Source organism: uncultured Bacteroides sp., from assembly GCF_902491285.1.
In the GTDB taxonomy this organism is placed as follows: Bacteria; Bacteroidota; Bacteroidia; order Bacteroidales; family Bacteroidaceae; genus Bacteroides.
The window spans coordinates 1-48607 of the sequence record NZ_CABUHK010000041.1; the positions used below are offsets into that span (position 1 = coordinate 1).

42 protein-coding genes and 1 pseudogene are annotated in these 48607 nt (G+C 45.1%); 27 read left to right on the forward strand and 16 right to left on the reverse strand.

What is annotated here, in order from left to right; translation table 11 throughout:
- Positions 1-389, forward strand: a pseudogene (locus tag RDN93_RS11915) (hypothetical protein); the annotation flags it as partial.
- A 66-nt stretch (positions 390-455) separates the two neighbouring features.
- Here RDN93_RS11915 and glmM read toward each other — a convergent pair.
- From glmM to RDN93_RS11955, 8 genes are all read right to left on the reverse strand, one after another.
- On the reverse strand, positions 456-1847 hold the full coding sequence (glmM, locus tag RDN93_RS11920; protein ID WP_308745744.1) for a phosphoglucosamine mutase: 1392 nt from the start codon (positions 1845-1847) through the stop codon (positions 456-458).
- A gap of 38 nt (positions 1848-1885) precedes the next feature.
- A complete protein-coding gene (locus RDN93_RS11925; protein ID WP_308745745.1) occupies positions 1886-2557 on the reverse strand; it encodes a DUF4827 domain-containing protein in 672 nt (223 codons plus the stop codon).
- Between the two features lie 118 nt (positions 2558-2675).
- Complete coding sequence (locus RDN93_RS11930; protein ID WP_175631105.1) at positions 2676-3713, reverse strand: bifunctional oligoribonuclease/PAP phosphatase NrnA; 1038 nt, start codon at positions 3711-3713, stop codon at positions 2676-2678.
- 46 nt (positions 3714-3759) lie between these two features.
- Positions 3760-5919, reverse strand: coding sequence for a ComEC/Rec2 family competence protein (locus RDN93_RS11935; RefSeq protein WP_308745746.1), 2160 nt, complete (start codon positions 5917-5919; stop codon positions 3760-3762).
- A gap of 10 nt (positions 5920-5929) precedes the next feature.
- Positions 5930-6580, reverse strand: coding sequence for a ribulose-phosphate 3-epimerase (gene rpe / locus RDN93_RS11940; protein ID WP_308745747.1), 651 nt, complete (start codon positions 6578-6580; stop codon positions 5930-5932).
- A 66-nt stretch (positions 6581-6646) separates the two neighbouring features.
- Positions 6647-7615, reverse strand: a complete 969-nt coding sequence (fmt, locus tag RDN93_RS11945) for a methionyl-tRNA formyltransferase (protein ID WP_308745748.1) — start codon at positions 7613-7615, stop codon at positions 6647-6649.
- Between the two features lie 2 nt (positions 7616-7617).
- Positions 7618-9411 (reverse strand): chloride channel protein, encoded by a 1794-nt coding sequence (locus tag RDN93_RS11950; protein WP_308745749.1) that lies wholly within the window; start codon positions 9409-9411, stop codon positions 7618-7620.
- On the reverse strand, positions 9412-9975 hold the full coding sequence (locus RDN93_RS11955; RefSeq protein ID WP_308745750.1) for an L-threonylcarbamoyladenylate synthase: 564 nt from the start codon (positions 9973-9975) through the stop codon (positions 9412-9414). It lies immediately after the preceding gene.
- A 78-nt stretch (positions 9976-10053) separates the two neighbouring features.
- On the opposite strand from RDN93_RS11955, the gene RDN93_RS11960 reads away from it, so the two are divergent.
- The 26 genes from RDN93_RS11960 to RDN93_RS12085 all read left to right on the forward strand — a co-directional run bounded on the left by RDN93_RS11960 (position 10054) and on the right by RDN93_RS12085 (position 36532).
- Positions 10054-10485, forward strand: a complete 432-nt coding sequence (locus tag RDN93_RS11960) for a thioesterase family protein (protein ID WP_308745751.1) — start codon at positions 10054-10056, stop codon at positions 10483-10485.
- Positions 10486-10630: 145 nt separating this feature from the next.
- Complete coding sequence (locus tag RDN93_RS11965) at positions 10631-12154, forward strand: aromatic amino acid ammonia-lyase (RefSeq protein ID WP_308745752.1); 1524 nt, start codon at positions 10631-10633, stop codon at positions 12152-12154.
- A 1-nt stretch (position 12155) separates the two neighbouring features.
- Positions 12156-12884 (forward strand): 3-oxoacyl-ACP reductase FabG, encoded by a 729-nt coding sequence (gene fabG / locus RDN93_RS11970; RefSeq protein WP_308745753.1) that lies wholly within the window; start codon positions 12156-12158, stop codon positions 12882-12884.
- 28 nt (positions 12885-12912) lie between these two features.
- Positions 12913-14136 carry a beta-ketoacyl-[acyl-carrier-protein] synthase family protein gene (locus RDN93_RS11975; RefSeq protein WP_308745754.1) on the forward strand — a complete coding sequence of 408 codons (1224 nt, stop codon included), beginning with the start codon at positions 12913-12915 and terminating at the stop codon, positions 14134-14136.
- A gap of 20 nt (positions 14137-14156) precedes the next feature.
- Positions 14157-14408, forward strand: coding sequence for an acyl carrier protein (locus RDN93_RS11980; protein WP_024986853.1), 252 nt, complete (start codon positions 14157-14159; stop codon positions 14406-14408).
- 2 nt (positions 14409-14410) lie between these two features.
- Complete coding sequence (locus RDN93_RS11985; protein WP_308745755.1) at positions 14411-15352, forward strand: acyltransferase; 942 nt, start codon at positions 14411-14413, stop codon at positions 15350-15352.
- On the forward strand, positions 15333-16427 hold the full coding sequence (locus RDN93_RS11990) for a class I SAM-dependent methyltransferase (protein WP_308745756.1): 1095 nt from the start codon (positions 15333-15335) through the stop codon (positions 16425-16427). The genes RDN93_RS11985 and RDN93_RS11990 overlap by 20 nt, the downstream gene beginning before the upstream one ends.
- A 1-nt stretch (position 16428) precedes the next feature.
- Positions 16429-16863, forward strand: coding sequence for a hypothetical protein (locus RDN93_RS11995; protein ID WP_024986851.1), 435 nt, complete (start codon positions 16429-16431; stop codon positions 16861-16863).
- Positions 16860-17303 (forward strand): acyl-CoA thioesterase, encoded by a 444-nt coding sequence (locus RDN93_RS12000; protein ID WP_308745757.1) that lies wholly within the window; start codon positions 16860-16862, stop codon positions 17301-17303. The genes RDN93_RS11995 and RDN93_RS12000 overlap by 4 nt, the downstream gene beginning before the upstream one ends.
- A complete protein-coding gene (locus RDN93_RS12005; protein WP_308745758.1) occupies positions 17288-19084 on the forward strand; it encodes a beta-ketoacyl-[acyl-carrier-protein] synthase family protein in 1797 nt (598 codons plus the stop codon). The genes RDN93_RS12000 and RDN93_RS12005 overlap by 16 nt, the downstream gene beginning before the upstream one ends.
- Before the next feature lie 17 nt (positions 19085-19101).
- Positions 19102-19383 carry a phosphopantetheine-binding protein gene (locus RDN93_RS12010; RefSeq protein ID WP_022137629.1) on the forward strand — a complete coding sequence of 94 codons (282 nt, stop codon included), beginning with the start codon at positions 19102-19104 and terminating at the stop codon, positions 19381-19383.
- A gap of 3 nt (positions 19384-19386) precedes the next feature.
- The gene (locus RDN93_RS12015; RefSeq protein ID WP_308745759.1) at positions 19387-20682 is read left to right on the forward strand and encodes a beta-ketoacyl-[acyl-carrier-protein] synthase family protein; all 1296 of its coding nucleotides are present in this window, start codon (positions 19387-19389) and stop codon (positions 20680-20682) included.
- 12 nt (positions 20683-20694) lie between these two features.
- On the forward strand, positions 20695-21621 hold the full coding sequence (locus RDN93_RS12020) for a beta-ketoacyl synthase chain length factor (protein ID WP_308745760.1): 927 nt from the start codon (positions 20695-20697) through the stop codon (positions 21619-21621).
- Entirely contained in the window at positions 21618-22301 is a 684-nt protein-coding gene (locus tag RDN93_RS12025) for a polysaccharide deacetylase family protein (protein ID WP_308745761.1), read from the forward strand. The genes RDN93_RS12020 and RDN93_RS12025 overlap by 4 nt, the downstream gene beginning before the upstream one ends.
- 11 nt (positions 22302-22312) lie before the next feature.
- Positions 22313-23353, forward strand: coding sequence for a PDDEXK nuclease domain-containing protein (locus RDN93_RS12030; protein WP_308745762.1), 1041 nt, complete (start codon positions 22313-22315; stop codon positions 23351-23353).
- A gap of 62 nt (positions 23354-23415) precedes the next feature.
- Entirely contained in the window at positions 23416-23985 is a 570-nt protein-coding gene (locus RDN93_RS12035) for an outer membrane lipoprotein carrier protein LolA (RefSeq protein ID WP_374047406.1), read from the forward strand.
- Entirely contained in the window at positions 23960-24520 is a 561-nt protein-coding gene (locus RDN93_RS12040) for a hypothetical protein (RefSeq protein ID WP_308745764.1), read from the forward strand. The genes RDN93_RS12035 and RDN93_RS12040 overlap by 26 nt, the downstream gene beginning before the upstream one ends.
- 3 nt (positions 24521-24523) lie before the next feature.
- A complete protein-coding gene (locus RDN93_RS12045) occupies positions 24524-24937 on the forward strand; it encodes a 3-hydroxylacyl-ACP dehydratase (protein WP_308745765.1) in 414 nt (137 codons plus the stop codon).
- Positions 24934-26124, forward strand: a complete 1191-nt coding sequence (locus RDN93_RS12050; RefSeq protein WP_308745766.1) for a DUF2062 domain-containing protein — start codon at positions 24934-24936, stop codon at positions 26122-26124. Before RDN93_RS12045 ends, RDN93_RS12050 begins: the two co-directional genes overlap by 4 nt.
- On the forward strand, positions 26121-29987 hold the full coding sequence (locus tag RDN93_RS12055) for a 1-acyl-sn-glycerol-3-phosphate acyltransferase (protein WP_308745767.1): 3867 nt from the start codon (positions 26121-26123) through the stop codon (positions 29985-29987). Before RDN93_RS12050 ends, RDN93_RS12055 begins: the two co-directional genes overlap by 4 nt.
- The gene (locus RDN93_RS12060; RefSeq protein ID WP_308745768.1) at positions 29980-31470 is read left to right on the forward strand and encodes an NAD(P)-binding protein; all 1491 of its coding nucleotides are present in this window, start codon (positions 29980-29982) and stop codon (positions 31468-31470) included. The genes RDN93_RS12055 and RDN93_RS12060 overlap by 8 nt, the downstream gene beginning before the upstream one ends.
- Positions 31463-33181 carry a C45 family peptidase gene (locus tag RDN93_RS12065; RefSeq protein ID WP_308745769.1) on the forward strand — a complete coding sequence of 573 codons (1719 nt, stop codon included), beginning with the start codon at positions 31463-31465 and terminating at the stop codon, positions 33179-33181. Before RDN93_RS12060 ends, RDN93_RS12065 begins: the two co-directional genes overlap by 8 nt.
- Before the next feature lies 1 nt (position 33182).
- Positions 33183-34478: a phenylacetate--CoA ligase family protein gene (locus RDN93_RS12070; RefSeq protein WP_024986840.1), complete on the forward strand. Its 1296-nt coding sequence runs from the start codon at positions 33183-33185 to the stop codon at positions 34476-34478.
- A gap of 60 nt (positions 34479-34538) precedes the next feature.
- The gene (locus tag RDN93_RS12075) at positions 34539-35108 is read left to right on the forward strand and encodes a hypothetical protein (protein WP_073347573.1); all 570 of its coding nucleotides are present in this window, start codon (positions 34539-34541) and stop codon (positions 35106-35108) included.
- Between the two features lie 18 nt (positions 35109-35126).
- The gene (locus RDN93_RS12080) at positions 35127-35867 is read left to right on the forward strand and encodes a hypothetical protein (protein ID WP_308745770.1); all 741 of its coding nucleotides are present in this window, start codon (positions 35127-35129) and stop codon (positions 35865-35867) included.
- A 50-nt stretch (positions 35868-35917) separates the two neighbouring features.
- A complete protein-coding gene (locus RDN93_RS12085) occupies positions 35918-36532 on the forward strand; it encodes a hypothetical protein (RefSeq protein WP_308745771.1) in 615 nt (204 codons plus the stop codon).
- Positions 36533-36987: 455 nt separating this feature from the next.
- Here the strand turns inward: RDN93_RS12085 and RDN93_RS12090 are convergent, their stop codons facing one another.
- The 8 genes from RDN93_RS12090 to RDN93_RS12125 all read right to left on the reverse strand — a co-directional run bounded on the left by RDN93_RS12090 (position 36988) and on the right by RDN93_RS12125 (position 48277).
- Positions 36988-38391: an alkaline phosphatase gene (locus RDN93_RS12090; protein WP_308745772.1), complete on the reverse strand. Its 1404-nt coding sequence runs from the start codon at positions 38389-38391 to the stop codon at positions 36988-36990.
- A 57-nt stretch (positions 38392-38448) separates the two neighbouring features.
- Positions 38449-39303, reverse strand: coding sequence for a phosphodiester glycosidase family protein (locus tag RDN93_RS12095; protein WP_308745773.1), 855 nt, complete (start codon positions 39301-39303; stop codon positions 38449-38451).
- A 49-nt stretch (positions 39304-39352) separates the two neighbouring features.
- Positions 39353-40780 carry a BACON domain-containing protein gene (locus RDN93_RS12100; RefSeq protein ID WP_308745774.1) on the reverse strand — a complete coding sequence of 476 codons (1428 nt, stop codon included), beginning with the start codon at positions 40778-40780 and terminating at the stop codon, positions 39353-39355.
- Between the two features lie 28 nt (positions 40781-40808).
- The gene (locus RDN93_RS12105; protein ID WP_308745775.1) at positions 40809-41741 is read right to left on the reverse strand and encodes a phosphodiester glycosidase family protein; all 933 of its coding nucleotides are present in this window, start codon (positions 41739-41741) and stop codon (positions 40809-40811) included.
- Positions 41742-41778: 37 nt separating this feature from the next.
- Positions 41779-43047: a RagB/SusD family nutrient uptake outer membrane protein gene (locus RDN93_RS12110; RefSeq protein ID WP_308745776.1), complete on the reverse strand. Its 1269-nt coding sequence runs from the start codon at positions 43045-43047 to the stop codon at positions 41779-41781.
- 15 nt (positions 43048-43062) lie between these two features.
- Complete coding sequence (locus RDN93_RS12115) at positions 43063-46275, reverse strand: TonB-dependent receptor (protein ID WP_308745779.1); 3213 nt, start codon at positions 46273-46275, stop codon at positions 43063-43065.
- A 334-nt stretch (positions 46276-46609) separates the two neighbouring features.
- The gene (locus tag RDN93_RS12120) at positions 46610-47545 is read right to left on the reverse strand and encodes a FecR family protein (protein WP_308745777.1); all 936 of its coding nucleotides are present in this window, start codon (positions 47543-47545) and stop codon (positions 46610-46612) included.
- A 201-nt stretch (positions 47546-47746) separates the two neighbouring features.
- Entirely contained in the window at positions 47747-48277 is a 531-nt protein-coding gene (locus RDN93_RS12125) for an RNA polymerase sigma-70 factor (RefSeq protein ID WP_374047407.1), read from the reverse strand.
- Positions 48278-48607 lie beyond the last annotated feature (330 nt).

Below are 48607 nucleotides of genomic sequence, written 5' to 3' on the forward strand. Positions count from 1 at the left end.
TATTAAAGCATATGGATACACTTGACCGAATGCCTTTCAAGGCTCGTAAAGCCGTCTTCGAACGACTGGAAAAGATGGCTTCCAAAGCAAATATGACTCAAGAAGAAAGGGCACAATACGAAGAGGAATGGAAATTCTATAACGACTATTTCAATACGCTGGACTTCGCCCAAAAGAAAGGCTTGGAAGAAGGAAGAAAGAAAGGTCTGGAAGAAGGGTTAGAAGAAGGTAAGAAAGAAGGTAGAAAAGAAGGTAGGAAAGAAGGCAAAGAGGAAGGTATGCTGGAAGCCCGTATCGAAACTGCCCGAAAATTAAAAGAACTGGGAGTTGCCACTGAGGCTATTGCATCAGCAACTGGATTCTCACCCGATGAAATTGAAAGCCTATAATAATAAAAGAAAGGAGAGCTTGGTTGGCAAGCTCTCCTTTCTTTTATTTCGATATAAATGAGACTGTTATTTCTTCGCCAGCTCATTAATCACATTCATAATCTTCTGACCGATTTCTTCGGCAGCTTCCATTGTAGATGCTTCGCTATATACACGGATAATGGGTTCCGTATTACTCTTGCGCAAGTGCACCCATTTATCAGCAAAGTCAATCTTCACACCGTCGATGTCATTGATTTCTTCATCTTTATAGATTTCCTTTACCTTAGCAAGGATAGCGTCTACGTCAATTTCCGGAGTCAGGTCTACACGGTTCTTAGCGATAAAGTAAGGCGGATAAGTAGCGCGGAGTTCGCTGACTTTCTTTCCTTCGTGAGCCAAGTGGCTAAGGAATAAAGCGATACCTACCAATGCGTCACGTCCGTAGTGGCTGGCGGGATAGATTACTCCCCCGTTTCCTTCACCACCGATAACGGCATTGGTTGCTTTCATCTTCGTTACTACGTTCACTTCGCCTACGGCAGAAGCATTGTATTCCATACCGTATTTGCGGGTTACATCACGCAGGGCACGGGTAGAACTCAGGTTTGATACCGTGTTGCCCGGAGTATGCTTCAGTACATAGTCGGCAACAGTAACCAGTGTATATTCTTCACCGTACATTACCCCATTTTCGCAAATCATTGCCAGACGGTCAACATCAGGGTCCACTACAAATGCTACATCCGCTTTTCCACCTTTCATCAAGTTCATGATATCACCGAGGTTCTTTTCAAGCGGTTCCGGGTTGTGTTGGAAGTTTCCGGTAGGTTCGCAGTAGAGTTTTTCTACATGCTTCACACCCAGACGTTCCAAAAGTTCAGGAAGGATGATGCCGCCTACTGAATTGACACAGTCGATAGCTACACGGAAATCAGCCTTTTTAATAGCCTCAACATCTACCAGGTCAAGAGCCAATACGCTGTCGATATGTTTTTGATTGTAGGTAAGGTCTTTGCGATAAGAACCCAGGTGGTCTACATCTGCATAGTCAAATTCTTCAGCTTCGGCGATACGAAGTACTTCGTTACCTTCGGCTGCATTGAGGAATTCGCCATGTTCATTCAGCAATTTCAGCGCATTCCACTGTTTCGGGTTGTGAGAAGCTGTCAGGATAATACCGCCACAAGCGCCTTCCATTGTTACAGCTAGTTCTGTGGTCGGGGTAGAAGCCAGGTCGATGTCTACAACATCCCAGCCCATTCCCATCAAGGTGCCGACTACTACGTTTTTTACCATTTCACCTGAGATGCGGGCATCACGTCCCACTACAATTTTGTTGCTCTGTACTTTGCAAGTTTTGCGAATCAAAGTAGCATAAGCTGAGGTGAATTTAACAATGTCAAGCGGATTCAGTCCTTCACCCGCGCCTCCGCCGATTGTTCCGCGGATGCCAGAGATAGATTTGATTAGAGTCATAGGTTTCTTACTAAAAGATTTATTTAAATGTTAGTGTCTTAGCTTCGTCTTTTACGGAATTCCGTGATATCATAGAAGTAAGGAGTCACGTATTGTTGCGCTGACTGGTGTCCCATTTTTGAAGGAACGATAAGACGTACGTGAGCATTGTCACGCAGATAAGGCAATGCTAAAAGCCATCCTTGAGGCACAGCAGTACTTGCATAATATTGTCCCCATACATAGTCCATCTCTATGAATGTACCGGCTGAATAAGTTTCTGCTTTCACATAACGGAATACGGCAGGATAAGCATATAATTGTCCGGCATCCATGTATTCTTCCAAAGGAATATTGAAGGCTGCGAGTTCACGGGTATCAACGTTTGTTTCCGCATAACGGGTACAGATGATGTTGCCGTCTACAAATTTATAAGCATCTTTATCATTTACATCATAGTCTCCACGGTCTATAATCTGCATATATACCCCCTCACCGGAGAAGAAGACGAATTCATCATAAGCATCTCCATTCGCTTTCGCTTTCGTCACGGTATCATTCCGCTCGAATTCATCTACAGAAATCACATGAATCGCACTATCTTTGATAAACCTCTCTACAGCATTTTTCTCATCTTCCAGCATTTCTGCATAGGTCTTTGAATTGTCGCATGCCTGGAACAGACTTCCAGCGGTTAACAAGGAGAGAAATAAAAATACAAGTTTCTTCATTATCTGTTATTTAGCTATATTCCGTACAAATGTATCTTAAAATCATCAAAAGTTGAAAGGGGGAAGTTGAAAGTTCGTATCTTTTAACCTTTCCATATTCACTTTTAACCTTCCATCTTTAGCTTTTGGCTGTTAGTAATGGTTTATACTTCTCCAATGCTTTCTCGAAAACCGCTTTTGCTTCTTCCATCGTTCCGAAAAATTCACCGCCGGACGCGTTCAGATGCCCACCGCCGTGAAAAAATTCGGCAGCTAGCTGATTGCATGGGAAAGTCCCCACCGAACGAAGGGAAATCTTAATCATCGGCTTCTCGGTATCTTCCCGCAAAAAGCAGGAGAAACAGACGTTCTTGATGGTAAGAGGGATATTGACAAAACCCTCACTATCACCTTTTATATAATTAAACTTGCTTTGCTCGGCTTTTGTCAACGTTATCAATGCAGCGTTATAATCCGAATAAACAGTCATGTTCGACAATACGTATCCCATCAGGCGCAAACGGCTCTCGGAGTATGTATTGTAGACTTTACGGTAGATATCATCCTTGTCAATTCCTTTGGAAAGAAGTTCGCTGATGATGAAGTAAATCTCCCGGTTGTTCGAGTTGTAGGTAAAGCCACCGGTATCTGTCATCATACCTGTGTAAATGCATTCGGCACCTTCCTTGGATATGTCACTGAAATAACCCATCCGGCAAATCAGGCGGAATATCAGTTCGGAAGTAGAAGAAATCTTGGGATAAGACATGGTTATCTTACAGAATTCTTCGGGATACAAATGATGGTCTATCATTATCTTACGGGCAGGAGAAGCCGCTACAGCATCCGCCATATCGTCAATACGCTTCAATGCATTGAAATCCAGGCAACAGATTACGTCAGCTTCAGCTATCAGTTTGTCCGCAAAATCCTTGTAACGGTCGTACAGAAGAATATCCTTGCTACCCGGCATCCATCGCAGGAAGTCGGGAAAGGCGTTAGGCACGATTACGTTTACTGTCTTTTCCTGTGAGTCCAGAAAATGATATAATCCCAGTGAGGAACCAATGGCGTCGCCATCAGGAGATACATGAGATACAATTACTATTTTGTCAGCTCGTTCGAACCATTTGGTGAAATGGTCTATTTTGGCTTGTTCTATTACTTTTGTTAACATACTCATCTATTTTATCAGGGTGCAAATGTACGATAATTCTTTGTACTTAGAGCAAAAAGCAAACAGAACCTTCTTCGGATAAAGAGATAAAACGCAAACCGGATTGCCTGCACTCCTCTTCAAGACAGTTTCTGCGGCGTTCCGAAAGAGAGGCATCCAACAGGATACAGCCGGGAGCAAAGAGTTTGGTTAGTTCTTCCAGATGACCGTCATAGCCTTTGCATAAGTAAAGATAATCAATAGTATATAACGCAGAAACAGCCGATTTGTTCCGCCAACGGTTGTCGGTCACCATGCAGACACGGCATCCGTAATAGGATATTATTTGTTGCTGACGGGAAAATGCGCCGGTCTGACAATCGGCAGTTATTTCTTCCGGCAATAGAAGGTGATGGTGATTCCAATAGTTAGTTGCCACCCGTTTCAGAAGTTTCTTGTCCGGGAGTGTATCGGCATAGTTTATCCAGGAATGCCCGTCACTCTCAATGCAATGGACAGCCGGACAACCGCGCACATTGTAAAAGACCAGGCTGGACTGCGGACGGCCAATCCAATACATCATAATATGGCAAACACTTAATAACAGGATGGAACAAAGACAGATTATCAGATTCCTGCACCGTCGAACCTTGAAATAATAGAACAACAGAGACAGAAAGACATAAATACCGAATACTTCCAATTGATAAAGCCATATTCCATCAATAGATGAATAAGGTAGTTGTTCCACCCATCGTACAAATAGATTCAGAACTTCCAATAGTCTTCTTACTCCTTCCGCTACCCATACCTGAAACCACGAAATCGGAGTGAGGAACAACATAAGAATAGCAACATACAAGATGATGGTTACCAAAGGAATAACAACTAAATTAGTCAGCAGAAAGTGTGTGGAGAAGCGGGAAAAGTAAAACATTACCAGTGGAACCGTCCCCACTTGTGCAGCAATGGATACACTCAGTATTCCCCAAACATATTTACCTATTTTATTCTTCATTGTAAACAGACGGTAGACAGGTGGCTGAAGAAGTAAAATAGAAATTACTGCAACAAAAGAAAGTTGAAAGCCTACATCAAACAGCCATACCGGATTACAAAGCAACATTATCCAGGCAGTAGCAGCCAATGTATTCAAAGAAAAAGATTGGCGGCCGAATATATCCGCAACAGCCAAAAGAGAAAACATAGTGACCGAACGGACTACCGATGGTGAAAGTCCTGTAAGAAAGGCAAAAGCCCATAATAAAAGAAAGAGCAAAACAGCACGTACACATCGACCTGTTTTCCCTCTTTTGGCTAGTGGTTTCAAGATAAAGAGAAGCAAGGCACATAAAAGCCCGATATGCAGACCGGATAGAGCAAGAATATGACTTGCGCCGGCTATAGAATAGCTCTCACGAACCGACTCACTCAGGTCTGTCTTATCTCCTATGGTCAATGCAGAAAGCACGGCCAACTCATCACCATCAAATCCTAACTCACGATAAAGAGAGATTACTTTCCCTCGACAAGAGTTGGCTATATTCCTAAGATTAAGAATACTCATACCGGAAGAACGATTAACGGTACCGCCTGGCGGTAAAGATAAAGAAATGGGGGGTGAGTTTGAAGATAACAGAATCCACTTTCCGGATGGGACGTAGCCCGTTCCACTAATCCCCCTCCTCGTCAGATAGCGGGCATAATCAAATTCATCGAAGTTCTTATTGTTGACAGGTGGAGATATGCGGGTGGATACTAACAGTTCATCTCCGCTCTTTAATCGGGAACTTGCCGAATCTCGCTGCAGATAAAGGATTGATTTTCGTTCTATCGGGTAGCTGTCGATAGAGTCACAATGTTCCTTTAATAATACTTGGCAGAGATAAGTATGTTCCTTAGCTTGAGGCACGTCCGTTATCAAAACCCGATAAACAGTCTCCTCTTTCGGAAAAGTATAATCCGTTGTTTGTTGCAGTTGCCAAGTTATGCCAATCCATCCGCCTGTAAAACAAAGAGCAAAGACAATAATCCCGAAACACCAGCGCAATGCGTAACGTTCAAGGAAATAAAAGGCTATGGACAATCCAAAGAAAAAGCAGAATACAAGAATTCCCCAGAAGAGTTGCGGTGAACAACCGAAAAAGCGGTCACCACAAAAAACGCCTGCTATCCAAGGGATAATCAGGCGTATAGACGGATATTTATGAAGATAAAACGTATTCAACGCGTTATAACTACAAGTTATGCAGTTGGCGAATCATCCCTTCAGGGTCCGGGGCTGCAAAGACTGCATTGCCCGCCACCAAGGCATCGGCTCCTGCCTCAACGAGACGGGCACCTGTTTCCAAATTTACGCCCCCATCCACTTCAATCAAGGCTTTCGAACCTGTCCGTTCAATCAAGGCACGCAGTTCGCGTACTTTCTCTACTGAATGTTCTATGAACTTCTGTCCGCCGAATCCCGGATTAACACTCATGACAAGCACCATATATACATCTTGGATAATATCCTGGAGCAAAGCTACCGGAGTTGCCGGATTGATTGTCACGGCAGGTTGCATTCCAGCTTCCTTGATTTGCTGAATCACGCGGTGCAAGTGCGGACAAGCTTCATAATGCACGTTCATCGTATGAGCACCCAGTGCTTTCACTTCCGGAATAAACTTCTCCGGGTTTACAATCATCAGATGCACATCCAGCGGTTTCTTGCTCAACTTTGCAACATATTTCAGTACCGGAAAGCCGAATGATATATTAGGGACAAATACTCCGTCCATAATATCAATATGTACCCATTCCGCCTCACTGCGGTTCACCATTTCAATATCTTTCGCCAAGTATCCGAAATCGGCGGAAAGAATGGAAGGAGCGATAATTGGTTTCATAATTCTTTTATTTTAGGTTCGGTTTGTCTCAAATTCGAGACAGTTCATGTTATCTATATTATTGGGTTATTTCATCTTACATCCATCTGCCAGACGGTATCCGCGAAGCAATTCATCCGTTTTCAGACGTTTTTTGCCGGGGAATTGCAATGAAAGGACAGATACGAATCCATCCGGCACAGCTACCTTAATGTATTTCTTTCCATCCGACACAATCATTCCGACGGGCAGTTGGTGGGATTCGATAATCTTCTCGGTTTCAAAGACTTTCACGACTATGGTTTCGCCTTCAGAAGTAGTGAGTTCGCTCCATGCAGCAGGATAAGGGGATAGTCCGCGGATAAAATCATAGACTTTCTTCACCGGTTGGTTCCAGTCAATCCGGCAGGTATCCTTGAATATTTTCGGAGCGGAACGAAGCTCACCGACAACAGCCATTTCTTCTTGGGGTATCGGTTTCACCGTACCGTTCAAGATGGCATCTACCGTTTCAACCACCAATTTACCGCCTAACACCATCAGTTTATCATGCACCACTTCCACATTATCCGTATCCGCGATAGGCACACGGACTTGCTGGATTACTTCTCCGGTATCTATCTCATGTTTCAGGAAGAAAGTAGTAATACCCGTTTCCGTATCACCGTTAATTACTGCCCAGTTGATGGGAGCAGCCCCGCGATATTGGGGAAGCAGAGACGCATGAAGATTAAAAGTGCCCAATCGTGGCATATTCCATACCACCTCCGGCAACATACGGAAGGCTACTACAATCTGCAAATCCGCTTTCCATTCGCGCAATGCTTCCACAAAAGCCTCATCCTTCAACTTTTCCGGTTGAAGCAATGGCAAATTCTGTTCGAGCGCATATTGCTTGACAGGAGAATACTGTATTTTATGTCCACGTCCGGCAGGTTTATCGGGCATCGTTATCACACCCACGACGTTGTAACCACCTTCTACTAACTGCCGCAGGGCCTCCACCGCAAAATCGGGAGTACCCATATATACTATTCTTAAGTCTTCTTTTTTCATAACTAATCTTCCGAAAAATGTACCAGTACTTGTCGGTATGAGTTAAATATCTTCGATTTAGAGACAAAGCCTTCATAACGTCCTTCTTCGTCAACTACGGGAAGATTCCAGGCTTTGGTATCGTCAAACGTCTGCATCACCTGTTCCATTCCGTCCGTATTGAATATCTTGGCAGGAGCAGATGTCATTAATTTACTAACAGTGAAACGATGATAAAGTTCTTGACGGAACATAATGTTGCGGATATCGTCGAGCAAGACAATTCCCAACAGTTCACCTGTTTTCTTGTCTGTCACCGGGAACACGTTTCGGTGGGAAGCAGCGATGGCTTTCACCAATTCGCCCAAGTCCATTTCGGGATGCACGACAACAAAATCCTTTTCCACCACATTCTCCATTTTCATCAATGTCAGTACTGCTTTATCTTTGTGATGAGTAAGCAGTTGTCCCCTCTTTGCCAAACGCATGGAGTAGATACTATGGGGCTCGAACGCGATAATTGTCAGATACGAACTCACAGATACAATCATCAGCGGAAGGAACAAGTCATACCCACCGGTCAGTTCTGCAATCAGGAACACCCCTGTCAATGGGGCGTGCATAACTCCGCTCATTACTCCAGCCATTCCCATCAAAGCGAAATTCTTTTCGGGCAGATAGGCAGAAAATTCAAAGTCATTGCTGAAATGGGAAAAGACGAACCCGGCAATACACCCCAGGTACAGTGAAGGAGCAAAGATACCGCCACAACCACCGCCACCGTTCGTCGCACTGGATGCAAAAACTTTCAGCAGGATAATCAGTATCAGATATACCAGCAACAGGTTGCCATAGCCGTAGAACATAGAGTTGTTCATCACCGTATCCCACTCCGCGGCAGACGTACCATTCAACAAAAGGTTAATCGTATCGTATCCTTCACCGTAAAGAGGCGGGAAAAGGAAAATCAGTATGCTCAACATCACGCCACCGAAAGCCAGTTTTTTATAAGGATTCTTCAGTTTCCCGAAAACGCCTTCCACTGAGTTCATGGCACGTGTGAAATAGAGAGAAATCAGTCCGCAAAAGATGCCCAAAAGGATAACGAAAGGAATACGTTCCAATTCGAATGCCTGGTCGAGATGAAACTTGAACATGGCTTCCGTACCGGTAGTTATATAGGAAACGGTAGCCGCCGTCACTGCCGAAATCAGCAGAGGAAGCAGAGAAGACATGGTCAGGTCAATCATCAGCACTTCCAAAGTAAATACCAGTCCGGCAATCGGTGCCTTAAAGATACCGGCAATGGCGCCTGCCGCTCCACAGCCTACGAGCAACATCAAGGTACGATGCTCCATCTTGAATACGCTTCCCAAATTGGAGCCGATAGCCGAACCTGTCAGGACAATCGGTGCCTCTGCTCCTACCGAACCACCGAATCCGATGGTTATCGCACTGGCGATGGTGGACGACCAGATATTATGTCGTTTGATGCGTCCCTGCCTGCGGGAAATGGCATATAGAATCTTGGTTACTCCGTGGCTGATGTCATCTTTGACAATGTTACGCACAAACCAGCCTGCCAAAAAGATTCCGACTACCGGATATACCAGATACAGGTAGTTGGCTTCCGTTGCATTGAAATTATCGGTCAGGAAATTCTGTATCTGGTGGATAAAGAACTTCAATATCAAAGCGGCAAACGCTGTGAAGATTCCGACCAGGAAACTTAATATCAGGATAAATTGCTTTTCCTTTATATTAGCTTCGCGCCATTTGATGCAACGCTGCAATAAACTCAGTTTTTCCTCTTTCATTTATTCGCGAATTATCTTAATCACTCCACCTTTGTCCAACTTAATAATACTTGAGGGTTTCGGCCGGCTCATATCCTCTTGGCGAAAGCCGACGATATAGTCTACTGCCGATTTGATTTCATCACTGATTTCGCTGAAGTTAGCGGCACCGGGCTGTCCGCTCACATTCGCCGATGTAGAAACAATCGCTTTGCGGAATTGCTGGCAAAGGCGTCTGGAGAAATCCTCGTTGGTGACACGTATACCCACACTTCCGTCTTCCGCCAACAGGTTCGGTGCCAGATTCCGTGCACCGGAATAAATTATCGTCAACGGCTTGTCGGCTACTTCAATCAAATCCCATGCTACATCGGGAACGTCTTGTACATAAAAATCCACCTTCACGGGAGTGTCTACCAATACCAGCATAGCCTTGCTGTCAGCACGTTTCTTAATCTCATATACACGGCGTACAGCCTCTTCGTTAGTCGCGTCGCAGCCTATACCCCAAACGGTATCGGTGGGATAGAGAATCACTCCTCCTTCATTCATCACCTGACAGGCTTTTTTAATATCTTCTATCATTTCTTGATTAATTTCTGTTGAGAATAACACGCAAAAGTAGTACTTTTGCGCCGAATTCAAAAAGATTAAGTGAAAACAATGGAAGAAATCGTATTTCACCACACGTTGCCTATTCAGTTGCGCTTCAATGACGTAGACAAATTCGGTCATGTCAACAACACTGTTTATTTCTCTTTTTACGATTTAGGGAAGACTGAATACTTCGCTTCAGTATGTCCGGGAGTAGATTGGGAAAAGATCGGCATCGTTGTCGTTCATATCGAAGCGGATTTCGTAAAGCAGATTTTTGCGTCAGACCACATTGCCGTGCAGACGGCTGTCTCCAAGATAGGCACCAAGAGCTTTCACCTGATTCAACGGGTAATCGATACGGATACGAACGAGGTTAAATGCATCTGCAAGTCTATCATGGTGACTTTCGATTTGGAGAAACATGAGTCTATGCCGCTGACCAAAGAATGGATAGAGGCGATATGTAATTATGAAGGACGGAATTTGCAGAAAGCGTAAATTGGATATCTCATAAATAATGGGATACCAAACAAGCAAAACCAGTTTCTTCGAAAAAGTTTTATTTTGATTCATGTCAGCTATATAACAGAAAATACCTATTTTTGCACTTTATTACTAAGGCATAAAATATCTAGTACAGAAAATGATAGCTGACAAAAGTATAAATTTAGATACCCTTTATAAAGTATTGTTTGAAGACGAGAAACTGGAACTCTCCGAAGAATGTATTCGAAAAGTAGAGGAAAGTTTCAATTTCCTGCAATCTTTCTCCAGCGATAAGATTATTTATGGTATCAATACCGGGTTCGGCCCGATGGCACAATACAGAATAGAAGACCAGTCATTGATTGAACTTCAATACAATATCATCCGAAGCCACTCTACCGGTGCCGGAAAACCGCTCCCCGAACTTTATGTGAAAGCAGCTATGATTGCCCGCCTGTACACTTTCCTGCAAGGAAAATCGGGAGTGCACGTGGAACTGGTATCGCTTCTTTCCGAATTTATCAATCGTGGCATATCCCCTTTTATCCCCGAACACGGAAGCGTAGGCGCCAGCGGCGACCTCGTGCAACTGGCTCACATAGCCCTGACATTGATAGGAGAAGGAGAAGTCTTCTATCAGGGAAAATTGCGTGATGCCGCCACCGTACTCCGGAAAAATGGTCTGAAACCCTTCTCTATGCGTATCCGTGAAGGATTATCCGTGACCAACGGAACTTCCGTAATGACAGGAATCGGCATCGTCAACCTGATTTATGCCCGAAAACTACTTCGCTGGTCGGTAGCCGCTTCCGTTATGATGAACGAAGTCGCCGCCTCTTACGATGACTTTATGGCTCAGGCACTGAACGAAGCCAAACATCACCGCGGGCAACGGGAAATTGCCGCTATGATGCGGGAATGGGTAAGTGGCAGCCAATGCGTGCTCCAAAGAGAGAACGAACTGTATAACCAAGTACACAAAGAAAAAATCTTCGAACATAAAGTACAGCCCTATTACTCTCTGCGCTGTGTTCCGCAAATACTCGGCCCCATTTATGACGAACTGGAGAATGCGGAAGAAGTATTAATCAATGAGATAAACTCCGCTTGCGACAATCCGATTGTCGACCCGGAAACACAGAATATTTATCATGGCGGCAATTTTCACGGAGACTATATCTCCTTCGAAATGGACAAACTGAAAATCGCCGTGACCAAGCTCACTATGCTTTGCGAAAGACAAATCAACTATTTGTTCCATGACCGCATCAACGGCATCCTGCCGCCATTTGTCAATTTAGGAGTGTTGGGACTGAATTACGGTCTGCAGGCATCCCAGTTCACGGCAACGTCCACCACCGCCGAATGCCAGACCTTATCGAACCCGATGTACGTCCACAGTATCCCCAACAACAATGACAATCAGGATATTGTCAGTATGGGTACTAACTCCGCCTTATTAGCAAAAACTGTCATTGAGAATTCCTATCAAGTGATGGCTATTCAGTTCATGGGGATGGTACAGGCTGTCGACTATCTGAAGATACAGGAGAAACTAAGTCCGAAAAGCCGGCAGGTTTACGATGAAATTCGTAGCTTCTTCCCTGTTTTCACCAATGACACACCTAAATATAAAGAGATAGAAGCCATGATAGCTTATCTCAAAAAAGAAAATAAATAAAATGAAATACGCATTAGTAACCGGTGGAAGCCGAGGTATCGGCCGTGCCGTCAGTTGCAAACTGGCGGAAATGGGCTACTTTATACTTATCAATTATCAGAGTAACGATGCGGAAGCGGAAAAGACATTGCAATCAGTACGGGAGAAAGGGAGCGACGGCGAATTGATGAAGTTCGACGTCACTGATTCCGAAGCGATTGCCGTTGCTTTGGGCAACTGGTCTTCACTGCATCCCGACGAATATATCGAAGTGCTGGTCAATAATGCGGGCATCCGCAAGGACAACCTGATGTTATGGATGACAGGCGAAGAATGGAGTAAAGTGCTCGACATCAGCCTGAACGGTTTCTTCCATGTGACACAGCCTTTATTGAAGAACATGCTGGTGAAACGCTACGGGCGCATCGTGAATATCGTATCCTTGTCAGGTATCCAGGGAATGCCGGGACAGGCCAATTACTCGGCAGCCAAAGGCGGTGTGATTGCCGCGACCAAAGCGCTGGCACAGGAAGTAGCCAAGAAGAAAGTGACGGTCAACGCGGTGGCTCCGGGATTTATCCGCACAGACATGACCGAAGGAATTGACGAAAACGAATGGAAGAAGCATATCCCAGCGGGACGTTTCGGAACTCCGGAAGAAGTGGCCGACCTGGTAGGTTTTCTGGCATCTCCGGCATCATCCTACATCACGGGAGAGGTAATTTCCATCAACGGCGGACTATATACTTAAAAACAAAAGCATAGAATAGACTAAAATAATGAAAAGAGTTGTTATCACGGGAATGGGGATTTATTCTTGCATCGGCAAGAACCTGGATGAAGTAAAAGACTCACTATACAATGGGAAATCGGGTATCGGCATAGACCCGGTACGGAAAGAACTAGGTTATTTTTCCGCACTTACAGGTATCTTGGAACGTCCCGACCTGAAAAAGTTACTGGACCGGCGGAAACGTCATTGTCTGCCGGAACAGGGAGAATATGCTTATCTTGCGACGTTAGAGGCTTTCCGCAATGCCGGCATTGATGAAGCTTTCCTCGAAAGCAACGAAGTCGGTATCCTGTATGGCAACGACAGCAGTGCCGCCCCTGTCATCAATGCGGTGGACATTATCCGTGAAAAGAAGAATACGGCACTGGTCGGTTCCGGTTCCATCTTCCAGTCGATGAACTCTACCGTGACAATGAACCTGTCTGTCATTTTCAAGCTAAGGGGTGTCAACTTTACCATCGCAGGAGCCTGCGCCAGCGGTTCGCATGCCATCGGTATGGGATATCTGCTTATCAAATCGGGATTGCAGGACTGTATCTTATGCGGCGGCGCGCAGGAAGTGAACCCGTATGCCGTAGGTAGTTTTGACGGGTTAAGCGCTTTCTCCACCCAGGAAGCAGAACCGGAAAAGGCTTCGAAACCTTTCGATAAGCGACGGGACGGACTGATACCAAGCGGTGGAGCCGCCAGTCTGGTGCTCGAAAGCTACGAATCTGCCGTGAAAAGAGGCGCGCCTATTCTGGCTGAAGTGGTCGGATACGGTTTTTCATCCAATGGCGAACATATTTCCGTGCCGAATGTAGACGGCCCCAGGCGTTCTTTGCAAATGGCAATCAAGGATGCAGGTATTGCGCTCGAACGTATCAAATATATCAATGCGCACGCCACTTCAACCCCGGTAGGCGACTTGAACGAAGCGAAAGCCATCGCGGAGGTGTTTGCCGGACACCGCCCATATGTAGCTTCCACCAAGTCCATGACAGGACATGAGATGTGGATGGCGGGTGCCAGTGAGGTAATCTACTCCACCCTGATGATGAACAACAATTTCATCGCTCCCAATCTCAACTTTGAGGAGCCGGACGAAGCCTCGGCGCAGTTGAACATTCCGGCGCAACGGGTAGACCTGGAGTTCGACACGTTCCTATCCAACTCCTTCGGATTCGGTGGAACCAATTCCACTCTGATAGTGCGTAAATTCAATAAATAATAGATTAAAAGAGAAACCATATGACAAACGAAGAAATCATCGAGAAAATAAGAACCACTCTGGCAGAAGAGTTTGAAGTAGACATCGACGTCATCCAGCCGGATGCACCGCTAATGGAAACTCTCGAACTGGACAGCCTGGACTTGGTCGACATGGTGGTACTAGTAGAAAAGAATTTCGGATTTAACGTGACCGGACAGGATTTTGCCGGTATCAAGACCTTCCAGGACTTCTACAATCTTGTTATTACCCGTATGCAGGAAGCTAAATAAGTATGTCAACGTGGAAAGGCAAAACCAGAGGTGGAACATTCGGATACTTATTCTTTATTTATTTGATTAAGTATCTGGGCATCACTGCCGCTTATATTTTCTTGAGCCTGGTAGTCCTCTATTTTATACCGTTCGCCCCGAAAGCGACGAAAAGCACCTGGTTTTATGCCCGCCACATCCTGAAATACAGCCGGATACGTTCTGTGGGAATGTTGCTGCGCAACTATTACCGGCTGGGACAGATTCTGATTGACAAGGTAGCCATCGGCAACGGGAAAGCAGACCGGTACCGGTTTGAGTTTGAACGATATCCGGAGTTTCTGCGGTTATTGGACAGCGAACAGGGAGTGATTATGATTGGCGCCCATGTGGGAAACTGGGAAATAGGCGTTCCTTTCTTTGATGATTACGGAAAGAAAATCAATATCGTGATGTACGATGCCGAGCATCGCAAAATCAAGGAGATGTTGGAGAAAAACGGGCGGGAGAAGGAATACAAGATTATCCCTGTCAATGAAGACAATCTGACACACGTTTTCCGCATCACCGAAGCGTTGAACAAAAAAGAATATGTCTGTTTTCAAGGCGACCGCTACCTGAATAAGGAAAAGCTACTGACAGGCAGATTGTTGGGACAGGAAGCCCCTTTCCCTGCCGGACCTTTCTTGTTGGCTTCGCGAATGAAAGTACCTGTCGTGTTTTATTTCGCCATGCGGGAACCGGGAAGAACGTACCGTTTTCATTTCATCGTGGCGGAGCCGGTGGTACGAAACAAAGATAAGAAAGCGGAGACTGCTCTGCTCGAACAATATACCGTTGCCTTGGAACAGATACTAAAGCGTTATCCGGAACAATGGTTTAATTATTACCCCTTCTGGAAACCTGCCGGAAAGCAGTCACCAGATTCAAAAGAAAGACAAAAAGATGCAACAGAACAGATATGACAAAGAGCCGTTGACAGCGGTAGAAGCTCAACGCCTGGCACAGGAGATAGCTTTCGGCCCCATTGTATTTCAGGTATCGCGATTGATGCTTAAATTCGGTATTTTCCAGTTACTTGCGGACCACCGGAACGGACGGACGCAGGAAGAAATCAGCAAGGCTTGCGGACTGTCTTCCTATGCCGCACAAGTGTTATTGGAAGCATCGTTGACAATCGGAACGGTGTTGCTGCACGAAGGCCGGTACTCACTCGCCAAAGCCGGATGGTTCCTGCTTAATGACAAGATGGTGCGTGTCAACATGGACTTTAACCATGATGTCAATTATCTGGGTATGTTCCATCTTGAAGAAGCTCTGACCAACGGACGCCCCGAAGGGCTGAAAGTATTCGGAGAATGGAGTACGATTTATGAAGGATTGTCCAGTCTGCCGTCACAAGTACAGAAGAGTTGGTTTGGTTTCGACCACTATTATTCGGATTGCTCGTTTGACGAAGCACTGGCTATCGTTTTCGCCCGTCATCCCAAGACTTTGTTGGACGTAGGCGGCAATACCGGTCGTTGGGCAACAAAATGTGTAGGCTATGACGCCGCAGTGGAAGTGACCATCATGGACCTGCCGCAACAACTGGAGATGATGCGCCAACAGACCAAAGAACTGCCCGGAGCAGCACGTATCCACGGGCACGGAGCTAACCTGCTCGACCCGAAAGTTCCTTTCCCCACGGGATTCGACGCCATTTGGATGAGCCAGTTCCTCGATTGCTTCTCGGAAGAAGAAGTGACCAGCATACTGACACGTGCCGCCCGCTCTATGGACAAAGAAAGCCGGCTCTATATCATGGAGACTTTCTGGAACCGGCAGAAGTTTGATACAGCCGCCTACTGCCTGACGCAAATCAGCCTCTACTTCACAGCAATGGCAAACGGCAACAGCAAGATGTACCATTCGGACGACATGAAACGATGCATCGAAGCAGCCGGACTGGAAATAGAAGAAATGCACGACCACCTGGGAATGGGACACAGTATTGTACAGTGCAAACTGAAAACTACCACAGAAAATAATGCGGATTAAGATGAACAGGGAAGCTATCATACACGGAGAAGGAATACTCGGACTGATTCCGCAACGCCCGCCTATTGTCATGGTGGACAGTTTCTTCGGCATTGAAGAGAACTGTTCATATTCCGGACTGACCGTCACGCCCGATAATATATTCTGCGAAGCAGGAAAACTGCAAGAACCGGGAATCATCGAGCACATCGCCCAATCGGCAGCCGCACGTATCGGGTTTATCTACACCCGGCAAGGCGCACAGGTTCCGCTAGGCTTTATCGGTTCGGTGGACAAACTCAGGATTTATGATTTACCGGAAGTGGGAATGAAGCTATTTACCGAGATTACCGTCGTGCAGGAAGTATTCGATATTACCCTGATTGCCGCACAAGTAAAAGCCGATGAGAAGCTGATAGCCGAATGTCGGATGAAAATATTTATCAAGAAAGGATGAAACGGAAAACGAGTCAACATACGCCCGCTCTGACCAACCGGACTACATTCAAAGTACGGTTCAGCGAAATAGATTCCATGCAAATCGTATGGCACGGTGAGTACGTGCGTTATTTTGAAGACGGAAGGGAAGCCTTCGGCAAGCAGTACGGTCTGGATTATATGAGTATTTACCGCGAAGGGTACATGGTTCCCATTGTCGACTTGACCTGCCAGTTCAAGCAGTCGTTATCTTTCGGTGAAGAGGCAATTGTCGAGACACGCTATATCGTCTGCGAAGCCGCCAAGATAAAGTTCGAATATGTTATCTATCGGGCTAGCGACCAGAGCGTAGTAGCTACCGGAAGCACAATGCAAGTATTCCTGAACCTGAATAAAGAACTGGAACTTATTAATCCGCCGTTTTATATGGAATGGAAAAAGAAATGGAACATTCTCTGAACATATATATTACAGCTCATACGCTTATTACTTCGCTGGGCTTCGGCATACAGGAAAATACGGAAGCTATCCGTGCCTGCCGGAGTGGTATCCGCATTCAGGAGGCCGGACGGATATCCGACAGCCCGCTACTGGCAGGTATGATTGACGCTGCCGAATTGGAAAGACGGGCGAAACAGATGCAGATAACGGATTATACCCGTATGGAACAACTATTTATCTTGGCTGTTCAAGAGGTGATTTCCCAGTCGGGAGCCAGTCTCCGTGAACCGGATTGTGCCTTACTGCTCTCTACGACAAAAGGGAATGTCGATTTATTAAGTAAGCAGGTTGCTTCGGACGAACTGGTTGCTCCGGGTGAATCGAACGGTTCGTCTATACAGCTTCCAACGGACAGTCCTGCCTTTCTTTGGAAAATGGCGGAGCGAATCGGCAACTTTTTCGGAGCCTGCAATCAGGTAGATGTCATTTCCAATGCCTGCATATCAGGAGTTTCGGCACTCATTGTAGCTAAAAGGCAGATAGAATCGGGACGTTACAAACGGGTCATCGTTGCCGGTGGAGATATTCTGTCTCATTTTATCACCAGCGGATTCCTGTCTTTCCGGTCTGTCAGCGCACAGCGCTGCCGACCTTACGATATCCAACGGGACGGATTAAGCTTGGGCGAAGCCTGCGGAGCCGTTCTTTTAGAAACTCAAGGAAACGCCAATGATATTATTCTCTCCGGTGGAGCTGTCAGCAATGATGCCAACCACATATCCGGTCCTTCCCGGACGGGAGACGGACTGGCACTAGCTATCAACCAGGCAATGGAAGAAGCCGGAGTAACTCCCGGAGACATCAGCTTTATCAATGCACACGGGACAGCTACCGTTTATAATGATGAAATGGAATCCAAAGCTATCCATCTGGCAGGATTATCAACTGTTCCGGTGAATAGTTTGAAGCCTTATTTCGGACATACGTTAGGAGCTTCGGGTATTATTGAAACTATCCTTTGTATGGAGCAGTTGAAAACAGGAATACTTTACGGGACTTTAGGCTACGAAACACTCGGTGTTCCTATGCCTGTCACCGTCTATGGCACGCATCAACCGATACCGATGAAATGTTGCGTCAAGACCGCTTCCGGTTTCGGTGGATGCAATGCCGCAGTTGTATTATCTCTTCCTGCCGCTCGTCGCCGCCAAAAACAGGTTCCTTTTTCCAAGGCACTCACCGAATCTGTGAACAGTATCACTATCAGACCGGGGGTGGTAGAGCGTGACGGAACAGTCATATTCAACTCTTCAGAGACGGACTTTGCACCGTTTATCCGGGAAGCCTATAAGAACTTGGGAGACAACAATATGAAGTTCTATAAAATGGATGACCTGTGTAAACTGGGATACGTGGCTGCCGGCTACTTATTGAAAGAAACTGATTATCAGCCGGAAGAGATTGGAATTATTCTTGCCAACGCTTCTTCATCGCTGGATACGGACTGCAAACATCAGACCCTTATCAGCAAGGAAGGAGACAAAGCCGCCAGTCCCGCCGTATTTGTCTATACGCTCCCCAATGTAGTGCTGGGTGAGATTTGCATCCGGCATAAGATAAAGGGAGAGAATACTTTCTTTGTCTGTCCGCATTACGAGCCTGATTCTTTAGAGGATTACGCACGTATCGTAATGGCTAAAGGGAAGTTGCGCACCTGCATCATAGGCTGGTGCGAACTGATGGACGGACAATATCAGGCAGAATTTAAACAACTTACTAATATATCAACGACTTATTAATAACATATCAACAACTTATGGATAATTCAAATCAAACCCCAAGAGAACTGATGGACGAAGTGAAAGGTAAACTCATTGAAGAGTTAAACCTGGAAGAAATCACTCCGGAAGATATAGACGACGAAGCACCCCTGTTCGGAGATGAAGGCCTTGGTCTTGACTCTATCGACGCCCTCGAAATCATACTGATTCTGGAACGTGAATATGGTATTAAAATAGAAAATCCGGGCGAAGGAAAGCAAATCTTCTATTCGGTACGCACACTGTCTGATTACATTGCAGCCAATCGTAAAGCCTGACGCATGAAGATTTATGTCACCGGACTGGGAGTTGTTTCGGGCATCGGCATCGGAGTTTCCGAAAACATAGAGGCTTTGAGACAAGGGAAACATGGCATCGGAAAAGTAACTCTTTTCCCGACTGCCCTCGACGTGCCCGTATCCGAAGTAAAGCATAGCAATGAGGAACTGAAACAATTGCTGGGCATCCCTCCGCAACGGACTGTCTCACGCACAGCATTGTTGGGAATGGTGGCGGCTAAAGAAGCGCTGGAAGATGCCGGACTGAATCAGAAAACATCACAGCATGCACAGCAACCGTCACAGCATACACACCAAGACTCTCAGCATACACAACAGGACTCTCAACCTTTACGTATCGGTTTTATTTCTGCAACTTCTGTCGGCGGCATGGATTTAAGCGAGCATTTCTATGAATCTTTCAAAGAGAATCCCGAACGGGGACGATTGCGTGAAGTCATCTCCCACGACTGCGGAGCCAGTACGGAACTGATTGCTTCCTACTTGGGCATCAACGATTTCATAACAACCATCAGTACCGCCTGTTCGTCAGCCGCCAACGCCATCATGTTGGGAGCAAGGATGATAAAACACGGGGTATTGGATGCTGTCGTTGTCGGGGGAACGGACGCACTTTGCCGGTTCACACTGAACGGATTCAACTCTCTTATGATTCTGGATAAGGCACATTGCCGTCCCTTTGACCGTTCGCGTACGGGACTCAACCTCGGAGAAGGGGCAGGTTACTTAGTGCTTCAACCGGAAAGCTCACTCCGGCGAACTCCTTATTGCGAACTAAGCGGTTACGCCAATACAAACGAAGCCTATCACCAGACGGGAAGTTCTCCAGAAGGAGACGGCGCCTTTCTGTCAATGAGCGAAGCAATCGCTTCGAGCGGTATTTCTCCCGAAGAGATAGACTATATCAATGTGCACGGTACAGGCACTCCCGGCAACGATGCATCGGAAGGAATGGCATTACGGAGAATCTTCGGAGAGCACGTTCCGCCGTTCAGTTCGGTGAAAGCCTTTATCGGACATACTTTAGGAGCTTCCGAAGGGATTGAAGCGGTATATTCCGTTCTTTCCATATATAAAGGTATGACTTACCCGAACCTGAACTTCACGGACGCGATGCCCGAAACGGGACTGACATACAAAACGGGACTGATACCGGAAACGACTTTCCGGGAAGGAATCCCCGTCCGCCATGTATTATCCAACTCTTTCGGTTTCGGTGGGAACGATTCATCGCTTCTTTTTTCCGCAACTAATATTCCGCAAGGAACGAATCTTTAAGTTATTATGTCTATGCAGCCAGTCTATATCCAACGCATCGCCTCGATTCATCCACAAGGAAAAACGGATGACAGCCGTCCTTATCTCCAAGCCTGTGAGCCTGATTATAAGAACATCATTACCAATGCGACCTTGCGCAGACGCATGAGCCGCATCGTAAAAATGGGGGTAGCCTGCGGATTGGAATGTATAGGCGGACTGCCGCCCGAAGAAATACAGGGAATTATCACAGCCACAGGACTAGGCTGCCTGGTCGATACGGAAAAGTTTCTGAATACACTGATAGACAATGAAGAACGGATGCTGAACCCTACCCCTTTCATCCAGTCGACATTCAATACAATCGGTGCGCAAATCGCTCTGATACGTGGGATACATGCCTACAACATGACTTATGTACACCGCGGCTTAAGTTTTGAAAGTGCTTTGCTGGATGCCATGATGAAGATTTGGGAAGGAAGCGGGCATATACTTATAGGAGCCATGGACGAAATGACGGATACCAGTCACACTATCCAACAGCGACTGGGCATACTGAAAGGGATAGAAGCCGGAGAAGGCGCGCAATTCTTCCTGTTGAGCCGGGAAGCCGGAGAACACCCGCTCGCTGAAATAAAAGGGGTAGAAACTTTCGCCGGGCAGCAAACGACAGAAGAAATCGAAAACCGTATCATGCGCTTTCTGCAACGGAATGGATTAAATAGCAGGGATATCCAATGGTTTATGACCGGAAAGAATAAGCAACTGTCCCGCCTCTTTCCGGAAAGCATCCATCTCAGCTTCAAAGACGAATGTGGCGAGTATCCTACCGCCTCATCGTATGCCGTATGGAAAGTAGTGAAAGAATCAGAGAACTGCACCACTCCTACGAATATACTGATTTATAATCATCACCACTCCATCAATCATTCTTTGATTCTAATCCGGAAAAGCGTATGATTATCACCTGTCTCGTACTTGGTTCATTGCTGATACTGTCTTTTCTCGTCTATGCTTCTTATAGCATCCGGTCGGGGATTTATCTCCGCTCGTTTTGCAGAAAGCGTACTGGAGAAAAGGTAGTAGCCTTGACCTTTGACGATGGTCCTGACCCAATACAGACTCCGAAAGTACTGAAAGTACTGAAAGGACACCAAGCAACAGCCTGTTTCTTCTGTATCGGACGCAAGATTGAAGGAAATGAGAAGTTATTGCAGCAAATGGTAGCGGAAGGACATCTGATTGGAAATCATTCATTTACCCATTCCGGTTTATTCCCGCTATACAGACTCTCCAGGATGAAAAAAGACCTGCAAACTTGTCAGTCTGAACTAGAACGAGTAACTTCGCAGCCAGTAACTTTGTTTCGTCCGCCATTCGGGGTCACCAATCCGACGATTGCGAAAGCCGTCCGGCAATTGGGTTACACCTCTATAGGATGGAACATCCGTACACTGGATACCCAACAGCCGGAACCGGATAAAGTACTCGACAGAATCCGGAAAGGTATTAAACCAGGCTCTATCATCTTGCTGCACGACCGGATGCCGGACAGCGGGCAACTGGTGAAGCAGATACTGGATTTACTGAAAGAACAGGGATACACCATTGTCCGGCTGGACGAACTAAAATTTCAATAAAGAACCTAATTATGAATACATTAAAGAGGTCTGAAAGTAAATTATCATCTTCTCCAAAAGAAGAAAAGTTCTTCAGTGAAATACGAGAGATGTTACAGAATGCACGTCTTCAAACTTATACAACTGTCAATTCTATCATGACACAAACCTATTGGAAAATAGGGAAACGTATTGTAGAGCAAGAACAAGAAGGCAAAGAAAGGGCAGATTATGGTAGCTTTTTAATCAAAAACCTATCCATCGCTTTAACAAAAGAGTTTGGACAAGGACTTTCTGTAGCAAACCTATGGAACTTTCGTCAATTCTATCTTGTATTTCCTGAAGAGTCAATTCTCTACACAGTGTGTAGAGAATTGACTTGGTCACATATCCGATTGATAATGAGAATAGACAATGTCCTTGAAAGAGAATTCTATCTCAAAGAAAGCCATTCTCAAAACTGGTCGGTAAGGCTTCTGGAACGAAATATAAAAAGCAAATATTATCAAAGAATTATCTCTACTCAAGAAAATATCATCAACACCGTTACCACTTCCAATGCCATTACATATGATTTTATAAAAGATCCCTATATACTTGAGTTTCTTGGACTATCTGAAAACTCTAGTTACCATGAGTCTCAATTAGAAAATGAAATTGTTTCACACCTACAAAAGTTTTTACTCGAAATGGGGAAAGGGTTTTCTTTTGTCGCCCGCCAAATGCGCATTAGTACTGAAACCAATCATTTCTATCTTGACTTAGTCTTTTACAATTACATTCTTAAATGCTTTATTATTATAGATTTGAAAACCAATAAGCTCACTCATCAGGATATTGGGCAAATGGATATGTATGTACGAATGTTCGATGACTTAAAACGAGGAGAAGACGATAATCCTACGATCGGTATTATTCTTTGTACAGATAAAGATGAAACAATTGTCAAATATTCCGTATTAAATGAAAGCAAACAAATTTTTGCGTCCAAGTATAGAACTGTCTTGCCAACAGAAGAGGAACTTGAACGGGAATTAGTCCGTAATCAACGAATGTTAAAAGATAAAGTATGAAGATATCATTCATATACCTATTATTAAGTATCTTGTCCATTGTCTCTGCCCATGCGCAGGGCATGAAGAAGCTGACGCAACTTCAAGAATTTGAGAAACGCCTAGCAGAAGAAGCACAGACCGTACAATCTATCGAAAGTGATTTCACGCAAGTGAAATATCTCGACATATTCGACGAAAAAGTAACTTCCAAAGGGAAGTTCTACTACCAGAAGAGCAACAAAATCTGCATGGAATATTTCCGCCCGATGGATTATCTCATCGTGATAAACGGCAGTAAGCTCAAAATCGTTTCGGACGGTAAGAAAAACATTATGAACCTGAGCGCCAACAAGATGATGGGACAGATGCAGGATATGCTGACCGCCTGCATGATAGGCGACCTCTCCAAAATGTCGTCCAACTACCAACTGGCTTACTTTGAAGACGCACAATTCTATCTGGTCAAGATAAAGCCGGTCAATAAAGCCGTACAAGCCTATATCTCCGGAATAGAAATCTACCTGGACAAGAAAGATATGTCGGTACACAAACTCCGCCTGTCCGAAACAGCCACGAATTATACCGAATACGAATTCTATAACAAAAAGTTCAACTCCCTGAAGAATGAGACGAAGTTTGCGATTCGTTAGTCGGACGGTTCTGCTTTTCTTAGTGATGCAGTTATCGGTTTCCTGCTCTCCGCGCATAAGCGGGGAAAGCAGCATAGTGCCGCCTGCTATCGAACTGGCAAAAGGAGAAAGCTCGCAAAAGTATAATATCCAGTTGGACTTCATGAAGCATCACATGAGCGGCATGCTGATAGTACGCCGTATGCCCGACAATGAAATCCGGATAGTGGCGTCCACCTATTTCGGGCTAAGCCTTTTCGACTTCTCCCTTCAAGATGGCAAGTTCAATGTCAACAGTTGCATCGAACCCATGAAAAAAGAAAAGGTGCTGAAACTTCTGGAGATGGACTTCAAACGCCTGTTTCTAAGCGAGGAAAGCGTCCGTGCGAAGATATCCAAAGACGGTTCGACGGAAAAAAGAGCCAGTGGAAAGGGCTTCGGGAAATCTGTCTTATACATCACAGGCGATATTCCGGGCGACCCGGTACAAATAGAAATAAAGCATCCATGGATACGATTGACAATTCGCCTGGACAAACTATCTAAAGAGATTTAATATATGCTACTTGATAACTTCTATACGCTTCTCTCTTCCGAATCACCGGATTCAATCACCTGGACTATCCGGGTAAAACTGAATCCGGAGCACGCTATTTATCAGGGACACTTTCCGGAGCATCCGGTAGTTCCCGGAGTCTGTCTGCTGCAACTTATCAAAGAATGTGCAGAGGATATCCGCCGGCACAAGTTGCAATATACACAAGTGTCTTCATGCAAGTTCCTGTCAGTAGTCAATCCTACCAATACACCGTGCCTGTCAGTAACGTTGACCCTCAAAGAAATGGAAGAAGGCAAACTTCAGTTGCAGGCGGAAGGGACTGTAAAAGTGGAAGGAACCGTAGAAACAGAAGAAACCGCAGAAAACGAATGCTTTATCAAGCTGAAAGCCGTACTAACCTCAACTAAAATATGAAGGAGCCGCAAAGTACAGCCTACTGGCACGAGAAGTTGAAACAGTTGGGGATTATCGTTATTATCCCAAGTTACAACAACGGCAAGACACTGGCGGACGTCATAGAGAGTGTACGCTCCTATGCACCGGACATTCTCGTCGTCAATGACGGTTCGACGGACGAAACAGCCGGGATACTCAATCGGAAAGCCAACCTGCAAGTTATCACCCACCCCGCCAACCGGGGAAAAGGGGTAGCCTTGAAACATGGACTCTGCCATGCAAAGGCACAAGGCTTCCGCTATGCCATCACCATTGATTCGGACGGACAGCACTTCGCTTCGGATATCCCTTCGTTCATCGAAGCCATCGAAAAGGAACCGGATACCCTGCTGGTAGGTTCGCGCAACCTTGCTTCGGACAATATGCCGGGAAAGAATACTTTCGCCAATAAATTCTCCAACTTCTGGTTCACCCTCGAAACGGGAATCAAGTTGCAGGACACACAATCCGGTTACCGCCTGTATCCATTGCAACAGATGAACGTCGATAAATGGTATTATACCGCCAAATATGAATTTGAACTGGAAGCCCTCGTATTTGCGGCATGGGGAGATATCGCAGTCAAAAACATACCGGTACATGTCTATTATCCGCCACAAGAGGAGCGGGTTTCGCATTTCCGCCCGTTCCGTGATTTCACCCGTATCAGCATCCTGAATACGGTACTGGTATTTATCACTTTCTTGTGGATTATCCCCCGCAACTTTTTCCGCAAACTGACCTGGAAGAACTGCAAGCGTTTTTTCTCCGAACATGTCCTCCATTCGCCGGAATCCAACCTGCGAATTACGGCAGCCATTGTGCTCGGAGTATTCATGGGCATCGTTCCGGTGTGGGGATACCAAATGCTGATAACCCTGTTTTTGGCACATCTGCTCCGGCTGAACAAAGTCATCGCTATTGTAGCCGCCAACATCAGTATCCCCCCGATGATTCCATTTTTGCTGTACGGAAGTTACGCAACCGGATGCAAAGTGCTGGGCGAACCCGTCAACCTGCACTTAAATGAGCTCTCTTTCGCAAATGTAAAATCAGTCATAGAGCAATATTTGATAGGAAGTATTATCTTTGCAGTCGTTTGCAGCCTGGTAGCGGGAATCATTTCGTTCGCCCTGCTCACGACTTGTAGAAGAAAAAAGATATGACCCAGTTTTTTATCGGACTATATAATTATTTTGAAAGACACAAGATTCTGTTCTACCTGTCCCTCATCTGCTGTATCCTGTTCATGGGCTACTTTGCCCTGCAAGTGAAGTTTGAAGAGAACATCACCCAGTTCTTCCCCGACACCAAAGATTCACAGAATACCATCAAGGTGTTTGATAATCTCAAGATTAAGGACAAAATCATTGTCATGCTCTCCTCTGCGGATACGTGTAATGCCGTAGAACCGGATTCCCTAATTGAAGCAGCCGGACAACTGCAACAAGCTCTGACCGAAAAAGCAGGCGGGACACTGATAAAAAGTATCTTCGCACAAGTAGACCAGAATCTCGTCAGCGGAGCCACCGACTTCGTTTACGACCATCTCCCACTCTTCCTGACAGATACGGATTACCAGCGATTCGACTCCCTGCTGACGCAAAAGGGAATACACGCCGCCATGCAGAAGAATTATACCACCCTTCTTTCTCCTGCCGGCATTGCATTAAGAAGTTATATCCTCAGAGACCCGCTCGGACTTGGCAGTGAAGCCCTGAAACACTTACAGGATTTCCAGTTGGAAGCCAACTACGAAATCTACGACGAACATATCTTCTCCAAAGACGGTTCTACCTTATTGATGTTCATCACTCCGGTATTCAGCACAGGAAGCACCGGAAAGAATGACGAACTCGTCAGAATACTGGAAGAAGAACTCCGGCACGTACAAAGTAAGTCTCCTGTGATTCGGGCGGAATATTTCGGCGGTCCATCGGTAGGAGTCTACAATGCCCGGCAGATAAAAAAGGACACTATACTGACCTCTACTATCGCACTGCTCATCATCATTGTATTCATCTCATTCGTCTTCAAACGGAAGAGGTCGATACCTTTGATTATTACCCCTGTATTGTTTGGCGGACTGTTTGCCCTGTTCCTGATTTTCTTTATCAAAGGAAGCATTTCGGCTATTGCCGTAGGAGCCGGCTCGGCAGTGATGGGCATCGCACTCAGCTATTCCATCCATATGCTGGCGCATCAAAATCATGTTTCGACAGTACAACAACTGATTAAAGAAATCGCTTACCCGCTGACGGTAGGCAGTTTTACGACCATCGGAGCATTTCTGGGACTGATATTCACCAGTTCCGACCTGCTGCGCGACTTCGGTCTGTTCGCTTCCCTAGCACTGGTAGGCACCACTCTTTTCTGCCTGATTTACCTGCCTCATTTCCTAAAGGGACAGGCAGATGTGAAGCAAGGACGTGTATTACGTATCATAGAGAAAATAAACGCTTATTCTTTCGACAAGAATAAATGGCTGGTCGGGGGCATCGCCCTTGTCACCGTCATCTGCCTGTTTACCTCGCAGAAAGTAGGGTTCAACAACGATATGATGAGTCTCAACTACGAGCCTCAACATCTCAAACAATCGGAAGAGAAACTGCTGCACCTCTTCGACAGCCATGAAAAAACAGTCCTCTTTGTCAGCGTAGGCAAAGATATGGTCGGAGCTACTGAAACCTATGCAGCGACCAACCGGAAACTATCCACCCTGAAAGAACAAGGGCTGATTAAAGATTATGCTTCCGTCTCACAATTCCTTATCTCCCCGCAAGAACAGCAGAGACGCCTGAAGAAATGGGAAGATTACTGGACGAATGAGAGGAAAGAACAGGTTCGCAAGCATCTGGAAGCATCCGCTGCCGAATGCCGTTTCCGCCCCGGAAGTTTTGACGGCTTCTGTCAATGGCTCGCCCGGCCTTTCGGCGAATACCATTATTCTTCCCAAGAGGACGATTTATCCGGCAAACTATTGAATGAATGGCAGACATCGGCAGATTCCATAACGATGCTTATCAGCCAGATACGAATCAGCGAGACAAATAAAGAAGCGGTATATGCGCATTTCAACAAAGACCGGGATGTGGTTATCTTCGACCGTTCCTACTTTGCCAACAAATGGGTGTCCGCCATCAATGATGACTTCTACTTGATTCTGTATCTTTCTTCTTTCCTGATATTCTTTGCCTTGTGGTTCTCTTACGGGCGTATCGAACTTACGTTGATGAGTTTTCTCCCGATGCTGGTCAGTTGGGTGATTATCCTCGGGCTGATGGGAATCCTGGGGATTGAGTTCAATATCATTAATATCATCCTGTCTACCTTTATATTCGGTATCGGTGATGATTTCAGCATTTTCATCATGGACGGATTGCAGAACAAGTACCGCACAGGTCAGAAAGTACTGAACTCGCACAAAACAGCCATCTTCTTCTCTGCCTTCACTACAGTGGTCGGAATGGGTGCGCTCGTTTTCGCCAAGCATCCGGCCTTGCAATCCATTTCACTGATTTCCATACTTGGCATGATAGCAGTGGTATTGGTAGCCTATACCATCCAGCCGCTTATCTTCCGGTTCTTCATTGCAACCCCGGCATCCAAAGGGTTGCCGCCTTATACGCTTATCGGACTGCTACGAACCGTCGCACTTTTTCTGCTCTTCTTTATCGGATGTATCCTTCTCCGGATATTGATAGCCTTGCTCTATCTGGTTCCCGTACACAAGAGCAGTAAGCAGCATTTCGTCTGCCGCTTGATACAGATTACCTGCAAAGGGATTCTATTATTGGCTACCGCCGTCAAAAAGGAACATATCAACAAATCCAACGAACGGTTCGACCGTCCGGCCATTATCATTGCCAACCACCAGTCGTTTATTGATATTCTCGTGTTGCTGTCCCTTTCGTCCAAAGTCCTGATGATGACCAATCACTGGGTATGGCACTCCCCTTTCTTCGGAGCCATCATCCGCTATGCCGATTTCTATTATATAGGTGAAGGATACGAGCAATATATAGAACGGATGAAGAAAAAGGTGGAAGAGGGTTATTCCATAGCTGTCTTCCCCGAAGGCACACGTACCTATAACGGAAAGATGAAGCGTTTTCACAAAGGGGCATTTTATCTGGCGGAAACGCTGCAACTGGATATTCTCCCGATTCTGTTATACGGCAACGACAAGATTATCGCCAAAGCGCAGCCTTTCAATGTCCGCAAAGGAATCATCTACACGGAGATACTTCCGCGCATACCCGTAGGTGACCCGTCTTTCGGAACTACCTATCAGGAACGTACCAAACGCATATCCACCTATATGAAACTGGAATATGCGCGTATCTGCCGGGAAAAGAATACGACGGACAACCCCGCTTTTTATGAGGCGCTTATCCAGAACTATATCTACAAAGGCCCTATCGTGGAATGGTATATCCGTATCAAGGTGAAAATGGAAAGAAATTACCGGTTGTTCAACCGGCTGATTCCCACTCAGGGGCAAATCACAGACATAGGCTGCGGATTCGGCCCGTTATGCTATATGCTGCACCTACTGTCCGAAGACCGGGATATTCTGGGCATCGACTATGACGAGGACAAGATAGCCGTAGCACAACACGGATGGTTGCGCGGCGACCGCCTTCAGTTCAGGCACGGCAACGCACTTGAATATCCGTTGCCGGAAAGCGATGTGTTTATCCTGAACGATATATTGCACTATATGAGTTATGAACATCAACGGTCATTGCTGTTGAAATGTGCCGACCGGCTACGCCCGCAAGGAATGATGATTGTACGTGACGGAAACTCCGCCAACACTTCCAAGCACCGCCTGACCCGTTTCACAGAGCTACTGTCCACACGCATCTTCAAATTCAACCGGACTGCCGAAGAGCTGTCCTTCACCACGGAAGCCCAACTACGGGAGATAGCGGCAACCTGCGGAATGAACGTCGAAATCATACCCAACGACAAATATACATCAAACACCATTTATATATTCAGAAAACCGGACTGGCATGAGTAAATATGACATTATCATCATCGGAAGCGGACTGGGCGGACTGGAATGCGGAGCGATTCTCAGCAAAGAGGGATTCAACGTATGCGTAATAGAGAAAAATACGCAGTTCGGGGGATGCTTCCAGACGTATCAGCGAAAAGGACATTTGCTTGATACAGGCATTCATTATGTAGGAAGCCTGGATGAAGGACAGGTGATGAACCAGTATTTCCGCTATTTCGGCATTATGGACAAGCTAAAAGTAAAGCGGTTGGACGCCGAAGCTTTCGATACGATTCACTACAAAGGGCAGGCATATGATTACGCAATGGGATACCCGCAATTTATCGAGACGCTCCACCGGTCTTTCCCTCACGAGAAAGAGAACCTGAAACGCTATGCCGAACAGCTTCAAGCGGTAGGAAACCTAATTAGCGTAGACCATCTGAAACAAGGTGTCATTGCGCTCGAAGGCATGAAATATTTCTGCACTTCCGCTGCCGGACTGATTGCCGACATCACTCACGACCATACGCTGCAAAATGTATTGGCAGGTTCCGCTTTGCTCTATGGTGGTCTGAAAGACGTTTCCACCTTCTATCAGCATGCCATGATTAACCACTCCTACATTGAAGGCGCCTACCGTTTTGTAGACGGAAGCATGCAGGTCAGTCTGGAACTGATTAACGTAATCCGGGCCAATGGCGGTACGGTTCTCAACAACAGTGAAGCAACCCGCATCATCGTTGAGAACGAGAAAGTGCAGGGAGTCATTGTCAACGGTGAAGAACGGCTGGAAAGCGATTATGTCATATCGAATATACACCCCAAACGGACATTGGAAATACTGGACAAGAACCGCAGCATTAAGAATGCCTTTATCTCCCGAATCCGTTCGCTCGACAACACGTATGGCATCTTCACGCTTTATCTGGTAATGAAAAAGAAAAGTACTCCGTACCAGAACCGCAACATCTATCTGCATGGAAATAATAAAGTGTGGTATGACAAGTTGCTCTATCCGGGACGAACCACCAACTGCATGATTTCGATGCAAGCCTCTTCCGAAGACAGCCAATATGCCAGTGTCATCTCTATCCTTACACCGATGTATATGGATGAATTGTCTGCATGGAAGGACTCCTCTCCCGAACACCGCGGCGAAAGCTACCAATCCTTCAAGAAAGAGAAAGCGGAACAAATACTCCGTTTCCTTCGAAGACAGGGCTTCGATTTCTCTGAAAACATAGAGGAACTATTCACCACTACTCCGTTGAGTTATCGTGACTACACAGGCACGGTAGACGGCTCCGCATACGGAATCATCAAAGACTATAAATGCCCGCAAATCGGTTTTGTATCTACACGAAGCCGGTTGGGGAATCTCTTTTTCACAGGTCAAAACCTGAATGTGCACGGCGCACTAGGCGTAACATTGACAGCCATGCTTACTTGCACCGAATTTGTAGGACAGGAATATTTAGCTAAAAAAGTAGGAAATGCATAAAGTAATCAAACGAACCATCAAATATACGGGCGGCATTCTCTTGTTGCTCGTCATCTTATTAATAGGCGGAATCAGTTATCTCTACTTTTCAGCGGATATGATGACACCCTCCAAAAAACCTTATATAATCCTGAGAGAAGTGCCTTATGCAGATACTATTGCTCTGGTTCCGGCAGAAGTGCTCTACAAGGATACTCTCGACCTTCGATATTATGCCGATAACTTTATGCGACACAGCGAAAGCGGATTGTGGGAATTGTTCGTGAGAGGCGATGCCCTTAAAAGGGGGGATGCCATCGGCAAACTGTCTGCCGATTTACTTCACCATCAGGAGAAAGTATTCGTTGACCAGATTCGTGAGATTATACCTTCGGACAGTTATCTGAAATTTCTGCGGTTCTTCATTGTACTGTTCAACCGTAATTTAGGTGAGAACGTCCCTGAAGAATATCGGGAAGAGATTTATGGAATCTCATTATCGTGCACCCACGACTACGACTTTATCGGCACTCCTTACGAACGCCAGTTGAATTACCATGCGGCACACGACTTGGGACATGCCATGCAGGACTATATGTTAGTGGGATGCAGCTCGTTCGCCACTTGGGGAACTCAAAGTGCGGACTCGTCGTTGCTTATAGGGCGCAACTTCGATTTCTATGTCGGGGACGCCTTTGCAGAAAACAAACTGGTCACCTTCTGCGCACCATCCAAAGGGTATAAATTCGCTTCCATCGGATGGCCGGGCATGATAGGAGTATTGTCCGGCATGAACGAAGCCGGGCTTACCGTAACCATCAACGCGGCAAAGTCCGCCATGCCGACAAGTTCCGCTACTCCCATCTCCATCCTTACCCGGGAAATCCTGCAATATGCGTCGACTATCGACGAAGCCCTTGCCATCGCCCAAAAGCGGAAAACTTTTGTCTCCGAATCTATCCTGATAGGCTCCGCCAAAGACGGCAGGGCAGCTATCATCGAGAAGTCGCCGGAAAAGACCGTTCTCTTCAACGGAAAGGAAAAAGACAGGATTATCTGCACCAATCATTACCAATCGGAAGCATTCGCCAAGGACGAACGGAACATGGAAAACATACGTACTTCCGACAGTCCTTACCGCTATGCACGTCTGGAAGAACTGATTAGCGAGAACCAACCGATAAATCCGGTGAAAGCCGCTTCTATCCTGCGCAACCGCAAAGGGCGGCAAAACGCCGACCTGGGACTGGCAAACGAAATGGCTATCAACCAGTTTATCGCCCACCACTCCGTCATCTTCCAACCGGAGAAGCAGTTGATGTGGGTATCCACCTCTCCGTGGCAATGCGGCAAGTACGTAGCTTACGACTTGAACCGGATATTCAAAAAAGCCATCGCTCTCCGGGCTGAGATATACATTCCGGAACTGACCATTCCCGCAGATGAATTCATGCAGGAATCGGAATTCGAGCAACTCCTTACTTACAAAAAGCTTACTCCGCTACTACTGAAAAAGATAAAGGCAAAGGAGAAAGTGGAAGACAGCCTGCTCAAGGAATACGAAGCGTCCAACCCTTCTTTCTATTATGTATACGAAGTACTGGGCAATTATTACGAAGCTATCCGGCAGCCTCAACAAGCCGTCGGCTATTGGAAGAAGGCACTGACCAAACCGATTCCCAAACTACAAGAAAAAGAACGTATCCAACAGAAAATACAAAAACACTCTTAAGATGGAAAAGAATCCCGACATTCAGTTCCGTTCACCGGAAGAAATAAAATGCTATCAGGAAGAACAGCTAGCTGAAGCGTTAGCCTATCTGCAAGCACATTCCAAGTTCTATCAACAGATGTTCGAGGAACATCACATTGATATCAACCGGATTCGGAAGATAGAAGACCTGCAACAAATCCCCGTCACCACGAAGACGGATTTGCAACTTCATAATGAAGATTTCATCTGCGTAGGCAAAGAAGAAATCATCGACTACGTGACGACTTCCGGCACATTAGGCGACCCGGTGACTTTCGTCCTCACTTCCGAAGACCTCGACCGCTTATCCTACAATGAGTTTCTATCTTTCACCACCACCGGATGCACCAGGCAGGATATCCTGCAACTGATGACTACCATCGACCGCCGCTTCATGGCAGGACTGGCGTATTATATGGGTGCGCGCGAACTCGGTATGGGAGTTATCCGTGTAGGCAACGGTATCCCTGAGCTACAATGGGATACGATTCGCCGGATACAGCCCACTTGCGGAATGGTGGTTCCCTCTTTCCTTATCAAACTGATAGAGTTCGCCGAGAAAAACCATATCGATTATAATGCCTGTTCCATGCAGAAATGTATCTGTATCGGTGAAGCTTTGCGCAACCAAGAGTTCCAGTTGAATACGCTCGGACAGAAAATACATGATAAATGGCCTGCCCTGCAACTGTATTCCACATATGCTTCCACCGAAATGCAGTCATCCTTCACCGAGTGCAGCGAATTTCACGGCGGACATCTACAACCGGAACTTATCATCGTCGAGTTTCTGGATGATAATAACCAGCCTGTTGCCGAGGGAGAAGCAGGCGAAGTGACCATTACGACATTGGGTGTCAAAGGGATGCCGTTGCTCCGCTTCAAGACGGGTGATATCTGCTACCATCACACCTCGCCTTGTGCCTGCGGACGAAACACAATCCGCCTGAGTTCCATCCTCGGTCGGAAAGGGCAAATGATAAAATACAAAGGCACGACGTTATATCCGCCCGCATTATTCGATATTCTGGACAATATTCCTTTGGTGAAGAACTACATTATAGAGGTCTACACCAATGAACTGGGTACGGATGAGATTCTGATTCGCATCGGAAGCGAGAACCGCAGCGAGAGTTTTGCCAAGGAGATAAAAGACCTGTTCCGCTCGAAAGTCAGAGTGGCGCCAAGCATCAATTTCGAGTCGGCGGAATATATCGCCAAGATACAAATGCCACCCATGAGTCGAAAAGCGATTAAATTCATTGATTTACGATAATTTTTTTCTACTTTTGGGAATCGATAACAATATACATAATTCACTTTAACATTAACGTATATGAAAAAACTTATTCTATTCTTGTTCTTAAGCACAAGCCTGTTCTGTTTCGGACAAGGCAAGAGTGCATTGAAAGATGTTCAGTCTATCAAATTCTATGGCGTAGACTATTCTCAGGTCAAAGTTTTCGGTGCGGACGAATCACCGCTACAATTCAAAGATGCTTTCAGACGTATCAATGAACTGTTTATCACGGAAGCAAAGAAGTATAATGTAGGCAAACAGTTGAAAAAAGAGGTGACGGAAATTTCACTGGACGCTGTCAATCAGGTAAATCGTAATATTAACGAGTCCGAACTGATGACTACTAAAACAGAGTATAGTCTCGACAAAGAACAAATCAAGACAGCTATCGAAGCACTGCCCATTCAGAAAACGCCCGGCGTAGGCATGGTATTTGTCGCACAATTCTTGGACAAGTCCAAAAACAGAGGTACATATGAAGTCGTATTCTTCAATACCGAAACTAAAGAAATCATCGAGGAATGGATTACAGAAGGAAAAGCCGGTGGCTTCGGTTTGCGTAACTACTGGGCCGGTTCCATCCATAGCGCACTCAAGAAATTATAAACAAATAAAAATAGAATTATGAGAAAACTACTATTACTATTGACTTTATTACTGAGTATCAGTACTTATGTTGCAGCTCAAAACTACACAGAAGTTGTATATCTGAAAAACGGAAGTGTTATCAAAGGAGTTATCATTGAGCAAGTGCCCAATGTTTCTTTAAAGATTAAGACTAACGACGGCAGCCTCATCATCTGCCAAATGAATGAGGTGGAGAAAATCACTAAAGAAGAAAGATACACACGGGATTACCGCAAGGATGCCAACAATCGCAAAGCAGCAAGAAATACATTAAGAGGTTATAAAGGTTTTGTCGACTTTGCATATATCGGTGATGTCAGTGACTACAATGCATCTAAAGTGGAGTTATCAACTACACATGGTTATCAATTCAACAATTACTTCTTTGTAGGTGGTGGTGTTGCTCTTAATTATTACACTGATGCAGATCTTGTCGCAGCGCCAATTTACGCAAACTTCCGAGCCAATTTTATTAATAAAAGAATTACACCGTTTGCCGATATAAAAAGTGGATATTCTGTTGGAGATATAGAAGGAGTATATGCTTCGGTAGGAATCGGGGTGCGCTTCTCTTTAAAAGGGAAAAAGGCCTTAAATCTAGCCCTTATGTATAACTATCAAGACTATGATACAACAGCAGATTATAGTTATAGCTACGGTGGACATTATTACCATTCTAGTTGGGATGAAACATGGGACTTACAAGGAGTAGGAGTAAGATTTGGATTTGAGTTCTAATTAACGACAAATTCAATAAATATCATTCAAATAACAAGCCAAACAAAAGCATGAAAAAGAGAATAACAATAATTCTACTATTAAGTTGCTTTACTATCCTTTCATTTGCACAAAGCATTGTTATGACTTCCGGCTCTATTGATTTCATTAAAGACCAGAAGACTATTGACTTTTCTTTCTCTTATGAAGAGATGTTAGTAGGCAAGCTAACCGAAAAAGAATATGTAGATAAGAAAGTGTCCGAGTATAACAAGAAAGAAGAGGGCAAAGGCGACCAATGGAAAGAAGCCTGGTATGGCGACCGTAAAGAGCGATTTGAACCAAAATTCCTTGAATTATTCGACAAGTATATGAGTGAGGTAGGTATCACATCAGGTACAGAAGGAGCACAATATCGAATTGAAATCAATACGGACTTCACAGAACCCGGCTGGAATGTAGGTGTCATGCGACAAAATGCCTCAGTCGACTTAAGTTGCAAAGTGAAGAATATTGAAACAGGTGAGCAAGTAGCCTCTATCCGAATACGCAATGCCTCAGCCAATAACTTTTGGGGTACTGATTTTACTTCCGGATATCGCATTCAGGAAACGTATGCCAAAGCAGGAAGAGAACTTGCCAAGTTCCTCATTAAGAAGGCAAAGTTGCGTAAAATAAAAAACTAAAGCCATATATTGCTTTCGGATATTACAATAATGAAAAAGCGAAGTTTCCCTGGAAGCCTCGCTTTTTTTATTTCTCAATACATTAGCAATCAATTAGGGTAATTACACCAAAAGTTTGTTTCTTTTCTTGCGGTTTCATTCAAAACTGATACGGTTATGAAGTAATTTCGAACTTGTGCAAATTTGTCGTTAATACTGAATGAATTTATGATTGATGATGCATGATTTTATTCGTCTGACAATTGTTGCTTTTTCGTCTGACAGTTGTCAGACGGAAGAATAACAGTTGTCAGACGAAAGTTCAACAACTGTCAGACGAATAAATTTATATATAACGGGGATTAAATCATTGCATACTGCCAATCTAATTTTAGAAAAACTAAGATTAGTTCATTTCCGTACCGTTTTTCTCTAATTCAAATACTGCCTCACATTCTTGATTGATAAGCCTCTCCCTATTTGATAAGAAACAACTTCCGCAGCACATTAGCCATATCCGTATTGTCTCTCCTGCCCGAATAAAGAACAGCCTGCTTGCCTATCGCATACAATGGCACGGGTGCTCCCGTATGAGTTTTAGTTGTCCATCCCAATGATGCCTTCTTATCCAGCAAGGCAATAGCAGCCACCGCTAAAGGCTCATCTTTCGCGTAAAGGCTGACCACATCTTTCGACTTCTTCTTCAAGAAAGACTCTTCGTAGCAAACCAATAATTCCAGTTCTTCACGCGGAGTAATCTTAATTTGTTCCCAAAAGCCCAGGTTCTTTTTCAAGAACGCTTTCATGTCTTCCCACGAAGGAATCACCTTTCCGCTTTTCATTTCACGCATAGCAGCAGTCAATGCTTCTTGTGAACACTTCTGATATTGGAGCAAGTCAATATTCAAGTTCATATCAGAGTTGCCCAGTCCAAGACCGCCCGTTTCGTGGTCGGCAGTCACTAATATCAATGTCTCGTTCGGATGCTTTTTGTAGAAATCATAAGCCAGGCGGATACATTGGTCAAAATCAATGGTTTCTTTCACAACAGCGCCACCGTCGTGGGCATGGGCCGCCCAATCTATTTTTCCACCTTCTACCATCATAAAGAAACCTCTCTTCGCGGTTTCCTGAAAATTAGCAAGGCAGGCTTTTGTCAAGTCAGGCAAACTCAAGTCTTTGCCGGAACGGTCCATCGCATATTTCAGGCTTTTGCTCACTGTATCGGTTGGGAAGAGGAGAATTTTATCCTTTGCAGCAGCACGGTTATAAGCGTCCATTCCACGAAACATCGTATAGCCTTTCTGATTGAACAGGTCGTAAAGGCAAGGTGCCGAAGGGTTACGCTTGCTGCGAGGTTCGAGCAATCCCGCTCCGCCGAAGAAATCGAAACCGGAATTGGCGGCATCCACTCCTATTTCGTAATACATGGAACGGTCGGGCTGTGAAGCATAGAATCCACCGGGGGTAGCGTGGTCGATAGAGGCAGAGGTGATTATTCCTATTTTATAACCTTTATCTTTCAGTTGGCGTGCCAGGGATTTTAACCCATGCTTCTTTTCCGCATCCATTCCGATTACATAGTTCGTTGTTTTTTCTCCGGTTGCCAAAGCGGTAGCCGCGGCGGATGAACACGTAATCAAATGAGAAGCCGAGCGCGTGCATACTTGAGTCATCACAGGGAAAGTGGGGAATAACAGCGAACGTTCGCCCGTATCTGTTCCTACTTTCTCTGCATAAATTTGGGTTGCTTCCACATGGTTGAATCCCATGCCGTCACCGATAAACAAGAAGATATATTTGGGGACTTGTGCTCCGTTTACAACGACACTACACAGTAATAATAGCCCGAACAGGGACAATCTTAAAAGTTTCTTCATTTCATTTTCCATTTTATTCGCAGCTTCAAGCCGTGCGATAGCTAATAAATAATAAGGTTATTCATAAATATAAATGATGTTGGGCACTCCGCGTTCTCCGGCATGGTCGAAACGTTTATTATCACAAGGATAATTGACGACACCATTCTCCGGTGCTCCCGACAGCCATAATGTTGTGGAACCGCCACCGTCCAGATTCAACGCATCCTTACCGCCTAATACCCGAAGCAAGTGTGCCAGTTCGGGGATATTCACCCCTTCGGCACGCCCCGGAAAACGTCCGTTCACCGTGACGAGCAGTATTTTTCCGTCCTTCGTCATGCAAACAGCACTACGGGGATGCTTGGTCCGGACAAAGTCCCTTCCACACAAGCTCCAGTCGCATACCCGACCGTCCTTTAATAATAACGGGCCGGATGCCAATACTGTACCCACCTTTCTCTTATATTTTTTTTCTATCTGTCTGTTCCAGGGAATCAACTTCATCTTTCCTTTCCGTTCATAAATGGCTCCCGTGACACGCAGTTTAAACTCGTTTATCGTTGTCGTATCAATCACTTGCCTGTCCGTTTTCAGAAAACAGACAGAATTTCCATGCTTCATATCAAAGTAAGAGCCGTTGATTGCCGCAAGCGCATGATGTTCGGAAGCTATCCGGCTTGTCTTCTTCATACCGTCCGATAGGGCAATGCCCGCTTTCATCCCTTTGCCGGGGTCAATCTCTATCAGGTTGATAACTTGGGGACACTGATAGAGCTGAGGTATAGACGCACTCTTATGGATTATTCCTTTTTGAGAATGTGCTATCTCCCATTGTGCAGAAACGATTGCCAAAGAATCTGATACGGTCTGTCCTTTCAATGTTCCGACGGAACAGAGGACTAAGACAAAGATAACGAAGTATTTTCTCATTGTAAACAGACAGATAAATGTGTTAAGTTAATAAATTAATCAAGTTATCTTATTCAGTAAGACTATTCCCTTGCATTATCCAAGCAGCTTTCCGGGTTGCATATTGCGACCATGCCTTGATATCCGCAGGTATCTGTCCACTCAACTGATTATCATTCACTCGGAATATACCGGTCGAACCACTCTTCTCGATTACTGTTCCATATCCGTAAGGAATACTTCCACTGAATCCGTTGGTATAAATCATAAACTCTTTCAGGCTCTTCCAAGTGGTCGGTTTATTATTTCCGTCTAGTGGAATAACCGGAAGCGGCCCGCTCAAATTATTGCAATATGCCTTTATTGTCACCATACCGGGGATATTTATCAACATATCCAGATTACCGGTAAACGTGTTGTTAAATCCGGCCGGAGTGGCAGTTGGATGATTTGAGATGTTAAAGCTAGTCAATAATTCACATTCTCCCAAAGATTCCGGCAAGTTTCCGCTTGCAGCAGATTCTATTATCCATAAAGTGGTCAATTGGGACAGTTGCCCTATTTCCTCAGGAATACCTGCTAACTTCTGATGTTTGAACTTTATGCTTCTCAGTTCCGACAAGTTGCATAAGGGGATAATATCTCCTTCGATATTATTCGGAGACTGAATGTCAATCTCAACTACCCTCTTATTCTCAAACTTCAATCCGAACCAGTTTGTCGGGTTAGTTTCCAGTGGAGCGTCAAAATTCCATTTCTTCGTCCAGTTATCCCCATTCGCATTTTCGTAGAACATTCTCAGATAATCAATATCTCCCAAAGGTTTCTTATCCTGCGTTACTGTCAGTACATCGGTAACCCCATTCGAACCTTTCAGGTACAATGAGGCGGTACGTCCCTCGTCTATATCCGTATAAGGGTCAATCGCCAATTTCAGTTCCGATTCATTGACAACGCCCGGAGTAATTGCCGCCCCGTCGGTTACGTGTATCCAGTTGCATCCTTCGGACAATTCGTATGTGTAAGTAACCATTGTCGAGAAAGGTATTACTTCTTCCGCACTGCCTTCCGCTCCTACTTTCAGTGCACGTTTTTTCAAAGCGATGCCCACTCCTTCCTGTACCACTTTCAGCTTTGTTTCGGCACCTTCGATAATCCAGCCTGCAATTTCCGCTTCGCGGGGAGCAACATTCGCATTCTTGGATACTGATATTCTGAAACTTCCCGTACCCATCCCGTTCGACGAGAGCAAGTCAATCCAGGTGGCGGAAGTCTTCACACGCCAAGGCAGGTTGGATTCAATATCCACCGTATATTCCTTTTCTTCCAACGGAAGATTCAGTGTTCCGTCCGCAAACTTCAAATCCGGTTCGGGCATTGTACGTCCCGTATCATCCGTAAAGTCCTGACAGCTTGCCATACCCATCAGCAAGGACAGGCAACAGATGATTCCCCGAAGACCTTGCCGGCAACTATACATTCTATTATTTCGTATCATAATGATTCAACTATTAAGATTCAAACAATTAATTATCTGTCACGACCAACAACCCGTTGGCTACCGCTCTTTCGACACCGCCATTATCATAAGGCCAGTTGCGGATAGCAAAACGGTTCTCTTCAAATCCCGCCTTCGAGCGGATAATGAAAGTAGACGAACCACCGCCGTCCAGGTTGATAGCGTCCTTTGCTCCCAATGCTTTCATGACAACTCCCATTTCAGCATACCTCATGCCATTGGAGTACCAAAAGTTACGTCCGTCGGCAACCAAAATATAAACGACATTATTGTCTGTCACGCCGATAGCCGTCCGGGGTTCCAGTGCTGTCGATGTCTGAGGAAGCACATTCCCGTTCGTCATCAAACGCACGCGGCCGCCTACCGCTTCCTGAATCTCATCCTTATAGGTATCATATTCGTCATACGAGCCAATCACCGCCTTCTTATCCTTCGTGACGGCAAAGAAGGTACATACATTATCGGTCATCGTATTCTTCAGACATACTCCATCCCGGTAGTAAATGCCTTGCGGTGTTCCGTCCGTAGCAAAGAAATCACCATTCACGGCAGCCAGTACACGGCTTCCCTGTTTGTCGTGTGCCAATGCCTGCAACGTCATTTGTTGTTTAGTTTTCAGCTTGCCTTCGTCTTTGGGAGACGAAGCCTTCATCGTCAGGTGCGTGTCTTTCAAATCGACTTCCAGTACAAACATCTTTACTGCCATACCTGTGGCAGAAAGAATTTCCATCTCCAAAGCCTTTACACCCGGAGCCAGCGTATAAGTAGTGTCCGAGAAATATTGTCCGACGTATCCGTCACTCCCCGCAATAATCTTCTGTCCCAACTCCGTTTTCGCGCCCTCGGTGGAATAGACGGTCAGGTCCTCATCATTATTGCATCCCGTCCATAGCAGACACCCTAAAAGAAGCAGAGCGGAATCATATATCAGTTTTTTCATCATTTTGTCTCTTTAATAAGTATAAATACAATCATTATCAATATCCGGGATTCGGTTCAAGGTTCGGATTCGAAATCATTTCCTTGCCCGGTATAGGCAATACCAACTGGTAATCTTTCAGTCCGAGCATTGTCTTTGCCTTATTCGTACGTATGAGGTCATAATATCTGAAACCTTCAGCAAGCAGTTCCTTCCGGCGTTCGTCCAGGATATATTCAATAAATTCGTCTTCGTCTTTCGGATTTACGGCATCCAACCCGCGTTCTTTCCGCAAGTCGTTCAGCCGTCCCAAGCCCTTGGAGAGTCCTTGCGCTTCCGCACTTATCAGGTACATTTCGGCCAGGCGGCTCATTACTACGGGGTCAGTACCGGTCTGTCCGCTCGGATATTTATTGATGCAAGGTTCGGCTCCCACATTAATAATGGAAACTTCTTTCCGTTTATCCTTGTCGTCATACATATTCATCACGTCGTTAGTGGGACGATAGACATAGCTGCCATGATTGGGATGGGCATACGTATAGAATAAGGTGGAAATGGTGATATTCGATTCTTCAGCCAGACATTGGAAAGAAAAAATAACTTCCGTGTTGGTCTTTCCCCGGAATATCTTGTCGAAACTATCCAGTTTGTATTTTCCATCCTTTATCAGACCTTCCGCCAGTGCAGCCGCTTCCGTCTTTTTACCACGTTCGAGCATTACACGGGCTTTCAGTGCAAGGGCGGCATCGCGGGATACATAGTAACAACTGGAAGAAGTACCCAGAAAAGCAAGGGCTGTTTCAAGTTCTTCCTCAATAAATATCCAGACAGCTTCTTCCGAATCACGGAAAGGCTTGTCCATTGTATTCACTCTTTGGATAGGCACACCACCCCAGCGTGTCACCAGTGAATGATAGATATATGCCCTGAAATAATGCGCTTCTCCGATAATCAGGTTACGCAGGTCGGATTCGGGAAGGTCTTCTACGATGGAGATAACATTATTCACTTGATATAACGCATTATAATAGCCGTTCCAACTATTAGCGACTATTGAATTCAGTGAAGAAAGTACAGAGTTTATCAAGTCCCTTGCATTTCCTGTACTTTGAGTCAAATCTCCGCCCAATATATCAAAGGTGATGTATGACTCGCGTGCCGGAGAGTTTTGCACTTTATTGTACATTCCCATGCGTAAAGCCGATAAATCTTTTGGCGTCACACTTCCCGGCGATACGGCAGAATGAGATTCAATATCCAGCATACCGCTGCATGAAGTCCACAACAAACATCCGAGAAATATATAAATAATCTTTTTCATCATTGTGAGCGTTTATGATTAGAAACTAAGGTTTATTCCGAAATTGACCGAACGGGAAGGCGGCACTCCATACAAATCGACGCCAAAGTATTGCGGGTCCATGTTCTTACTCACTTCAGGGTCCCAACCGGAGTATTTGGAGAACAGCAACAGGTTGTCCCCTTGCACATAAAGGCGCAGACCTTTCAACCGAATCTTTTGTAACATTACCTGCGGGAATGTATAGCTGAACGTGAGAGAACGCAGGCGGATGAAAGAGCCGTCTTCAAGGAAACGGGTGGAGTTTTTGCTGTTATGCCCACACAGCGTATTGACTGCACGCGGATATTTATTAGAACTTCCCGGAGCCGTCCAACGATTCTTGGCGACATCTTCCGTAATAGCCATGCGGTATCCGGGACGGGTCGCGGTAACCGCCCATTCGGCATACACATCATTTCCGTACATATACGTAAAGAACACATCCAGTTGGAAACCTTTGTATTTGAAAGTATTGTTCCATCCACCGAAGAAATCGGGATTGGAAGAACCGGTCAGTACACGGTCGTTATCATTGATAATACCATTATTATCCACGTCATGATATTTCACGTCACCGGCACGTACACCCAGGTCATACAACGGTTGCGGCACTTCACCGTCATATTGGTAGAGTCCGTCCATCCGGAACAGGTAGAAAGCTCCCAGTTCCGCACCTACTTTCAAGGCACGGTTAGCACCTATCGGAAGCAAGTCGTCTCCCAGCAGTTTAGTCAGTTTGTTCTTGTTGTGGGAGATGTTGAAAGAGGAAGTCCAGTTGACTTTCCCTATATTCAGATGGCCGTTGATGGAAAATTCCACACCGTAGTTCCGCATGGAACCGATATTGCTGGTGATACTGGTGAAACCGCTTGTTCCGTGCAAAGGCATTGAATAAAGAAGATTGTTCGTATTCTTCAGATAAATATCGGCAATCATATTCAGCTTGCCGTTCCAAAAGCCCAGGTCGAAACCGAAGTCGTACTGGTCGGCAGTTTCCCATGTCAGTTTGTTGTTTCCCATGCTGGTGACAGCCATACCGCTATTATTGCCGTAGTTGATGCCGCCGGACATCAACGGTTGCCAGGCATAGTTGCCGATTCCATCCTGATTTCCGGTCTTGCCATAACTCAAGCGGAACTTCAAGTCTGTTTGAGGGAATTTCCAGAAAGATTCTTTTGATACATTCCAACCTAAAGAGACAGAGGGGAAATACCCGTAACGGTCGGAAGGGGCAAAACGGGATGAACCGTCTGAACGCATGGTCACATTCAAGATGTAACGGTCTAAATAAGACAGGTTGATACGTCCGAAGTAAGACTCCATGGCAAACTCGGAGATACCACCCGAAGCATTATAGATTTCGGAAGCCGTGCCGACCGTATCGAATACCGGAGAAGGAAAACCGCGTCCGTCGATAGAAGACGTACGGGTGGACATCTTCTGGAAAGAATGTCCCAACATCAAACCCGCTTCAAAATCGCCGAACTTATCATTATAGTTGAATACATTCTCAATCAATAAGTTCTTCACCAAGCGGTTGTACTCAACAATACGTCCGCCACCCGCTCCATAAGGATGATTCTCATTGTAGTACACATAGTCATACGTATATCCGATGTCGGTGCTGACTGAGTTTTTCAAACTGAACTTCTTGTATTTCAAGTCTGCATTGAACGTTCCTAAATAACGGTAGGTATCAATATAGGATACTTCTTCATTCAGAATCTGAAGCGGATTGTGCCGTGCCAGTTCGTCGGTTCCACCTAAGTAATAGTCACCGTTCGGTTTGTACGGACGGTCGAAAGGGCGTTGCTCTACGGCACGGGCTACGATGGTAGAACCGATATTGGCGCCCGGCACACGGTTGTTCTTCAGATAATTACCGCTGACATTGGCGCCTACTTCCAACCAGGAAGTCATTTCATGACTAATCTTCGCTTTTAGGTTGATTTTGGTTATATCATTGGTCTTGATTATACCTTCCTGATAATTGTAGTTGGCTCCAACATAGAACTTGGTTTTCTTGCTTCCGCCGGAGAAGGATAAGTCCACATTGTAAGAATGTCCCACCTGAGTAATCAAATCCAGCCAATCCGTATCGGGCAATCCCTGGAAAGGGTTGGAGATAGGAACCACATAGCCTGCAGAACCTACGGTATAGCCATTCTGACGATTATAACGTTCGACTCCATCGTTGTAGGTTTCTACATACAAATCGGAATCCGCATATTTGATGCGTCCCTTATTGGCGAATTTGGAGATTCCCGTACTGACATTCAAACGAATATCCGAACGACCTTCCTTACCGGATTTGGTTGTAATCACCACCACGCCATTCGTTGCCCGCGAACCGTAAATAGCTGCCGAAGCGGCATCTTTCAAAACTTCGATAGATTCGATGTCCGTCAGATTCAATACTGCCATCGAACTCAAATCTTCACCCATATTGAATAAGGAAGCGTTACTGTTGAGGATGGGTATTCCGTCCACCACATACAGAGGTTCGTTGCTGGCACTCAAAGAAGCGGCACCGCGGATACTCATTCGTTCGGAACTTCCCAGGTTGCCGGAACCGGTCGATACCGTGACACCCGCTACACGTCCCTGTAGCAATTCACTCGGTGTCAACACCGGACGCATATTCGATTCTGTCGGTTTGAAAGAACTGATTGCATTGGTCACCAATGCCTTTCGCTGTGTTCCATATCCCACTACGACGACTTCATTCAATGCTTTTGAATCTTCGTCCAACGTCACATTGATGGTCTGTTGTGTCTTCACCGGATATTCCATGCTCTTATATCCGAGGAATGAAAAGACCAAGACAGCATTATCGGGAACTTCAAGACTGTATTTACCATTTATATCAGTAATTGTACCGATGGTAGTACCCTTAACCGACACATTGCATCCTACAATGACTTCGCCCGAATATTCCTTCACCAAGCCGGTTATTCTTTTCTTGTGCTGCACAGAGCTTTGCACTTCAGCTTGTTTTTTCGTAAGGATGATGTGTTTCCCTTCCATCGTATAGGAGAACTCCGTACCTTTCAATGCATCCAGCAGCAGACTTGCCACTGTCCCATTCTGAGTGGAAATGGTTACTTTCCGTTTCAGACTAACTTCACGTTCATTGTAAATAAACAAATAGTCTGTTTGCTTTTCAATCTGCCTGATGATTTCGGCGAATGTTGCGGTTCCTTTATTCATCGTAACTTTCTGATTCTGAGAAAAGCCGTCCAGGGCATACGTCTCAAAAATGATGAATAACAGGAAAAAGACAGTTAACCTCATAATTCTTAAAATTTGAGTACAGTGTGTTTTTCTATGGACAATACGCCCACACCAAAGATTATTTTTCATATCTTTGCCTAGAGTTATTAAGTTAATACATAAAGATTTGTAACAGATATCGAGTCTTTTTTATTGACTTCTCACATATCGGTAAGTGTTGCAGCATTTACCGATATTTCTGTTTTGAAAGGGCTGGTTCTCTTGCTCTCATTCCGGGTGTTTCTTTTTTAGATTAAATACTAGGGTTAATTTAATAGATAATTATCTGATTTTTCTCATCGTCCTGTATATAGTTGAATTTGACGTACTTCTGCAATACCTTCATCACGTGCTTGATTCCTTCTTTCTGACGGAACTTACCGGTACACGAGCGGGAAGCGATTTCCTCATTCTTATTAATAATCTTCACTTCATAATATTGCTCCAATTTCCTGAAGACTGTTTCCAGTGGTTCATCCTTGAAGGAATAGATACCCATTCTCCACAAGAAATCATTGTCCGATGAGAAAGTCTCCTTGTAGAGTTTTCCATCTTTAGCTTCTACCTTTTCATGAGGTTTCAAGGTCACTTCATGTTGTGTATCGGGCTGATATATGGTAACTTTACCTTCAATCAAAGATGTCTCGAATAAACCGGAGTTTGGGTAGGCAGAGACATTGAAGGTGGTTCCCAATACTCTAATATCGTATTTCTCCGTTTCTACAATGAAAGGATGCTTCTCGTTATGTGCCACTTCGAAATATCCCTCTCCTTCCAGAACCACTTTCCTTTCTTTGGAACGAAATCCGGTTGCCGGATATTTCAAGGTAGAGTTGGAGTTCAGCCAAACAGTTGTTCCGTCAGCCAAGACCAGACTAGCCCTCTGTCCTGCCGGGACGGCCATAATTTGCATTTCGGCAGAATGCTCTATCCGGTATTCCTGATATTCCTTATGGATAATAAAAGCAATCATGGCAACGACCGCCGCTATCTTCATAGATGTCCAGAGGTAACGCATCACAGGTTTCTTCTTCTCTGTTTTTTCTGCCTGTAAGTTTCCATTCCATATAGTGGCATTGTAGACACGGTGCAGTTGCATCAACTGTTCCCGATTATCTTCGCTCTCCTTCATCCAGCGTATCACTTCCTTTTTTTCTTCGGGAAGTGCGTCACCTGCAATATATTTATTCAATAGTTTCGCGTCCATACCTTTTCTTAGGTTTATATATAAGCTCTTTGTGGGCTTACATATATAAGACACGCCACTTGCAAAGTTCACTAGTGGGAAAAATAAAAAAAGTGCGTTTTTAACCGTTTATTTGTTCCTCGGTGCCGAAGGGTACCTTCCCCGGTGCCGAAGGGTGCCTTCCCCGGTGCCGGAGGAGTGCTTCACCGGTGGACAACTTTATTAGAAAAATAATAAGGTATAAAGATAGTCTTTCAGGTTCTTTCTCAATTGTTGCAGCGCTTTACTAATATGATAATCGGCTCCTTTCAGTGTGACATCCAGCGCTTCGGCAATCTCCTTCACCGATTTATTCTCATACCGGCTCATCATAAATGCTTTTCTTGTCTTTTCCGGTAATCCGTTCAAAGTACGGTTCACAATATCAGTTATTTCTTCAGAGAAAAGTTGGTTCGGGTCGGAAGAGTCCAAAGAAGCGATGCGGAAATCAAGTTCGTAGAGTTCATCCGCCAATATACTTTCACGGGCTTCCATTCGCAGATGTTCATTTCGCAGATGATTTAATGCCTGGTTCTTTACTACGGTCATCAGGAAAGCACGGATGTTTTTCACATCTTCGGTTTTCATCGTAGTCCATAAAGTTATCATGGCTTCGGAAGCTATATCTTTGGATAACATTTCGTCATGGAGATAAGACTTGGCAAATAAGAAGCAACGTTGATAATACTCCATATAGATATTATCAAATGTCATTCCAGTGTTTATAGTATCATCCAGTCTTCCCATTTTGTGGATTTCTCTCCTTGTTTTTATATTGGTTAGTGAAGCAAAGATAACCAAAAGAAGTTAGCTGCCAAAAAGCAGTATAGAAAAGTAAAACCATAAAGAAAAAAAAGTCCGGATGCCACTACATTTCTATTGCAAAAAAGTCCTCATCCATACTTCACTGAAATATTTTCGTAGTATCTGCCTTTCACTTCCCGTTTTTTTCGTACTTTTACCCCTCGTTGGAAAGAAGTGCCTTTCTGACCCTTGAGAACAGAAAAAGAAAAAACAATATATAAAATGAATCACAAATGGAAT

Excerpts from the sequence above, each read along its gene's own strand:
- glmM (WP_308745744.1), bottom strand. The coding sequence starts at position 1,847 with ATGACTCTAATCAAATCTATCTCTGGCATCCGCGGAACAATCGGCGGA.
- RDN93_RS12090 (WP_308745772.1), bottom strand. The coding sequence starts at position 38,391 with ATGAAGAAACTTTTAAGATTGTCCCTGTTCGGGCTATTATTACTGTGT.
- RDN93_RS12035 (WP_374047406.1), top strand. The coding sequence starts at position 23,416 with ATGAAGAAGCTGACGCAACTTCAAGAATTTGAGAAACGCCTAGCAGAA.
- RDN93_RS12000 (WP_308745757.1), top strand. The coding sequence starts at position 16,860 with ATGAAACGGAAAACGAGTCAACATACGCCCGCTCTGACCAACCGGACT.
- RDN93_RS11950 (WP_308745749.1), bottom strand. The coding sequence starts at position 9,411 with ATGAAAGAGGAAAAACTGAGTTTATTGCAGCGTTGCATCAAATGGCGC.
- RDN93_RS12030 (WP_308745762.1), top strand. The coding sequence starts at position 22,313 with ATGAATACATTAAAGAGGTCTGAAAGTAAATTATCATCTTCTCCAAAA.
- RDN93_RS12055 (WP_308745767.1), top strand. The coding sequence starts at position 26,121 with ATGACCCAGTTTTTTATCGGACTATATAATTATTTTGAAAGACACAAG.
- RDN93_RS11930 (WP_175631105.1), bottom strand. The coding sequence starts at position 3,713 with ATGTTAACAAAAGTAATAGAACAAGCCAAAATAGACCATTTCACCAAA.
- RDN93_RS12065 (WP_308745769.1), top strand. The coding sequence starts at position 31,463 with ATGCATAAAGTAATCAAACGAACCATCAAATATACGGGCGGCATTCTC.
- RDN93_RS12080 (WP_308745770.1), top strand. The coding sequence starts at position 35,127 with ATGAGAAAACTACTATTACTATTGACTTTATTACTGAGTATCAGTACT.
- RDN93_RS12060 (WP_308745768.1), top strand. The coding sequence starts at position 29,980 with ATGAGTAAATATGACATTATCATCATCGGAAGCGGACTGGGCGGACTG.
- fabG (WP_308745753.1), top strand. The coding sequence starts at position 12,156 with ATGAAATACGCATTAGTAACCGGTGGAAGCCGAGGTATCGGCCGTGCC.
- RDN93_RS12010 (WP_022137629.1), top strand. The coding sequence starts at position 19,102 with ATGGATAATTCAAATCAAACCCCAAGAGAACTGATGGACGAAGTGAAA.
- RDN93_RS11985 (WP_308745755.1), top strand. The coding sequence starts at position 14,411 with ATGTCAACGTGGAAAGGCAAAACCAGAGGTGGAACATTCGGATACTTA.
- RDN93_RS12020 (WP_308745760.1), top strand. The coding sequence starts at position 20,695 with ATGCAGCCAGTCTATATCCAACGCATCGCCTCGATTCATCCACAAGGA.
- RDN93_RS11960 (WP_308745751.1), top strand. The coding sequence starts at position 10,054 with ATGGAAGAAATCGTATTTCACCACACGTTGCCTATTCAGTTGCGCTTC.
- RDN93_RS12015 (WP_308745759.1), top strand. The coding sequence starts at position 19,387 with ATGAAGATTTATGTCACCGGACTGGGAGTTGTTTCGGGCATCGGCATC.
- RDN93_RS12095 (WP_308745773.1), bottom strand. The coding sequence starts at position 39,303 with ATGAGAAAATACTTCGTTATCTTTGTCTTAGTCCTCTGTTCCGTCGGA.
- RDN93_RS11980 (WP_024986853.1), top strand. The coding sequence starts at position 14,157 with ATGACAAACGAAGAAATCATCGAGAAAATAAGAACCACTCTGGCAGAA.
- RDN93_RS12105 (WP_308745775.1), bottom strand. The coding sequence starts at position 41,741 with ATGAAAAAACTGATATATGATTCCGCTCTGCTTCTTTTAGGGTGTCTG.
- RDN93_RS12125 (WP_374047407.1), bottom strand. The coding sequence starts at position 48,277 with ATGACATTTGATAATATCTATATGGAGTATTATCAACGTTGCTTCTTA.
- rpe (WP_308745747.1), bottom strand. The coding sequence starts at position 6,580 with ATGAAACCAATTATCGCTCCTTCCATTCTTTCCGCCGATTTCGGATAC.
- RDN93_RS12045 (WP_308745765.1), top strand. The coding sequence starts at position 24,524 with ATGCTACTTGATAACTTCTATACGCTTCTCTCTTCCGAATCACCGGAT.
- RDN93_RS12100 (WP_308745774.1), bottom strand. The coding sequence starts at position 40,780 with ATGATACGAAATAATAGAATGTATAGTTGCCGGCAAGGTCTTCGGGGA.
- RDN93_RS11995 (WP_024986851.1), top strand. The coding sequence starts at position 16,429 with ATGAACAGGGAAGCTATCATACACGGAGAAGGAATACTCGGACTGATT.
- fmt (WP_308745748.1), bottom strand. The coding sequence starts at position 7,615 with ATGAAAAAAGAAGACTTAAGAATAGTATATATGGGTACTCCCGATTTT.
- RDN93_RS12075 (WP_073347573.1), top strand. The coding sequence starts at position 34,539 with ATGAAAAAACTTATTCTATTCTTGTTCTTAAGCACAAGCCTGTTCTGT.
- RDN93_RS12050 (WP_308745766.1), top strand. The coding sequence starts at position 24,934 with ATGAAGGAGCCGCAAAGTACAGCCTACTGGCACGAGAAGTTGAAACAG.
- RDN93_RS12070 (WP_024986840.1), top strand. The coding sequence starts at position 33,183 with ATGGAAAAGAATCCCGACATTCAGTTCCGTTCACCGGAAGAAATAAAA.
- RDN93_RS12110 (WP_308745776.1), bottom strand. The coding sequence starts at position 43,047 with ATGATGAAAAAGATTATTTATATATTTCTCGGATGTTTGTTGTGGACT.
- RDN93_RS12120 (WP_308745777.1), bottom strand. The coding sequence starts at position 47,545 with ATGGACGCGAAACTATTGAATAAATATATTGCAGGTGACGCACTTCCC.
- RDN93_RS12025 (WP_308745761.1), top strand. The coding sequence starts at position 21,618 with ATGATTATCACCTGTCTCGTACTTGGTTCATTGCTGATACTGTCTTTT.
- RDN93_RS12005 (WP_308745758.1), top strand. The coding sequence starts at position 17,288 with ATGGAACATTCTCTGAACATATATATTACAGCTCATACGCTTATTACT.
- RDN93_RS12115 (WP_308745779.1), bottom strand. The coding sequence starts at position 46,275 with ATGAATAAAGGAACCGCAACATTCGCCGAAATCATCAGGCAGATTGAA.
- RDN93_RS11925 (WP_308745745.1), bottom strand. The coding sequence starts at position 2,557 with ATGAAGAAACTTGTATTTTTATTTCTCTCCTTGTTAACCGCTGGAAGT.
- RDN93_RS11965 (WP_308745752.1), top strand. The coding sequence starts at position 10,631 with ATGATAGCTGACAAAAGTATAAATTTAGATACCCTTTATAAAGTATTG.
- RDN93_RS12085 (WP_308745771.1), top strand. The coding sequence starts at position 35,918 with ATGAAAAAGAGAATAACAATAATTCTACTATTAAGTTGCTTTACTATC.
- RDN93_RS11990 (WP_308745756.1), top strand. The coding sequence starts at position 15,333 with ATGCAACAGAACAGATATGACAAAGAGCCGTTGACAGCGGTAGAAGCT.
- RDN93_RS11955 (WP_308745750.1), bottom strand. The coding sequence starts at position 9,975 with ATGATAGAAGATATTAAAAAAGCCTGTCAGGTGATGAATGAAGGAGGA.
- RDN93_RS12040 (WP_308745764.1), top strand. The coding sequence starts at position 23,960 with ATGAGACGAAGTTTGCGATTCGTTAGTCGGACGGTTCTGCTTTTCTTA.
- RDN93_RS11975 (WP_308745754.1), top strand. The coding sequence starts at position 12,913 with ATGAAAAGAGTTGTTATCACGGGAATGGGGATTTATTCTTGCATCGGC.